The sequence below is a fragment of the Streptococcus suis genome (assembly GCF_024509555.1).
In the GTDB taxonomy this organism is placed as follows: domain Bacteria; phylum Bacillota; class Bacilli; order Lactobacillales; family Streptococcaceae; genus Streptococcus; species Streptococcus suis_AD.
Window position 1 is genome coordinate 115,344 of sequence record NZ_JAMWEL010000001.1, and the last position, 57,671, is coordinate 173,014.

Annotated in this window: 54 protein-coding genes, 3 tRNA genes, 1 pseudogene and 1 other annotated feature (2 of these 59 cut by a window edge); of the genes and pseudogenes, 49 read left to right on the forward strand and 9 right to left on the reverse strand. The window is 40.4% G+C overall.

The genetic code is table 11. From position 1 onward, the window contains the following. The 7 genes from NF418_RS00575 to NF418_RS00605 all read left to right on the forward strand — a co-directional run. Positions 1 to 576, forward strand: partial view of a YjjG family noncanonical pyrimidine nucleotidase gene (locus NF418_RS00575; protein ID WP_256777968.1) — the 3' portion only. Its footprint begins 111 nt before the window's first position; only the last 576 of its 687 coding nucleotides appear in the window; its start codon lies off the left edge, out of view; its stop codon occupies positions 574 to 576. Positions 577 to 678: 102 nt separating this feature from the next. Next, positions 679 to 1,443: a CPBP family glutamic-type intramembrane protease gene (locus NF418_RS00580; RefSeq protein WP_256777969.1), complete on the forward strand. Its 765-nt coding sequence runs from the start codon at positions 679 to 681 to the stop codon at positions 1,441 to 1,443. 132 nt (positions 1,444 to 1,575) lie between these two features. Continuing rightward, entirely contained in the window at positions 1,576 to 2,520 is a 945-nt protein-coding gene (locus NF418_RS00585) for a DUF6574 domain-containing protein (RefSeq protein ID WP_256777970.1), read from the forward strand. Between the two features lie 15 nt (positions 2,521 to 2,535). Beyond that, entirely contained in the window at positions 2,536 to 4,095 is a 1,560-nt protein-coding gene (locus NF418_RS00590) for a TcaA second domain-containing protein (protein WP_256777971.1), read from the forward strand. After that, positions 4,092 to 4,919 carry an LD-carboxypeptidase LdcB/DacB gene (ldcB, locus tag NF418_RS00595; RefSeq protein ID WP_373325937.1) on the forward strand — a complete coding sequence of 276 codons (828 nt, stop codon included), beginning with the start codon at positions 4,092 to 4,094 and terminating at the stop codon, positions 4,917 to 4,919. The genes NF418_RS00590 and ldcB overlap by 4 nt, the downstream gene beginning before the upstream one ends. A 102-nt stretch (positions 4,920 to 5,021) precedes the next feature. After that, positions 5,022 to 5,474 carry a VOC family protein gene (locus NF418_RS00600; RefSeq protein ID WP_256777972.1) on the forward strand — a complete coding sequence of 151 codons (453 nt, stop codon included), beginning with the start codon at positions 5,022 to 5,024 and terminating at the stop codon, positions 5,472 to 5,474. 187 nt (positions 5,475 to 5,661) lie between these two features. Beyond that, on the forward strand, positions 5,662 to 6,072 hold the full coding sequence (locus NF418_RS00605; protein ID WP_256777973.1) for a VOC family protein: 411 nt from the start codon (positions 5,662 to 5,664) through the stop codon (positions 6,070 to 6,072). Between the two features lie 100 nt (positions 6,073 to 6,172). Here NF418_RS00605 and NF418_RS00610 read toward each other — a convergent pair whose 3' ends face one another. Both NF418_RS00610 and NF418_RS00615 read right to left on the reverse strand, forming a co-directional pair. Continuing rightward, entirely contained in the window at positions 6,173 to 7,777 is a 1,605-nt protein-coding gene (locus tag NF418_RS00610) for a permease (RefSeq protein ID WP_256777974.1), read from the reverse strand. Further along, entirely contained in the window at positions 7,774 to 8,517 is a 744-nt protein-coding gene (locus NF418_RS00615) for an ABC transporter ATP-binding protein (RefSeq protein ID WP_256777975.1), read from the reverse strand. Before NF418_RS00615 ends, NF418_RS00610 begins: the two co-directional genes overlap by 4 nt. 299 nt (positions 8,518 to 8,816) lie before the next feature. On the opposite strand from NF418_RS00615, the gene NF418_RS00620 reads away from it, so the two are divergent. From NF418_RS00620 to addA, 7 genes are all read left to right on the forward strand, one after another. Further along, the gene (locus tag NF418_RS00620; protein WP_256777976.1) at positions 8,817 to 9,092 is read left to right on the forward strand and encodes a zinc ribbon domain-containing protein; all 276 of its coding nucleotides are present in this window, start codon (positions 8,817 to 8,819) and stop codon (positions 9,090 to 9,092) included. 59 nt (positions 9,093 to 9,151) lie between these two features. Continuing rightward, the gene (uvrC, locus tag NF418_RS00625) at positions 9,152 to 10,936 is read left to right on the forward strand and encodes an excinuclease ABC subunit UvrC (RefSeq protein WP_256777977.1); all 1,785 of its coding nucleotides are present in this window, start codon (positions 9,152 to 9,154) and stop codon (positions 10,934 to 10,936) included. Between the two features lie 57 nt (positions 10,937 to 10,993). Next, on the forward strand, positions 10,994 to 11,122 hold the full coding sequence (locus NF418_RS00630; RefSeq protein WP_172052924.1) for a DUF4044 domain-containing protein: 129 nt from the start codon (positions 10,994 to 10,996) through the stop codon (positions 11,120 to 11,122). A gap of 41 nt (positions 11,123 to 11,163) precedes the next feature. Further along, a complete protein-coding gene (gene obgE, locus NF418_RS00635) occupies positions 11,164 to 12,477 on the forward strand; it encodes a GTPase ObgE (RefSeq protein ID WP_256777978.1) in 1,314 nt (437 codons plus the stop codon). A 601-nt stretch (positions 12,478 to 13,078) separates the two neighbouring features. Further along, positions 13,079 to 13,243, forward strand: a complete 165-nt coding sequence (locus tag NF418_RS00640) for a hypothetical protein (RefSeq protein ID WP_105109562.1) — start codon at positions 13,079 to 13,081, stop codon at positions 13,241 to 13,243. A 112-nt stretch (positions 13,244 to 13,355) separates the two neighbouring features. Next, positions 13,356 to 16,622: an ATP-dependent nuclease subunit B gene (gene rexB / locus NF418_RS00645; RefSeq protein WP_256777979.1), complete on the forward strand. Its 3,267-nt coding sequence runs from the start codon at positions 13,356 to 13,358 to the stop codon at positions 16,620 to 16,622. Then, entirely contained in the window at positions 16,622 to 20,272 is a 3,651-nt protein-coding gene (addA, locus tag NF418_RS00650; RefSeq protein ID WP_256777980.1) for a helicase-exonuclease AddAB subunit AddA, read from the forward strand. Before rexB ends, addA begins: the two co-directional genes overlap by 1 nt. Before the next feature lie 287 nt (positions 20,273 to 20,559). Here addA and plsY read toward each other — a convergent pair whose 3' ends face one another. After that, positions 20,560 to 21,204, reverse strand: coding sequence for a glycerol-3-phosphate 1-O-acyltransferase PlsY (gene plsY, locus NF418_RS00655; RefSeq protein WP_256777981.1), 645 nt, complete (start codon positions 21,202 to 21,204; stop codon positions 20,560 to 20,562). A gap of 142 nt (positions 21,205 to 21,346) precedes the next feature. Here plsY and parE point away from each other — a divergent pair, with 142 nt between their 5' ends. The 10 genes from parE (at position 21,347) to NF418_RS00705 (ending at position 32,192) form a co-directional block, all read left to right on the forward strand. After that, positions 21,347 to 23,296, forward strand: coding sequence for a DNA topoisomerase IV subunit B (gene parE, locus NF418_RS00660; protein WP_256777982.1), 1,950 nt, complete (start codon positions 21,347 to 21,349; stop codon positions 23,294 to 23,296). A 23-nt stretch (positions 23,297 to 23,319) separates the two neighbouring features. Beyond that, positions 23,320 to 23,922, forward strand: coding sequence for a protein adenylyltransferase Fic (gene fic, locus NF418_RS00665; RefSeq protein WP_256777983.1), 603 nt, complete (start codon positions 23,320 to 23,322; stop codon positions 23,920 to 23,922). A gap of 32 nt (positions 23,923 to 23,954) precedes the next feature. Beyond that, the gene (locus NF418_RS00670; RefSeq protein ID WP_256777984.1) at positions 23,955 to 24,458 is read left to right on the forward strand and encodes a YkvA family protein; all 504 of its coding nucleotides are present in this window, start codon (positions 23,955 to 23,957) and stop codon (positions 24,456 to 24,458) included. 27 nt (positions 24,459 to 24,485) lie between these two features. After that, complete coding sequence (locus tag NF418_RS00675; protein WP_256777985.1) at positions 24,486 to 25,043, forward strand: GTP pyrophosphokinase; 558 nt, start codon at positions 24,486 to 24,488, stop codon at positions 25,041 to 25,043. Between the two features lie 69 nt (positions 25,044 to 25,112). After that, positions 25,113 to 25,931 (forward strand): hypothetical protein, encoded by an 819-nt coding sequence (locus NF418_RS00680; protein ID WP_256777986.1) that lies wholly within the window; start codon positions 25,113 to 25,115, stop codon positions 25,929 to 25,931. Between the two features lie 27 nt (positions 25,932 to 25,958). Next, on the forward strand, positions 25,959 to 28,412 hold the full coding sequence (parC, locus tag NF418_RS00685) for a DNA topoisomerase IV subunit A (protein ID WP_256777987.1): 2,454 nt from the start codon (positions 25,959 to 25,961) through the stop codon (positions 28,410 to 28,412). Positions 28,413 to 28,797: 385 nt separating this feature from the next. Continuing rightward, the gene (locus tag NF418_RS00690) at positions 28,798 to 29,412 is read left to right on the forward strand and encodes a DUF4230 domain-containing protein (RefSeq protein WP_256777988.1); all 615 of its coding nucleotides are present in this window, start codon (positions 28,798 to 28,800) and stop codon (positions 29,410 to 29,412) included. 114 nt (positions 29,413 to 29,526) lie between these two features. After that, positions 29,527 to 30,549, forward strand: coding sequence for a branched-chain amino acid aminotransferase (locus NF418_RS00695; RefSeq protein WP_256777989.1), 1,023 nt, complete (start codon positions 29,527 to 29,529; stop codon positions 30,547 to 30,549). A 179-nt stretch (positions 30,550 to 30,728) separates the two neighbouring features. Next, positions 30,729 to 31,457 carry a YveK family protein gene (locus NF418_RS00700; RefSeq protein ID WP_256777990.1) on the forward strand — a complete coding sequence of 243 codons (729 nt, stop codon included), beginning with the start codon at positions 30,729 to 30,731 and terminating at the stop codon, positions 31,455 to 31,457. A 24-nt stretch (positions 31,458 to 31,481) separates the two neighbouring features. Continuing rightward, positions 31,482 to 32,192, forward strand: coding sequence for a CpsD/CapB family tyrosine-protein kinase (locus tag NF418_RS00705; protein ID WP_171998922.1), 711 nt, complete (start codon positions 31,482 to 31,484; stop codon positions 32,190 to 32,192). A 72-nt stretch (positions 32,193 to 32,264) separates the two neighbouring features. Here NF418_RS00705 and NF418_RS00710 read toward each other — a convergent pair whose 3' ends face one another. Continuing rightward, positions 32,265 to 33,203 carry a glycosyltransferase family 2 protein gene (locus NF418_RS00710; protein ID WP_256777991.1) on the reverse strand — a complete coding sequence of 313 codons (939 nt, stop codon included), beginning with the start codon at positions 33,201 to 33,203 and terminating at the stop codon, positions 32,265 to 32,267. Between the two features lie 231 nt (positions 33,204 to 33,434). Between NF418_RS00710 and NF418_RS00715 the strand changes: the two genes are divergently transcribed. Further along, a complete protein-coding gene (locus NF418_RS00715; protein ID WP_256777992.1) occupies positions 33,435 to 34,628 on the forward strand; it encodes a hypothetical protein in 1,194 nt (397 codons plus the stop codon). A 57-nt stretch (positions 34,629 to 34,685) separates the two neighbouring features. Here NF418_RS00715 and NF418_RS00720 read toward each other — a convergent pair whose 3' ends face one another. Together NF418_RS00720 and NF418_RS00725 are read right to left on the reverse strand one after the other, a co-directional pair. Beyond that, on the reverse strand, positions 34,686 to 36,161 hold the full coding sequence (locus tag NF418_RS00720) for a lipopolysaccharide biosynthesis protein (protein WP_256777993.1): 1,476 nt from the start codon (positions 36,159 to 36,161) through the stop codon (positions 34,686 to 34,688). A 105-nt stretch (positions 36,162 to 36,266) separates the two neighbouring features. After that, on the reverse strand, positions 36,267 to 37,169 hold the full coding sequence (locus tag NF418_RS00725; RefSeq protein ID WP_256777994.1) for a glycosyltransferase family 2 protein: 903 nt from the start codon (positions 37,167 to 37,169) through the stop codon (positions 36,267 to 36,269). 164 nt (positions 37,170 to 37,333) lie between these two features. Here NF418_RS00725 and NF418_RS00730 point away from each other — a divergent pair, with 164 nt between their 5' ends. From NF418_RS00730 to NF418_RS00775, 10 genes are all read left to right on the forward strand, one after another. Beyond that, positions 37,334 to 38,107: a glycosyltransferase family 2 protein gene (locus NF418_RS00730; protein WP_256777995.1), complete on the forward strand. Its 774-nt coding sequence runs from the start codon at positions 37,334 to 37,336 to the stop codon at positions 38,105 to 38,107. A gap of 9 nt (positions 38,108 to 38,116) precedes the next feature. After that, entirely contained in the window at positions 38,117 to 38,905 is a 789-nt protein-coding gene (locus tag NF418_RS00735; protein WP_256777996.1) for a glycosyltransferase, read from the forward strand. A 117-nt stretch (positions 38,906 to 39,022) separates the two neighbouring features. Further along, positions 39,023 to 40,408, forward strand: a complete 1,386-nt coding sequence (locus NF418_RS00740; protein ID WP_256777997.1) for a sugar transferase — start codon at positions 39,023 to 39,025, stop codon at positions 40,406 to 40,408. A gap of 167 nt (positions 40,409 to 40,575) precedes the next feature. Next, entirely contained in the window at positions 40,576 to 41,760 is a 1,185-nt protein-coding gene (locus NF418_RS00745) for a nucleotide sugar dehydrogenase (RefSeq protein ID WP_373325938.1), read from the forward strand. A gap of 84 nt (positions 41,761 to 41,844) precedes the next feature. Further along, positions 41,845 to 42,078: a DUF2969 domain-containing protein gene (locus NF418_RS00750; RefSeq protein ID WP_099806657.1), complete on the forward strand. Its 234-nt coding sequence runs from the start codon at positions 41,845 to 41,847 to the stop codon at positions 42,076 to 42,078. A 51-nt stretch (positions 42,079 to 42,129) separates the two neighbouring features. Further along, positions 42,130 to 42,210: transfer RNA gene (locus NF418_RS00755), tRNA-Tyr, on the forward strand. 136 nt (positions 42,211 to 42,346) lie between these two features. Continuing rightward, a tRNA-Gln gene (locus NF418_RS00760) sits at positions 42,347 to 42,418 on the forward strand. A 123-nt stretch (positions 42,419 to 42,541) separates the two neighbouring features. After that, positions 42,542 to 43,747: a 30S ribosomal protein S1 gene (gene rpsA, locus NF418_RS00765; RefSeq protein WP_256777999.1), complete on the forward strand. Its 1,206-nt coding sequence runs from the start codon at positions 42,542 to 42,544 to the stop codon at positions 43,745 to 43,747. Between the two features lie 37 nt (positions 43,748 to 43,784). Then, a tRNA-Arg gene (locus tag NF418_RS00770) sits at positions 43,785 to 43,856 on the forward strand. A 54-nt stretch (positions 43,857 to 43,910) separates the two neighbouring features. Next, complete coding sequence (locus NF418_RS00775) at positions 43,911 to 44,939, forward strand: threonine aldolase family protein (protein WP_256778000.1); 1,029 nt, start codon at positions 43,911 to 43,913, stop codon at positions 44,937 to 44,939. A gap of 18 nt (positions 44,940 to 44,957) precedes the next feature. Here NF418_RS00775 and NF418_RS00780 read toward each other — a convergent pair whose 3' ends face one another. Next, entirely contained in the window at positions 44,958 to 45,341 is a 384-nt protein-coding gene (locus NF418_RS00780; protein ID WP_256778001.1) for a hypothetical protein, read from the reverse strand. A gap of 59 nt (positions 45,342 to 45,400) precedes the next feature. After that, positions 45,401 to 45,814 (reverse strand): DUF6556 family protein, encoded by a 414-nt coding sequence (locus NF418_RS00785; protein WP_256778002.1) that lies wholly within the window; start codon positions 45,812 to 45,814, stop codon positions 45,401 to 45,403. A gap of 112 nt (positions 45,815 to 45,926) precedes the next feature. Between NF418_RS00785 and NF418_RS00790 the strand changes: the two genes are divergently transcribed. From NF418_RS00790 to rpmA, 5 genes are all read left to right on the forward strand, one after another. Beyond that, on the forward strand, positions 45,927 to 47,069 hold the full coding sequence (locus NF418_RS00790; protein WP_256778003.1) for a cysteine desulfurase family protein: 1,143 nt from the start codon (positions 45,927 to 45,929) through the stop codon (positions 47,067 to 47,069). Between the two features lies 1 nt (position 47,070). After that, entirely contained in the window at positions 47,071 to 48,288 is a 1,218-nt protein-coding gene (gene thiI / locus NF418_RS00795) for a tRNA uracil 4-sulfurtransferase ThiI (RefSeq protein ID WP_256778004.1), read from the forward strand. A gap of 127 nt (positions 48,289 to 48,415) precedes the next feature. Beyond that, positions 48,416 to 49,741, forward strand: a complete 1,326-nt coding sequence (gene brnQ, locus NF418_RS00800; RefSeq protein ID WP_256778005.1) for a branched-chain amino acid transport system II carrier protein — start codon at positions 48,416 to 48,418, stop codon at positions 49,739 to 49,741. A 65-nt stretch (positions 49,742 to 49,806) separates the two neighbouring features. Beyond that, positions 49,807 to 49,982, forward strand: a sequence feature (ribosomal protein L21 leader region). Between the two features lie 35 nt (positions 49,983 to 50,017). Next, the gene (rplU, locus tag NF418_RS00805) at positions 50,018 to 50,332 is read left to right on the forward strand and encodes a 50S ribosomal protein L21 (RefSeq protein ID WP_002941330.1); all 315 of its coding nucleotides are present in this window, start codon (positions 50,018 to 50,020) and stop codon (positions 50,330 to 50,332) included. A gap of 46 nt (positions 50,333 to 50,378) precedes the next feature. Then, positions 50,379 to 50,672, forward strand: coding sequence for a 50S ribosomal protein L27 (gene rpmA / locus NF418_RS00810; protein ID WP_009909754.1), 294 nt, complete (start codon positions 50,379 to 50,381; stop codon positions 50,670 to 50,672). A gap of 72 nt (positions 50,673 to 50,744) precedes the next feature. Here rpmA and NF418_RS00815 read toward each other — a convergent pair. After that, positions 50,745 to 50,942: pseudogene (locus tag NF418_RS00815) on the reverse strand (tyrosine-type recombinase/integrase); the annotation flags it as partial. Positions 50,943 to 51,451: 509 nt separating this feature from the next. Between NF418_RS00815 and NF418_RS00820 the strand changes: the two are divergent. The 9 genes from NF418_RS00820 to pyrR all read left to right on the forward strand — a co-directional run. Beyond that, the gene (locus NF418_RS00820; protein ID WP_256778006.1) at positions 51,452 to 51,610 is read left to right on the forward strand and encodes a hypothetical protein; all 159 of its coding nucleotides are present in this window, start codon (positions 51,452 to 51,454) and stop codon (positions 51,608 to 51,610) included. 55 nt (positions 51,611 to 51,665) lie between these two features. Continuing rightward, positions 51,666 to 51,887 carry a hypothetical protein gene (locus NF418_RS00825; RefSeq protein WP_256778007.1) on the forward strand — a complete coding sequence of 74 codons (222 nt, stop codon included), beginning with the start codon at positions 51,666 to 51,668 and terminating at the stop codon, positions 51,885 to 51,887. A 1,401-nt stretch (positions 51,888 to 53,288) separates the two neighbouring features. Next, positions 53,289 to 53,744, forward strand: coding sequence for a GNAT family N-acetyltransferase (locus NF418_RS00830; RefSeq protein ID WP_256778008.1), 456 nt, complete (start codon positions 53,289 to 53,291; stop codon positions 53,742 to 53,744). Between the two features lie 79 nt (positions 53,745 to 53,823). Then, positions 53,824 to 54,729 (forward strand): LysR family transcriptional regulator, encoded by a 906-nt coding sequence (locus tag NF418_RS00835; RefSeq protein ID WP_256778009.1) that lies wholly within the window; start codon positions 53,824 to 53,826, stop codon positions 54,727 to 54,729. Position 54,730: 1 nt separating this feature from the next. After that, positions 54,731 to 55,195, forward strand: coding sequence for a signal peptidase II (lspA, locus tag NF418_RS00840; RefSeq protein ID WP_256778010.1), 465 nt, complete (start codon positions 54,731 to 54,733; stop codon positions 55,193 to 55,195). Then, entirely contained in the window at positions 55,179 to 56,075 is an 897-nt protein-coding gene (locus NF418_RS00845; protein ID WP_256778011.1) for an RluA family pseudouridine synthase, read from the forward strand. Before lspA ends, NF418_RS00845 begins: the two co-directional genes overlap by 17 nt. Positions 56,076 to 56,155: 80 nt before the next feature. After that, positions 56,156 to 56,494, forward strand: a complete 339-nt coding sequence (locus NF418_RS00850) for a zinc ribbon domain-containing protein YjdM (RefSeq protein ID WP_256778012.1) — start codon at positions 56,156 to 56,158, stop codon at positions 56,492 to 56,494. A gap of 48 nt (positions 56,495 to 56,542) precedes the next feature. Next, the gene (locus tag NF418_RS00855) at positions 56,543 to 57,190 is read left to right on the forward strand and encodes a Pr6Pr family membrane protein (RefSeq protein WP_256778013.1); all 648 of its coding nucleotides are present in this window, start codon (positions 56,543 to 56,545) and stop codon (positions 57,188 to 57,190) included. A gap of 204 nt (positions 57,191 to 57,394) precedes the next feature. Beyond that, positions 57,395 to 57,671 carry the 5' portion of a bifunctional pyr operon transcriptional regulator/uracil phosphoribosyltransferase PyrR gene (gene pyrR, locus NF418_RS00860; protein WP_256778014.1) on the forward strand. Its footprint extends 245 nt past the window's final position, so 277 of the gene's 522 nt are visible here — the first part of the coding sequence; its start codon is at positions 57,395 to 57,397; its stop codon lies beyond the right edge, outside the window.

The window sequence follows — 57,671 nt, forward strand, 5'->3', positions numbered from 1 at the left end:
GTGGCTTTTAAAGAAGTATACCGCCCCCTCAATCAAGGCATGTGGAAGGACTTAGAGAAAGGTCTCATCACTAAAAAAGAGCTGATTAATACACGATTTTCAAAAACATTTGCGCATTTTGGTCGTCTAGTGGATGGTCAAGAAATGGCCCTCTGCTATCAGGAATTTATCGGTCAACAAGGGCAGATTTTTGAAGGTGCAGACCGACTGCTTCAAGAGTTGGTCGAACTTGGCTATCAGCTCTATGCTGCTACAAATGGAGTGACCTATATCCAGGAAAATCGTCTCCTAAACTCACCTATTCTACCCTACTTTGAACAAGTTTTTATTTCGGAGAAGATGGGGACCCAAAAACCTTCGGCTGATTTTTATGAAAAAATAGCAGAGCAGATTGGCTGTTCGGATATGGCTAAATTTCTCATGATTGGCGACAGCTTGACGGCTGATATCCAAGGAGCCAATAATGCTGGTATAGACTCGGTTTGGTATAATCCAAATAAACTTGAAAATAATAGCCATGCCCAACCAACCTATATCATTTCAAACTATAAAGAATTACTTGATTTACTAAAGTAATAATTATTGTGTTCAATAAGGCATGTTTAAGTAATGAATTGTAAACTATATTTTAGGTTAATCAAGTGGGTTATTAACTGAATGTAACGAATGGAGGGTAAGGTGAAGAACTTACTGAAGAAAATTCATCTGGAACAATCTTTAAAAGAATTACGATGGTTTGACATTCTGATTTTAACAGCGATTATTTGGGGTAATTCAATTATCACATCGACTCAAATGTGGAGTGCATCCTTCTCAGCAACAGAAGCAGTTGATGCAAGTGTCAGCTCCTTTAGTTCATCCGATGACTGGTGGGCTATTGGGAATGAAGCAAAACTGTTGGTCATTGCCTTGATTTATCTATTTATTCGTCATTTTGATGTCAAACAACTGAAAATCCAACTTCATTGGAATGTACTTTTGTGGGCTCCTGCCATCTTCTTAGGTGCTGGATTGTTCAGTGATTTGGCATTTGATTTTTATGATTTGTTTCCAAGTTTGACGGATAATTTTACTTATTTAGGGTATTTGCCACACTATGATTGGAGCATTTCGACAGTTATTGACAAATTCGCTTCACTAAGTCTCAGTCGTGTTTTGTTTTCATTGATGAATGGATTCTATGAAGAATTCTACTTCCTCGGTTTACTGCTTAGTACCAATAAAACGTATCGACCATGGATACTCATATTTTCGACGATTGTACGAGTTTCTTTTCATACTTACCAAGGACTACCGTCTGCACTTGTTATTGGAATAGTTTTCGGTTTATTCTATTACTTCTTGTACACACGTAAGAATGATAATCTCTTACCGTTTTTCTTAGGTCATGCATTTGCAGATATGGTAGGTACGAGTTTTTTCTATCTATTTGTGGCGGGTTAAAAAGAAGCTAGACTTTTCTTAAATTTATTAAGAAAGTCTAAGCTTTTTCTTTTTGTGATATTACTTTCTTTAAAATTAAAAATATGCTATAATTGTAGCGTGTATATCACAATAAAATAAAGGAGTTTTTTTATGAAAAAGATTGATTGGATTGAATATTTCGAAGCTGTCAATGGTCGTTCACCTGAGGAGGCAGAAATTGCGGCAGCCTTAGCAGCAGGTGAGTTTGAAGAGGAAGTGGTAGAAACTACTGAGGAAGTAGCTCAAGAACAAGTGTCGGTAGTACAAGAACCTACCCAATCCACCCCTCCTGTGCAAGAATCTACGGTTCAACAGCCTGTGAATGGTGCGGTTCAACAACCAGTAGCCAATCAACAAGTGTACCAACAACCTGCTCAGCCATCTGCATTTGGTATTTTCTTTAAGCAGTTCCGTGATTGGATTTGGTCTGCGGTAAAAGCACCTACATCAGTAGCAGCACAGTCGCATAAGTATAATGGTTGGGTCTCTTTGTTCTTGATTGCTCTTTTTGCAGGTTTGACAATTTATATTCCCTTAAATGGAATTGCTTCAGGAATGAATGGTTTCACGAGCGGTTTGGCAGGCTTATTCAATGGTGAATTTGGCTACGGTTCTTATGGTTATCAAGCACCACAGTTCAGCCTCGGTTTGGATATTTTGTTTAAGAGCTTTATCGGTATTTTCTTAATTATTTTCTCAATTGTACTTGCAGGCTTTGTTGTAAAACGCTACATCTATAAAGAAGAACAATATACGTTTGCTTATACGCTTGAGTATTATGGACGATTATTTGCGGTAAATGCTTTCCTATATGCTATTGCAGCGGTTGCTTCGCTTCTTGGCTTGTTTACTATTTCAGGAATTGCTAGCTGGTTGGCCCTAACTGCTATGAGTGCAGCTAGTGTTTATGCCTTGGCAAACTTTAAAAATACTAGCAATATGGATTCTTTCTATCGCTATATCCTTGCTATATTTGTCAACGGTTTGATTATTTTTATTTCAACATTAATTGCATTTTCTATTATTGGAAGAATGTTCTTGGCTGGTCTCTTTTAATGAGTAGGAGGATATATGGCAACGAAAGAAAAATGGGTTGAATTATTTGAGAAGGTAGTTGGTCGTAAGCCAACTGCTGAGGAATTCATCAAAGCTAAAGAAGTTGATTTTGATAGTAAACAAATCAAGACGATTGCAGGTTTGCCAATCGAGGAGAGCCAAGAGCTTGTCCAAGAAACAGTGGAGCAAGTAAAAGAGGCAGTAATTCCTGCCCCTGTCGTTGTCGAAACTGTTGTTGAGCCAGCTCCCATACCTGTTAGTCAAGTGCAGACGCAACCAACTCCCCCTCAGTTTGCTCCTGCTAAACCTGTTAGTCGTAAGAAGAAAATTGCTTTTGGTTTAGGAACAGTAGTAGTTCTAGGACTAGCAGCTGGCTACTACTATATGAACAAGACAACAGGTATGGATGTTGCGATTGAAGAGTTCTCAACGGCAGCCAAGAGCAATGACTATGATAGGATTGCTAGTTTGTTGTCTACCAAAGATGCTAAGTGGTCAAAAACAGAAGCAAAAGACTTTATAACCTATCTCAACGATGAGGGCGTCAACATCGAAACAGAGTTGAAAGCTATTGAAGCATCTGGTGGTAAAAATACCTACAATGATCAAAATGGAAACAAATTACTCGGTCTACAAGAAACCAGCCGTAAACTTGCCATTTTCCCAGAATACCAAGTAGTGAGCTATCCACTTGAAATCACTGTGAATAGTAATCTGACAGATTTGGTGATTAATGAAACAAAAATCGAGGCAAACAAAGAAACCTCTTTAGGTGAGTTTCGTTTTGCCAACCAAACTCTGAAGGCCAAGGGGACAACTAAGTTAGGTGCATTTGAAACAGAATTGCAACCGAGCTTGCAGCAAGCCTCAGAAAATAAGTTAGCATTGAATTTATCAACGGTTAAGAAACAGTTGAATTTGGCTTTACCGTCTGAAGTGGCGAGTGCAACAGACATCAAAGTATCAGCTAATGGTAAGGAGATTGCAACAGGCTTGCAGTCTTCAGTAGAGGTGTTGGAAAACCAAAAACTTGAAGTGGTTGTAGACTTTAAGTACGAGGGTGGGACTTATAAGACTGAAGCGACAACTGTCTTAGTTGATCCAGCTTCTGATGAGCTGGCGACAGACTTGACTATTTCTTCGGATACTAGCAAGAAAATAGCTGAGGCTAAAAAGGCTAAAGAGGATAAGGAAGCTCAGGCCAAAGCTGAACAAGAACTCAAGTCAGATATTCAAGCTTTCATGACGGAATACATTGAGTCTATGCGTTATTCAATCACTAACAGAACAGTTCGATTTGAAAAGTATTTTGATACTTCGAGTCAAGTCTATCATACTTATGTTGACTATATTGAGAAGGGTGGTGTTGCGAGCGCAAATATTGATTATCAAACTACAATTGATTACACTGTTACTGACGTTACAAAGGATGGTGAGAACTATCTTGTGACGGTTCACAATCAATTTAGAGAAGTATACCTGAACGGAAAATCATCTACTCGAACCAAGAATCAAGTCTTCAATTTAAAACCGAATGGTGATTCCTTCTTAATTTATGGAGTGAGTGAAACATGATGAATTTACCTAAACATTTAAAATCAGTTGGAATTTTCTTGATAGCTAGTTTATTATTGGTGGCGTGTGGTAAGTCTGAGAGCCAAACAGCTACTTCTAAGACCAGCCAATCTAGTCAATCTAGTCAATCTAGTCAATCTAGTCAAGTCGATACCACCAGTGTTAGTACTACAACATCTGCTAGTACCGAGTTGGCTAGCAGTAGTGAAAGTTTGGTCTCTAGCAGTCTAGAAAATTCTTCAACTGAGCAGAGTACGGAAGTAAAGACTGCTACAAGTGCTAGCTATAATGGTTATTACTATAGTGTTCAAGGGAAATATGGCGAGATTATTATTGCTAATAAGAAACATCCCCTATCTGCCTCATATGCCCCAGGTGAAGATCCACAAGCTTTGGCTGCTTTTCAACAATTATTAGCTAATATGCAGGCACAGGGATTTGCCCTGTCCAGCAATTATAGTGGTTTTCGATCCTATGAAACCCAGGCAGGTTTGTACCAAAATTATGTAAACCGAGATGGTCAAGCTGCGGCAGACCGATACTCTGCTCGACCTGGCTATAGTGAGCATCAAACAGGATTAGCTTTTGATATTATGGATGCGAGTGGAAATCTCCTTCAAGAACCGGCAGCATCCCAGTGGTTGGCTTCAAACGCTCATCACTATGGCTTTATCGTACGCTATTTACCAGGTAAAGAGTATAGTACCGGATATATGGCAGAATCCTGGCATGTCCGCTATATTGGCCAAGAAGCGACAGATATCTATAATTCTGGTTTAACACTAGAGGAATACTTCGGTGTACCTGGTGGTGGATATGAATAAACTAAAAGTTGGGTTGGTGACAACTCAACTTTTTAAATCAAAAAAATTGTCCGTATAACTAACTCGTGATATAATGGACTATCAAATTTTTGGAGGTATCCCATGCTTAAAGCAATGGAAATTTATTTGGTTACCAACGGTAACGGTCAAGAAGCGATTGAATTCTACAAAAATGCACTTGGTGCAGAGGTAGAGCAAGTAAACTTGTATAAGGATTTTGTGCCAGACTGCCCTGCAGAATTGGAAAACCATGTCATGAATGCTCAGTTCCGTTTGCCGAATGGTCAGCGTTTCATGCTTTCTGATAATAACCCAGAAATGTCTTATTCAGTAGGTGACAACATTACAGTTGCCTTGATTACAGATGATACTGAAACAGCACAAGATTTGTTTGCTAAATTATCTGAAGGTGCGATGCAGATTACGATTGACTTGCAGGCTGTTCCATGGTCTCCTGCTTATGGTTCACTGCAGGACAAATTTGGAATCCACTGGCAAGTCAATGCTGAAGTAGCTGATTTTGGTCAGGAATACTACGCTGAACAAAATAATTAATCATTTTTGAGCCTATATATACATTAGATTTACAGTTATTAAGTTTATATAATCGTATTTATCATTTATTTTCAAACCAGACCTGTTTTAAAAATATTTTAGATGTCGGCCAAAGATGGTTTGGATAAGGTAAAGATATTTGTGAATTGAGGTTTTAAACTTTTATAAAAACTTGTGAGGAGAAGAAATGCGATTAACAACAGGAATAATGTTTAATGGTCAGACAGAAGCGGCATTTTCTTTGTATAAAGAGGTGTTCCAGACGGAATTTGTCAGCCCAATCGTACGTATGAAAGCCATGATGCCTGAATTAGATGGAACTCCAGAAGGAGAGAGAGTTCTCTATGTTGCAATCAATATCGGTGACCATCAATTAAAAGGAAATGACTCTCCAGATGTTCCAAAGGACTTACGTCAACACCCACAAGCATATTCTTTGTTTGTAGAGGTTGATTCAGAAGCTGAAGGTCAACGCATTTTTAATGCCTTATCTGAAAAAGGTCAAGTTGTTTATCCATTAGAAGTACAGCCTTGGGGAGATTACTATGGACATTTGGTAGACCAATTTGGCATCAAATGGGATATAAAAATTAACTAGAATACTTTGGATTGCGTTTGAGCTTTCAATGATTCTAAGAAAAATTTAATGCTTTCGCTTAAAAATAAACCAGATTTCACATTCGAAATCTGGTTTATTTTTATAGTTTTTTCCAGTAGGCCTTATAAATAAAGAGCTGAAGGCAGGCTGAAAAGACGATGAGCAAGCCTGTTAGTCCAAAACTGACTGTAAGTCCACCAAACATAGAGGCGGTTATTGAACTGATTATGATTAAAATAGTTCCAAGAAACATGGTTAATAGGATGGACCCGGCAATCAGCCATTGACCCGCTCCGCGACCGAAAAGCTGGTTGGAATTCTGCCAGTTGAGCATGAGTAGGCGTTGGTCCCGCCAGTAGTATATTTGTCCAGTTAGTAGGGCAGAAACAAGTATACCTAGACCAAAGAAGAGGGCTAAAATCATGTTTACTTTCATGACAAATAGGGCTAACATGAGATAGAGCAAAGTCGGAACCAGGAATTGAACCGCAGCAATCACCCAAAACTTCTGAATCGTAAACTGTTTGAAGTTAATGGGCAAAGTTCGGATAAAGTGGTAATTTTCCTTTTCCAAGGACATGGCTGTTCCGATAAAGGTCGTTGACCCTGCAAACAGACTGCCTAGCAAGAAGCCAGCCAATAAAGCAATTCCAAAAAATTCCCAGGAAAGAGAACTTAGTCCGTCACCTTCAGTAAATTTAGAAATTGAAGGGAGCATGGCAACTCCTAGCACCAAGGACTGTAAGAAGGTCTGTACCATCAGGTTGCTATCGTTGAGGGTAGATAAATGGTGTTTGATAAGGGCTTGATTTAAATTCTGAGGTAATTTCCTTGGTTTGCCGACCTTGCGTTTTGATGAAGCAGTATCAATCGCCAAAACCTGTTGGAAATAATTCGGAATAACAGTTTTAAAGGCAAAGTGGACCAATCCCAACATGAAGAAAATAGGTAGGATGAGATGGATAACTGTTTCAATCGAGAATGGTTGGCTGATGATGTAGTGGAAACCGACAAAAAGTGGTACTTCTGGAAATTGTACAAATCCATCTGTCTGGAATGAAGCGGTTTGCTGGGATTGGAGAAACAACATCGCTCCCATTGAAACCAGAGATGAGCCTGTCAGAAGAATGGTCGAAATGGTTGTCTTATGTGGGCTCTTGGTCAAGATTTCTCCGATAAAATGCATAAAAATCATATTGAGAAGATTGACTAGGAACCATAGGAGAGTAAAACTTGGCAAGGCAAAAAGTGCAAAGGCTGGTCCACCTATCTGCCAATAGGTGATGATAAGAAGAGAAAGGCAGGGGATGAGGAAGGGCAAGACCGTAGCTTGAGCCGATAAGAATTTGGCGATGAAGACCTCACTCGCTTTTAAGGGAAGAGGTAGATAGAGTTTGGTGTCCTTGCTATCGTAGAAGACAGAAAAGAATCCAGTAAATCCATAGACAGTTGCCAAGATGGTAAAAAGAGCTAGTTGTAGGGAGAAGAAACCTGTGGACCGTTTGTAATCAAACCCCAGAAAGAAAGCAGAATAGAGGATGGCCGTCAACAGAATGATGAAGACCTGCTGGATAAGGATGCTCCGATAGGCTGAAAATCGCCCATCTTTATTCTTATTTTGTTTTTTCTTGACGGAAGCTAGCAGTTGCGGGTTGGAGTAGAGGATATTGATTTTGACCAATTCCCAAATCAGAGATTTGTTCATTCGACCTCACCTGCCTCTCTTTGTTGGCGACCTGCTAATTCTAGGTAGATGGTTTCCAAGTCCTTGTCAGGATATTGGGATTTTAATTCTTCCAGACTACCTACGAAGATAAGTCGTCCCTTTCTCAGAATGCCAATACGGTCGCAGAGTTGTTCTGCAACAGACAAAACGTGGGTCGAAAAGAGAACGGTGTTACCACCTTTGGCATGGTCCTTCATCATCTGCTTAAGGTCAAATGAGGCCTGGGGATCCAGTCCAGTCAAGGGTTCATCCAAAATCCAAATATCTGGGTTGGGAATGAGGGCGCCGATGATAATGGTTTTCTGTCGCATACCGTGGGAGAAGCTATCAATGGGCTCATGCTGACGGGCGGTCATATCAAAGAGAGTTGCTAGTTTGTTAATAGCTTGGTTAACTGTGTCTTTGTCAACCCCGTAAACCTTGCCCATAAAGTGCCAATATTCAAAAGCAGTCAAGTGAAGGAAAATATCAGGCGAGTCTGGTACGTAGGCAATCCGTTTTTTGACCTCATCTCGATTTTCTTCCAGATTAAGTCCGTCGACGGAGATGGTTCCATGACTGGCTTGAATAATAGAAGTGAGCAAGCTGATTGTCGTTGTCTTACCAGCACCGTTATGGCCAATCAAGCCGAAAATTTCACCACTTTTGATGGTCAAATCCAAATTATCAAGGGCCAAGGTATCGCCATAGGCTTTACTAACGTGGTTAAATTGAATCATAAGAACCTCCTAGATAAATATAATAAGTTACAATTATTATACTACTACCTTAGTACAAAAGCAATAGTTTTTTAGAAAAAATGTTTAGTATTTCACAAAGGTTTTTCCTATTTTGGTGCTTGTAATTAGCACTGGTGAGATGGTTTCAATCTACATAATAATCAGAGAAAGTCGCTTGTACTCATATACCCACCAATTATACCTATCAAATCAACAAAGTGAATGGTAAATGGTTGTAGTGTACAAGTTGCAAATCCAGTTTATTATGTTATAATGAATGAATTCAAAAGGAGATATTTATGGAAAAATTTTGTCAATCTTGTGCTATGCCCCTCAATCTACATGGCCAGGATGTGAGAGGTACCGAGGCAGATGGAAGTCTTTCAACTAGTTATTGTTCTTATTGTTATGTCAATGGAGCATTTTTGGAGCCTGACATCAGTTTTGAACAGATGATCGCTAAAGGAAAAAATGCGATTTCAAACGGTCAAGGAAATCGTTTTGTAAAATTCTTGATGAAAGCCTCTTACCCATTTATGCTGAAAAAAGCCAAACGTTGGCAAGTTCAAAAATAAAGGGATGTAGATGAGTTGGGACAGTCTTTCCAGCTCATTTTTTTGTTATAATTATACTTATGAACGATTTAATCAAGCACAAGTTGGAGTTGCTGCCGGACAGTCCGGGTTGTTACCTCCACAAAAATAAGTACGGAAAGATTATCTATGTGGGCAAGGCCAAAAACCTGCGAAATCGGGTGCGGTCTTATTTTCGTGGTGCCCATGATACCAAGACAGAGGCTCTAGTAGCTGAAATTGCCGATTTTGAATTTATTGTAACGGATTCCAATATCGAGGCTCTCTTGTTAGAAATCAATCTGATTCAGGAAAACAAGCCTCGCTATAATATCATGCTCAAGGACGACAAGTCCTATCCCTTCATCAAGATTACTAAGGAACGCCATCCGCGTCTAATCATTACACGGCAGATTAAGAAGGATGGTGGTCAGTATTTTGGTCCCTATCCCGATGTGGGTGCGGCCAACCAGACCCTCAAACTATTGGAGCGCCTCTATCCTTTCCGCAAGTGTAAATTGCCTGAGAACAAGTACTGTCTTTATTATCATTTGGGGCAATGTCTGGCACATGGGGAAAACCTGCCCAGCCTGTCTGACTATGACAAGATGGCCAAGGAAGTCGCCCAGTTCTTGACAGGTCATGATGATAAGATTGTCAAGGAAGTGCAGGACAAGATGAAGGCGGCTGCTGGCAATTTGGAATTTGAAAAGGCTGCGGAATATCGTGATGTCCTGCAATCCATTTCTACCCTGCGAACCAAGCAACGAGTGATGGCTCATGACTTGCAAAACCGAGATGTCTTTGGCTACTATGTGGACAAGGGCTGGATGTGTGTGCAGGTTTTCTTTGTTCGGCAGGGGAAACTGATTGAGCGGAATGTCAATCTTTTTCCATACTATAATGATGCGGACGAAGACTTTTTGACCTACATCGGTCAGTTTTACAGGGACCAGCAACATTTGATTCCCTCAGAGGTCTTGATACCGCAGGATATTGACCAAGAAGCTGTAGAAGCTCTGGTTGATACCAAGGTCCTTAAGCCCCAGCGTGGCGAGAAGAAGCAGCTTATCAATCTGGCGACCAAGAATGCGCGTGTCAGTCTGGAGCAGAAGTTTAATCTTTTGGAGAAAAATCTGGAGAAGACCTACGGTGCAGTGGAGAATATCGGTCAGCTTTTGGGGATTCCGACGCCTGTGCGGATTGAGGCTTTCGATAACTCCAACATCATGGGGACCAGTCCTGTGTCGGCTATGGTTGTCTTTGAAAATGGGGTGCCTAATAAAAAAGAATACCGCAAGTATAAGATTAAGACGGTGGAGGGACCGGATGACTATGCTTCCATGCGAGAAGTTTTGCAGCGGCGGTACAGTCGGGTACTGCGGGACGGTTTGACACCGCCTGATTTGATTATTATTGACGGTGGTCAGGGGCAGGTCAATGTCGCCAAGCAGGTTATCGAGCAGGAGTTGGGTATGTCCATTCCCATTGCAGGTTTGCAGAAGAATGACAAGCACCAGACTCACGAATTGCTCTTTGGCAATCCGCTGGAAGTGGTGGAATTGCCCCGTAATTCTCAGGAATTTTTCCTTCTGCATCGGATTCAAGATGAAGTGCACCGCTTTGCCATTGAGTTTCATCGTCAGGTACGCTCAAAAAATTCCTTCTCATCAAAATTGGACGGCATAGAAGGCTTGGGACCAAAACGCAAGCAGGCTTTGATGAAGCATTTCAAGTCTATTGGCAATATCCAGTCAGCCAGTTTGCAGGAAATCGCAGAAGCAGGAGTGCCTTACAAGGTGGCGGAGAAGGTCAAGGAATGTTTGGCTCCAAAAGGTGACAATTGAAAAAGAGGCTAAATTGTGGTAAAATAAACTGATTTTAACTGAAATAAGGAGAAAGCTATGGCTTTTGGTGAAGTAAAACATAAAAAAACACTTTTTGAGAAAGTAACGATTATCATCGTTATTGTAATGGTTCTAGTAACCTTGGCTGGTTTGATTTTGCCAGCAATCAATGCATTGATGAATTAAGCGCTTCTAAGCGTTTTTTTCTAGGAAAGAATAGGTAAATTATGAGTATGTTTTTAGATACAGCCAAGATTACAGTCAAGGCTGGAAAGGGTGGCGATGGTATGGTAGCCTTTCGCCGTGAAAAATATGTCCCAAACGGCGGTCCGTGGGGCGGTGACGGTGGAAGAGGCGGCAATGTGGTCTTTGTCGTGGATGAAGGTTTGCGCACCTTGATGGACTTCCGTTACAACCGTCGTTTTAAGGCTGACGATGGTGAAAAAGGGATGACCAAGGGCATGCATGGCCGTGGAGCTGAAGATATGTTGGTTCGTGTTCCACAAGGAACAACTGTCCGTGATGCAGAAACAGGAAAAGTCATTACTGACTTGGTGGAGCATGGCCAAGAATTTATTATCGCCCATGGCGGACGTGGTGGTCGTGGAAATATTCGTTTTGCGACACCTAAAAATCCAGCACCTGAGATTTCTGAAAATGGAGAACCAGGTGAAGAGCGCCAACTGGAATTGGAATTGAAAGTCTTGGCTGATGTAGGACTTGTTGGTTTTCCTTCTGTAGGTAAATCAACCCTCCTCAGCGTGATTACGGCAGCCAAACCAAAAATCGGTGCCTACCACTTTACAACTATTGTTCCAAACTTGGGAATGGTTCGGACTAAATCTGGAGAATCTTTTGCAGTTGCAGACTTGCCAGGTTTGATTGAAGGAGCTAGCCAAGGTGTTGGACTTGGAACTCAATTCCTTCGTCACATCGAGCGGACACGAGTTATCTTGCATGTTTTGGACATGTCAGCAAGTGAGGGGCGTGATCCTTATGAAGATTATGTAGCTATTAACAATGAATTGGAAACCTACAATCTTCGACTCATGGAACGTCCACAGATTGTTGTCGCCAATAAGATGGACATGCCAGAATCAGAGGAAAATCTGAAAGAGTTTAAGAAAAAATTGGCCGCAAATTATGATGAATTTGACGAGCTACCACAGATTTTCCCAATTTCAGGGATTGCCCACCAAGGTTTGGAAAATCTGTTGGAAGCGACTGCAGACTTGCTAGAGAATACGTCAGAATTCTTGCTCTATGATGAATCTGAATTCCAAGAAGAAGAGGCCTACTACGGCTTTAACCCAGATGAGCCAGAATTTGACATCAGTCGTGCAGATGATGCTAGCTGGATCCTGTCTGGCGATAAGTTAGAAAAACTCTTCACCATGACCAACTTTGACCGTGATGAATCTGTCATGAAATTCGCCCGACAATTGCGTGGCATGGGTGTCGATGAAGCTCTTCGTGCGCGTGGTGCCAAAGATGGAGACACCGTTCGCATCGGCAAGTTTGAATTCGAGTTTGTGGACTAACGTTGGAACTACCTCTAAGTCCTAAAGGACTTGATGTAGTACGGTAGCCGCTATGGCGGTCTACCTACCAACCTTACTAATTTCGTTCAGGCAGTAATATCGACTGCCTGAACTCCATGTCGTAACTTGTCCAATGGACAGAATTTTCAGCTCGAGCCTAAAAATTCGAGAGTGAGGAAGTCTGTGGGAGTGAAAAAGTCCAGTGGACTTTTTCAGCTGGTCACTTAGAAATAAGAAAGTGACCATTGAAGCCCGAGCTAAGAAATTCGAGAGCGAGGTAAGCAGTTTGACTGCAAGTTAACTTGCTAGTCAAACTACGCCAAGTCCTAGGGGATCTTGGCTAGCTACCTTACTAACTTCACCCAAATGGTAGTATCGACCATTTGGGTTCCGTTTCGTAACTTCGGAATCACATCTAAGTTCTAAAGGACTTGATGTAGTACGGTAGCCACTACACTATGGCGGACTACCTACCAACCTTACTAATTCCGTTAAGGAAGTAGTATCGCCTAGATGAATGAAGTGAAGTAGTTTGTGTACGGACTAGAACGGTAGCTCTTTTATAACTAGGATTAGTAATTCATATAATTTGGAGGTTTGTATGGGCGATAAACCGATATCCTTCAAGGATAAGGATGGAAATTTTGTTTCAGCAGCGGATGTATGGAATGCTGAGAAATTAGAAGAACTTTTTAATACGCTCAATCCCAATCGAAAATTACGGTTGGAGAGAGAACGTTTGGCGAAAGAGAAAGTAAAAGACTAAAGATAGAATCTGCTGGTGCATGTGTGTGGCCTGCAGATTTTATTTTTTGATCAGATATTGACTAAATTTTGTTATACTAGACATAGAATATTTTAGAAAGTAGGGTGGCCAGATGAAATTAGTCTATACAGATATACGTAATCCACTAACACAGTATTTGACAGAACAGGCAGCAACATTTGCCAAGCAGGGCAAACGTGTTTTTTATATCGCTCCGAACTCCCTGTCCTTTGAAATGGAACGTAAAGTCTTGGAATACCTACCTGAACAGGCAACTTTTGATATTATCGTGACTCGATTTGGGCAATTAGCCCGCTATCTGATGATTGATAAGATTGATAATGGACAACCGCTGGATGATGTTGGTCTTGCCATGATTTTCTTTCGTGTTCTATCGCAATTTGAAGACGGCGACTTGAAAGTCTATGGTCGTTTGCAGACAGATTTTGGTTTCATTAACCAGCTGGTTGCTTTATACAAAGAATTGCAACGGGCAAATATGTCTATTTTGGACTTGGAAGCCATGGAGTCACCAGATAAACAGGCTGATTTGGTAAAGATTTTTCTGGCTGTAACAGACATTTTGTCCAAAGAAGGCTTTGAGCATCAGTCTAAGTTAGCACAGCTGACTAGCTTGGTGGATACTGGTCAGTTGGATGAGCAGTTGAAGAACATTGTACTGGTGGTAGACGGATTTTCTCGTTTTTCGGCAGAAGAAGAAGCTTTAGTAAGTGCTTTAAATGAACGGGTGTCGGAAATCCTGATTGGTGTATATGCCAGCAAGAAAGCTGTGCAAGCCACCTATGCGGAAGGCAATGTCTATCAAGCCAACGTTGACTTTTTACGTCAGTTATCAGCGCAGTTCCAGACTAAGTCTACTTATATTGGTCAAGAGCCAGTCTTGGACAGTCTTGGTAAATTTTCAAAGAATGTGGAAGCCTATTATGACTACAGCGGGACCATGATAGACTTGACTCCAGCAGACCAAGAAAAAATCCAACTCTGGGAGGTTGTTAACCAAAAAGAAGAGGTGGAGCAGGTCGCGACTGCAATTCGTCAGCATGTGCATCAAGGGTCTCGCTATAAAGACATCTTGTTGCTCTTGGGGGATGTGGATAGCTACAAGTTGCAGATTGGCAAGATTTTTGACAAGTATGACATTCCTTACTATTTTGGCAAGGCAGAGGAGATGAGTCATCATCCCTTGGTCCATTTTGTGGAGTCCTTGGAACGCTTGCGTCGCTATCGTTTTCGTGCGGAAGACCTGCTCAATCTCCTCAAATCTGGTTTGTACGCCAGCATTTCCCAAAAGGAGCTGGACCTATTTGAGTCTTACATCCTATTTGCGGATATGAAGGGGCAGGCTACTTTTTCGAGGGCTTTTGTGGCCAATAGCAGAGCTGACTATGACGCTGAAGCCATCAAGGAGAAAAGGCTTGTCTATGATTTAAATGTCTTGGAAACTCTACGTGCTAAGATTATGGAGCCTTTGAACCAGCTGTTTAAGGCTGGACCACAATCTGGGGCTGCCTTGCTTGAGAAATTTGTGGCATTTTTGGAGGCAATTGAACTTCCTAAAAATATGGAAAAAATGTCTCGAAATTTGAGCGAAGTAGAGCAAGAAAAAGAAGAGCAGGTCTGGAAAAGTTTTACCCATATTCTTGAGAATTTTCATCAGATTTTCGGAAAAGAAAAATTGAAACTGGATGATTTTCTGGCTATTTTACAGGCTGGAATGCAGGCCAGCCACTATCGTACCGTTCCTGCAACGGTTGATGTGGTCAATGTCAAATCCTATGATTTGATCGAGCCGCACACTACAAAGTATGTTTATGCTATCGGAATGGGCCAGTCCAATTTTCCAAAAGTTGCTAAGAATACCAGTCTATTGACAGAAGAAGAGATGGAAAAAGTCAATCTTGTTTCGGCTAGTTCTTCACGTTTTGATTTGGTCAGCCGAGAGAATATTAAGAAGAACCATGCTGCCATGATGTCTCTGCTTAATGCTGCGACGGAACAGTTAGTTATTTCCACACCTCAGATTTATAACGAAGGTGAAGATAGTCTCTCACCTTATATCAAGATTCTCCAAAAAATGGGGTTGAAATCCGAAGAACGTGGACGGATTAAAACACTTAGTCCGCAAGATATCGGTCACTACAAGAGTCTCTTATCCCGTTTGATTGAGTCGGAAAGACCAAGCCTTGAAACAGAGGAGTGGGAAGGGCAGAGGGCCTTCTGGATAGTCTTGGTTCGCCATTTGAAGAAGAAATTGGAGTCGCAAGGCATTGAAATTCCGACCATTACTGGCGAAATTACTTCTAAACAGCTTTCAGATGAAACTTTGGCTGCTTTATATCCAGAGGATAAGCCGCTCAATCTTTCTGCATCCAGCTTGACCAATTTCTACAATAACCAATATCTTTACTTTGTCCGCAATGTTCTTCGCTTGCGGGAACAGGAATCCATCCATCCGACTGCCTTTCAGCATGGTTTATTCTTGCATCGGATTTTTGAACGAGTGGTCATGGACCAATCTGAGCTAGATTTTGATCAAAAAGTGGACAAGGCCATCCTGCGTACGCGTGACGAGGCAGAATTTGCTATGTTTTATAACCAGGATGCGGATGCTCGTTATACGGAGGAGGTGCTGGATAAGATTGCTCGTTCCAGTGCGACTATTTTGCGGGATAATGATTTGGTTGAAATTGATGGTCAGGAAAAGAGTTTCCGTCAGGATAAGGCGCTGGTTTTTGACCTTCAAAATGGCAAGAGTGTGCATGTCAATGGTACTATTGACCGCTTGGATACCTTGCAAATCAATCAGGCTGTCGGTGTTGTGGATTACAAGTCCAGTGACCAATCTTTTTCAGTTGGGGATTTTTACAATGGTCTCAAACCTCAGTTGGTGACCTACCTGGCAGCCTTACAAGAGCTGGATGAAACCAAGGATAAACCTGTTTTTGGAGCTATGTATTTGCATTTGCAGGATCCGATTATCAAATTAAAAGACACGAAGAATTTAGAACAGCTAGAAGGAGCTGCCAATACTAGCTTGGTTTACAAGGGGCTTTTCTTGAAGGAGGAAAGTCTGGGGCTCAATCATTTTTATCAGACTCGTAACCAACTTTACACGGAAGATGAGTTTGCAGTTTTATTGAACCACAACCAAGAACTCTACAAACAAGCTGCTAAGGACATCCTGGCTGGTCGCTTTGCTATTAATCCTTATACCAAAGATGGGCGTTCGGTGGCAGGTGAGCAGCTGAAGGCAATCACTGGTTTTGAGGCGGATCGGCACATGGGCATGGCGCGGCGGTTGGTCAAAGAGGCCAAGCGTCAAGATTGGATGGAACGAATGAAAGGAGGTCGGGACTAATGGCTTTTGAACAATTTTTAAGCGCGGAAGAAATCAAGGCTGTGCAGCTGGCGGAAGCTAATTCTGATAAGCAACAAAAACGCACACCTGAGCAGATTGAAGCCATCTACACGCACGGTCAGAATGTTCTGGTCTCTGCATCGGCTGGGTCAGGAAAGACCTTTGTTATGGTTCAACGGATTTTGGATAAGTTGAAGCGTGGTGTCGGGATTGACCAGCTCTTTATCTCGACCTTTACAGTCAAGGCGGCTGGTGAGTTGAAGGAGCGGATTGAGAAAAATCTCAACGAAACCATTGCGGAGACGACCGATATGGACTTGCGTCGGCATTTGTCAGCCCAGTTGGCGGATTTGACCAAGGCGGATATTGGAACCATGGACTCCTTTACGCAGAAATTGGTCACAACCTACGGTTATAGCCTTGGCATTTCTCCACAGTTTCGGATTTTACAGGATGAGACAGAAAAAGCGAGTCTGAAAAAAGAGGTCTTCGATCAGCTCTTTGCAGATTATCTTGAAAAGGATGAAAATGGGGAATTTCGTAGATTGGTTCGCAATTTTTCGGGCAACCGCAAGGATAATAGTAGTTTCCGTCAGGTTGTTTATCAGGTGCATGATTTTAGTCAATCGACAAGCAGTCCAACTAAATGGCTGAAAGAGCAGGCCGTTCAAGCTGATTTGTACAGTCAAGAGCGTTTAGAGCAGATCTTAGAGCATGGCTTTAAGGAAAAAGTGTTAGACAAGCTCTATCAAGCTGCAGATTTCTTCCGCTACCATGTGGAATGGGGCAGAAATGACTTTGGATCTGCCAAGTATTTTGCAAATGTAGAAGAAGTTTTGGATTTGTTGACAGGTTTAGATAGTCTGGACCAGAAGGACTTGATGGAGCGGGTTGAAAGAATCCTTCTCATCAATGACCAGTCCAGAGGCAAGGGCCTGACCAATGCCAATCGACCAAAAGATGAGCATTTGATAACCTTTAAAGAAGAATACAATGCTGGCAAGAGCCAGCTTATCTCAGGACTACGCGATTTGGGTCAGGAAGTTTATGAATTGACCCTGCTGAAAGATTATCAGGATCAAGCTTTGCCAACGCTGATATTATTACGTGATTTTGTCTTGGATTTTTCGCAGGCTTATCTGGATGTAAAAATCAAGGAAGCGGCTTTTGAATTTGGCGATATTGGGCATTTTGCTATTCGTATTTTAGAAGAAAATGCGGACATCCGCCAGTTTTTCCAAGATAAATACCACGAAGTCATGGTGGACGAGTACCAGGATAACAACCATAGCCAAGAGCGAATGCTGGACTTGCTGTCTAACGGTCACAACCGCTTTATGGTGGGTGATATTAAGCAGTCCATCTATCGATTCCGTCAGGCGGATCCAATGATTTTCCAAGAGAAATTTGAACTGTATCAGGCAAATCCTCAGGCTGGGAAATTGATTTTGCTCAAGGAAAACTTCCGTAGTCAGATTGAGGTCTTGGAGGCAACAAATGCTATTTTCACGCGCTTGATGGACCGCCAAGTAGGAGAAATTAAGTATGATGACACCCACAGTCTAGTGGCTGGTAGTCCTGGTCAAAAAATTGCCCAGTCTAAGCATGAGATGGAATACTTGATTTACGATCAGCAGGAGAGCGCACATTCTTCAACGGATGCTGAGGAGGAAACACCTCTGACTGCTGGTGAAATTGAGGTCGTTGCAAAAGAGATTATTCGTCTTCACAATAAAGATGGAGCAGACTTCAAGGACATCACTCTCTTGGTGCAAAAACGGACGCACAATGATCTCATTATGTCCATTTTTGAAAAACATGGGATTCCAATTGTGGCAGATGGCGGAGCAGCCTCCTATCTGCAATCTTTAGAAGTTATGATTATGCTGGATACCTTGCGGGTTATCAATAATCCACTCAATGACTATGCCTTGGTTGCCCTGCTTAAATCACCTATGTTCCGATTCGATGAAGATGAACTGACACGGATTTCCTTGCAGACTGGGACAGGTTTCTTTTACCAAAAAATGGAATTATCTATTGCAAATGTTGGACAGCATTCAGAATTGATTCATGGCGACTTGAAGAAGAAAATCAAAGATTTCTTGTCTATCTTAGAAAACTGGCGTGCTTTTGCCAAACTGCATTCTATTTATGACCTAATTTGGAAGATCTTCAATGAAAAATTCTACTATGACTATGTAGGAGCTCTTCCAAATGGCAGCAAGCGTCAGGCCAATCTATACGCACTAGGTCTGCGTGCTAACCAGTTTGAAAAAACAGGTTACAAGGGCTTGTCTCGCTTCATCGCCATGCTTGACCGTGCCATAGCAAATGACAAGGACTTGGCAGATGTACAAGAGTTTCTACCCCAAAATGCTGTACAGCTTATGACGATTCACAAGTCAAAAGGTTTGGAGTTCAAGTATGTCTTCCTCATGAACATCGATAAGCGATTCAACTTGGAAGACCATTACCAGTCAGTCATTATCAGCCGGAAAAATGGTCTAGGTATCCAATATTTAGCGGATATGAAAGATAAGGTAAACAGCCCATTGCCTCAGGTGCGAGTCTTAATGAACACCCTCCCTTATCAAAATAATCTCCAAGAGCTAAAAATTGCCAATCTTTCGGAACAAATGCGGTTGCTTTATGTTGCACTAACGCGTGCTGAGAAGAAGCTGTATCTGGTTGGAAAGGGTAATGCTGACAAGTTAGCTGAAAAATACGATGGTAAGAAGGAAGATGGTGTACTTGCTCAATCAACTCGTGAAAGCATGGCGACCTTCCAAGACTGGATTCTAGCCATTGCCGAGGCCTTCTCAGGAGAAGACTTGCACTTCAAGAAAGTCTTTGTGACGGACGAGGATTTGACGGAGGAGAAGATTGGTAAACTGACATTGAAGAGTAAGCTAGAAAACGCCAGCCTTAAAGATATTCGTCAATCAGAAGACATCGCCCAAGTCTTGGACCAGTTGTCCTCTGTCCAAGAGTTGAACGAACGCTATAAGGCTGCTATAGAATTACCAAGTTTACGGACTCCAAGTCAGATCAAGAAACTCTATGAGCCTATTTTGGAACAAGAAGGCATGGAAGTTATGGAAAAATACCAGCCAAAACGGACCTTCAACTTGCCAGATTTCTCCAAGAAACCAAAAATCACTGGAGCCCAAGTCGGTTCAGCAGTCCATGAACTTATGCAACGCTTGGATCTGTCTTGGTTGGTGACAGAAGATACGGTAAGAGCAGCCCTAGAAGCTGTTCATGCTGAGCAAGCGATTAAAGATAAAATCAATGTTCAGATGATTTTGGATTTCTTTGATACAGATTTAGGAAGAGAAATTCTAGCCAAAACGGATAAACTTCATCGAGAAGCTCCATTTGCAAGTTTGCAGACAGATCCTGTATCACAGGAACAATTTGTCCTTCGTGGGATTATCGATGGCTACCTGCTATATGATGATCATATTGTCCTCTTTGATTACAAGACAGACAAATATGACCAACCAAGCCAACTCAGCCAACGTTACCAAGCTCAAATGCAACTCTATGCCGAGGCATTGAAAAAAGCCTACAAGATAGATCGTGTAGACTGCCATTTGATTTTGCTTGGTGGGGAAAGAATTGAAGTGGTCGAAGTCAACATATAGTCATTTAGTTTTTCTTTTATTACTTCGACGCAAGAGGAAACTCCGTTTCCTTATTTCCAACTTCAAACATTCCGCTGGATTGTTTGAACTCGCTTTGCCGTACTTTGCAGGGGTGACGTGCTCCGCAAGTGCAATCTCCAACATTGCACAGGCACTCGACTGTACAAGCTGTCTGCAGCTATTGAGGCGAACTTTGTTCGCTATGTCTCCAACCTCCAAAGGTTCCCCGAACCTTTGGAGCGAGTACTAAAAATAAACTAAAAGACTATAAATTAAAAGCGAGTGATTTAAGCTCCCTTTTTCTGTTTGGTTAGATTAAGTCCGAATGGGACAAGATTTTCTTCTTTTTTCAAAATCCGCTGGATATTTTCCTTGTGACGAATGATGACAAAACTGCCAAGAAAAACGATAATCACTGTAAAGAGCCAGTCGTAGCGTAGCAGGATGATTCCTGTTGCTGGAAATAGCAGAGCTCCTAAGATTGCTAAAGCAGCAGCCAATACGCTGGAGAAGGAAACCATCGAAGTGAGGTAAAGAGAAGTCACAAAAATGATGACTAGATAGAGGCAAAAAGCAGGTGCGATGCCCAGAAGCATACCAGCAGATGTTGCAACCGCTTTACCGCCTTTGAACTGGGCAAAGATAGGGAAGGTATGCCCTAAGACAGCCACCAATCCAAATACAACAGGGGAAATACCCTGAGCATGAAAAATAATTGGAAGCAGAGCAGCCAAGGTTCCTTTAAGGAAATCAATGACAAATACAATGGTCCCGGCCTTCGGACCTAAAATACGGAATGTGTTGGTTGTTCCAGTATTTCCCGAACCATGTTCACGAATGTTGATATTGAAAAAAGTTTGACCTATCCAAAGTCCTGACGGGATAGATCCCAATAAATATGCAATAAATAGTAAAATAAGATTGACTAACATGTTTTCATTATAGCATATTTTCATCTCATTTAGTCCAAAATCTTATTTTGTGAGTTGTCTCAGCCGATAGGCAACAGAAAAATTTTGCAAAAATGGCTAAAAACCTGTAAGATAGAAAGGATGATAAGTATGGAGGTCAGTTTTGGCTAAGAAAGAGATTAACATAAATAACTATAATGATGATGCCATTCAGGTACTGGAAGGGCTGGACGCCGTCCGCAAACGCCCAGGTATGTACATCGGCTCAACAGACGGGAATGGGCTTCACCACATGGTCTGGGAGATTGTTGATAACGCTGTCGATGAGGCTCTCTCCGGTTTCGGTGATCGGATTGATGTGACCATTAACAAGGACGGCAGTCTGTCCGTTTCCGACCGTGGACGTGGTATGCCCGTTGGTATGCACGCTACCGGCAAGCCAACCGTAGAAGTCATTTTTACCGTTCTCCACGCAGGTGGGAAGTTCGGTCAAGGTGGCTACAAAACTTCAGGTGGTCTCCACGGGGTTGGTTCTTCGGTGGTCAATGCCCTGTCCAGCTGGTTGGAAGTGGAGATTACCCGTGACGGTGCTGTTTACAAGCAACGCTTTGAGCAGGGCGGAAAACCAGTCACGACCCTAGAGAAGATTGGCACCGCACCAAAATCAAAAACAGGTACAAAGGTTACCTTTATGCCTGACGATACCATTTTCTCAACGACTGACTTCAGGTTCAACACCATTGCCGAACGCCTGAAAGAATCAGCTTTCTTACTCAAACAAGTCACCATGACTCTGACAGATGAGCGGACAGGCGAGCAGGAGGAGTACCACTACGAAAATGGCGTTCAGGACTTTGTTTCCTACCTCAACGAAGACAAGGAAACCCTGACACCTGTCCTCTATTTTGAAGGAGAAGATGCTGGTTTCCAAGTTCAAGTTGCCATGCAGTACAACGACGGCTATTCAGACAACATCCTCTCCTTCGTTAACAACGTTCGGACCAAGGACGGTGGTACCCACGAAACAGGTCTCAAACTAGCCATTACCAAGGCCATGAACGACTATGCTCGTAAGACCAACTTGCTCAAGGAAAAGGACAAGAACTTAGAAGGCTCTGACTACCGTGAAGGTTTGTCTGCGGTCCTTTCTATCCTTGTCCCAGAAGAGCATTTGCAGTTTGAAGGACAGACCAAGGACAAGCTGGGCAGTCCGCTTGCTCGTCCTGTGGTGGACGGCATTGTGTCGGACAAGCTGACCTTCTTCCTTTTGGAAAATGGGGAATTAGCTTCAAATCTAGTTCGTAAAGCCATTAAGGCGCGTGACGCCCGCGAGGCTGCGCGTAAGGCGCGTGACGAATCCCGAAATGGTAAGAAAAACAAGAAGGACAAAGGGCTTCTGTCAGGTAAGCTAACCCCCGCCCAGTCTAAAAATCCAGCCAAAAATGAACTCTATCTGGTCGAGGGAGATTCAGCCGGAGGCTCTGCCAAACAAGGCCGTGACCGCAAGTTCCAAGCCATTCTACCTTTGCGTGGTAAGGTTATTAACACTGCTAAGGCAAAAATGGCGGACATACTCAAAAACGAAGAAATCAACACCATGATTTACACCATTGGTGCTGGTGTTGGGTCAGATTTCACTATCGAAGATGTCAACTATGACAAGATTATTATCATGACCGATGCGGATACGGACGGAGCCCACATTCAGACTCTCTTGTTGACCTTCTTCTATCGTTATATGCGACCGCTAGTGGAAGCAGGACGGGTTTACATCGCCCTTCCGCCTCTCTACAAGATGTCCAAAGGTAAGGGCAAGACAGAAAAGATTGCTTACGCTTGGTCTGACGGGGAATTAGAAGATCTCCGCAAGGATTTTGGCAAGGGCTTTATCCTCCAACGCTACAAGGGTCTAGGTGAGATGAATGCCGATCAGCTCTGGGAAACAACCATGAACCCTGAAACCCGTACCCTTATCCGTGTCACCATTGAAGACCTAGCCCGTGCTGAACGCCGTGTGTCCGTCCTTATGGGGGACAAGGTCGAGCCACGCCGTAAGTGGATTGAAGACAATGTGAAGTTTACATTGGAGGAAGCGACAGCTTTTACCAAATAATCTCAGGGAAGTTGAGGTGCCATATGGTTTTAGAAAATAAATTGGGGATTGAAAATTCCGCTGAATTAGCTCGACTTGAAGAACAAATCAGTAAGAAAAAAGCAGCCCAACTGTTCGAAACTGGTCAGTTATTCCAGATAGAAGTTGGGACTTTTGCAGGTTTGGCACACATTCATCAGACTTTATTTGAGGATATTTATGATTTTGCAGGTAAAATTCGTGATGTCAACATTGCCAAGGATAATTTTCAATTTGCACCACGAATTTTTCTAGAGCAGTCTTTAGCCTATATCGACAAGCTACCTCACGAAACCTTTGATGAGATTGTTGACAAGTACGCAGATATGAACATCGCACATCCATTTCGAGAAGGAAATGGTCGCAGTATGCGTATCTGGTTGGATTGTATGCTACGGGATAGTTTGGGCAAGGTAGTTGATTGGAATAGCATTGATAAAGATGAATATTTCAATGCAATGGTTAGAAGCCATGTGTCAACAGGAGAGCTTAAATATCTGTTATTGCAAGCCTTAACGGAAGATCTTGGTCAGGCTACTTATTTCAAAGGTATTGACCATTCTTATTATTACGAAGGATACAACCTTTATCGCACTGAGGATTTGTAATTCTAGCACAAGCAAACTATGTGAGGTGTTTTATGCCACTAAGAGTAAAATTAACTGACCGTTTTCAAAAACAGCTGACTGAATGGGCTCAAAAGCGTAAGCCATTTAAAAACAAACAGGAGTTGGAAGAGAAATTTGACCAGGCGCTTGAAACCTGGAAATCGTCCAAGACTAGAGAACGGGCAGAGGCCTTGTTGTCTGATCAAGGGAAATTGGAACATTTTCTGCAAAATATCGAGAAGAAGTTGGCTCGACTACCGTTTGGTGGGGACAAGTTTTCAGCCATTCCGGGTATGATTTCCATGGTTCGAAGCTATGTCAAGCGAGATTACACGGTTTTACCGAAGGGAGCCATTTTGGCTACAATTGGAGCCTTGATTTACTTTTTCAGCCCTTTGGATGCTCTGCCTGATTTCCTATTCGGACCAGGCTTGCTGGATGATGCTTTTGTACTTAATGCCTGCCTCAAATTAGTTAAGTCAGATGTGGATGATTTCAGAAACTGGCAAGCAAGTCAGTGGAAGGTGGAAGAGTAGCTCTGCTATTTACAAAAGGAGTAGAAGTTGTTAGAAAAAGTCGAGCGATTTATTGCTGAAATCAATAGAATTGACAGAAAGTTTTCCAAAGATTATTTTGAAACCGGAAAGGTTGAAAAAGTCAATCTCAAACATACATTTACTAAGGTGCCAACTCAACCTATTCTGGCTTATCGACTCAACTTACACGAATCTATCAATGACTACTTGATGCGTGCAGATGTCAAGGATATTCCCTATTTTTATCGTGTCAAAACATCGGAATCCATTTTGGATAAGATTGAGCGTTTTAAGGAGAGAAATGAGGGATATCCTGTCAACTCCATTCTCAATGATATTTTTGGTGCTCGTATGATTTTGACTGCTGAGGAAATCGCGGAGGTTATGGAGCGTCTGGATGACTGGCAGGGAAAACATGGTCTGAAAAACTGGTATCTGCGAGATAAGGACGGCTATATTGGCATTCATATCTATTTCAAGAATAAGAGCAATTTTTACTATCCGTGGGAACTGCAACTGTGGGATGAGAAGGATGTAGAAGGTAATATTGCCAGTCATATCAAGTATAAGAGGAAGTTTGTTTGATATAAGTACGTTGTGCTTCTCTATCACAAATCAAATTTTTTATTAGAATTAGTTTAGGAGTTAATTTTAATGATATCTGAGAAAGTTGTATTGGATAAAATGGGATTCGCATGTCTAGAACTATTTTGTAAGAAGATAGGTGTCAGTTCATCGAATGTAATCTATTTAGAAAAACTGGGCTGGTTTATAGTAAATAATTTACAGCCGGACATACCTTATGTATCTATATATAGTGCTATGGATAAATGTATTCCTATTGTATATCAGAAACAGGAACAGAAGAAAGCAACAGAAATTGTAGCTATTTTAAAGGGTGGAAATACGCGAACAAAACGCAAAAGGAAAAAATTAAAACCTATAACTCCGTTAGCACTTGATTCAGATAGTTTTCGAATTGGTCACCTGTTAGCCCACTCTATTTTAGAGTATGTACAATTCGAGGACGGACAAGGTTTAAATTGTTTTCATCGATATAATTTATTTTATGAAACCAGAGAAGCGAATGAATTTACGAATAAGGGGTTTGAGCAAGATGTGATGCCCCAAAGACTTCTTGAAATAATAATTGAGAATGCGATTGGAATGGTAGATTATTCTAAAAATGACAGCAAAGGCTCACCTGAGAAAAAAAGACTTAGAGAATTTTATAACCTTCTTCGTGAGAAATCTCTAATACCTAAAGATGGGAGCTATGAATACTATCATCTACCAAAGAATAAAAAATTGATTTTTTATTCCAAGTTAATATACAATGATTCGTCTGATCCAATTCCGTCAGCAATTCATCTCCAATCAAAATCAGATGATATTAAATTATATTTCAACGTTATCATACCTAATATAAAAGATAGTAAATACAATTTTCAAGACGGCACGGATATTTTGTAAAAACGAGAATAGAGAGATAAACATTAAATGTCTAACATTCAAAACATGTCCCTTGAGGACATCATGGGAGAGCGTTTTGGTCGCTACTCCAAATACATTATTCAGGAGCGGGCATTGCCGGACATTCGTGACGGTCTCAAGCCCGTGCAACGTCGGATTCTTTATTCTATGAATAAGGATGGCAACACCTTTGACAAGGGCTACCGTAAGTCTGCCAAGTCAGTCGGGAATATCATGGGGAATTTCCACCCGCACGGTGATTCCTCTATTTATGATGCCATGGTCCGCATGAGTCAGGACTGGAAGAACCGCGAAATTTTGGTGGAGATGCACGGAAACAACGGTTCCATGGACGGCGATCCGCCAGCGGCCATGCGTTACACCGAGGCTCGCCTGTCGGAAATGGCTGGCTATCTCCTGGCCGACATCGAGAAAAAAACCGTGCCTTTTGCCTGGAACTTTGACGATACGGAAAAAGAACCCACGGTGTTACCAGCTGCCTTCCCTAATCTCTTGGTCAATGGAGCGACAGGAATTTCAGCAGGGTACGCGACTGACATCCCGCCACATAATCTGGCGGAGGTCATCGATGCCGTTGTTTACATGATTGATCATCCGACAGCTAAATTAGAAAAGTTGATGGAGTTCTTGCCTGGACCAGACTTCCCAACAGGTGCCATTATCCAAGGGGCTGACGAAATCAAGAAAGCCTATGAAACTGGTAAGGGCCGTGTAGTAGTTCGTAGCCGTTGTGACATCGAGCAGCTCAAGGCTGGTAAGAAACAGATTGTCATCACTGAAATTCCTTATGAGGTCAACAAGGCTGTTTTGGTCAAGAAGATTGATGATGTCCGTGTCAACAACAAGGTGCCTGGTATTGCCGAGGTGCGTGATGAGTCAGATCGGACAGGTCTGCGGATTGCCATTGAGCTGAAAAAAGATAGCGATGAGCAAACCATTCTCAACTACCTCTACAAATATACCGACCTACAAATCAATTACAACTTCAACATGGTGGCCATTGATAACTTCACACCGCGTCAGGTCGGCTTGCAGAAGATTCTGTCCAGCTACATCGCCCACCGCCGTGAGATTATCATTGCCCGGTCTAAGTTTGACAAGGAAAAGGCAGAAAAACGCCTCCATATCGTAGAAGGTTTGATTCGTGTCATTTCCATTTTGGACGAAGTCATTGCCCTTATCCGTGCTTCTGAGAACAAGGCTGACGCCAAGGAAAACTTGAAAATCAGCTATGATTTTAGTGAGGAACAGGCTGAGGCTATCGTGACCTTGCAACTTTACCGTTTGACAAACACCGATATTGTGACCTTGGAGAATGAAGAAGCAGCTCTACGCGAGCAGATTCAGACCTTGGCAGCCATTATTGGCGATGAGCGGACTATGTTCAATCTTATGAAGAAGGAACTGCGTGAGGTCAAAAAGCAGTTTGGAAATCCTCGTTTGAGTGAGTTACAAGATCAGGCAGAAACGATTGAGATTGACACCGCCAGCTTGATTGTCGAGGAAGAAACCTTTGTCAGCGTAACCAAGGCAGGTTACATCAAACGGACTAGTCCGCGTTCTTTCAATGCCTCAACGCTGGAAGAAATGGGCAAACGAGAGGATGACCAGTTGATTTTCTTGCAGAATGCCAAGACAACCCAGCACCTATTGCTCTTTACCAATCTTGGAAATGTCATCTACCGACCTGTCCATGAGTTGACAGATATTCGTTGGAAGGACATTGGTGAACACTTGAGCCAGACACTCATGAATTTTGAGACCAATGAAGAGATTATCTTCGCGGAACTGGTTGAGAATTTTGATGAGGGAACTTATTTCGCGGTGACCAAATACGGTCAAATCAAGCGTGTGGAGCGGAAGGAGTTTACTCCATGGCGGACTTACAAGTCCAAGTCAACCAAGTATGCCAAACTAAAAGATGCAGAGGATGTGGTAATTACCGTATCACCTGTGGTCTTGGACGACATTATGCTTATCACAGAAAAGGGCTACGCTCTGCGATTTAACATCGAAGAAGTGCCAATCATCGGTGCCAAGGCGGCCGGTGTCAAGGCGGTCAACCTCAAGGATGGGGATGTGGTGGCTGCGGCCTTTATCAGCAACACCAGTTCCGTCTATCTCCTGACCCAGCGTGGTAGCCTTAAGCGGATGGCGACGGAGGAAATCTCTGTGACCAGCCGTGCCAAGCGTGGTCTGCAGGTCCTTCGTGAACTCAAGGCTAAGCCTCATCGTGTCTTTGCGGCGGGTCCAGTCTTGACGGATCAGGGTGATTTTGACCTCTTTAGCACGGCAAATGAAGATGAAACGACAAGTCAAATCCTTCACGTTCAGTCCAAAACAGGCAAACTCTATGAGATTGATGTGACCCAACTCAGCCTGTCCGAACGCACCAGCAACGGTAGCTTTATCTCAGAAACCATTTCTGATGAGGAAGTGTTGACTGCCTGGGTGAAATAGGAGAAAAAAGTGAAGAAGAAACACCTTGTACTCCTGATTCTGATAGTCATCATGTTTTTGACATTGCTTGCCATGAATCTCTTTCCTGCTTTTGAGGAATGGCTTCACCAGTTGACTGGTTGGTACTAACAAATGAAGAAATCAACCCGCTCTGGCGGGTTTTTCTATTTTGAACTAGAAATGAACATTGAAGTTCTAATAGTAAGATGGTATAATAACAGATATAAATATAGTGTTTTTAGGCAGGTGACAAATATGATGAAACTAATTATTGGAATTATTTTAGTAATAATAACTGTTGGTCTTGCTTTTTTAAATCCTTTCTTGGCTGCTGGTCTTGCGGTTATTGGAATCTATGGGGTCTCAAAATTATAGGAGGTAGTATATGTCTGTTTTGAAAAAAATTCTACTGTTTTCTGTTCCACTATATGTCATCCTTTTATCTTTAATTTTACTCGGTCTAGCTTGGTTTAAAGGCTACGGAGCCGCTAGTACCATCAATGATCAGCCAGCTTCCGTTAGCAGTAGTGTTATGTACTTAGAGAAAGCTGAGGAAGTCGTCTTCTTAAATACTGGCATACAGAAGGTAATATCAAAATCAGAATTCACGGACCTGTTTGGTTTCAAGGTCCCAGAGTCGAAGAAAACAGCTTTGATTATACTACGCTATAAAGCGAAGTTTGGAATTAAGGAGTCTGTTGATATTGAGGAAGTAAAAGAGAATTCATATGTAGTTACTGTTCCAAAATTTGAAGTAATTGGAGTAGAGCCAGATGAAAAGGACCCCTATGAATTATATGACAAATCGGGTGAACTACTTAGTTATTCGACAAAGGATGTAGATACAGGAAAAATGGTTGTAGAAGGACTATCATCTAAAAATCAACGTGAATATTTGGAATACTACGAAGAATACATCAAAGAATCTGCGGAATCCTATTACAACAATATCATTAAGGCAATTAATCCTGAAGCCAAAGTGACAGTTGAATTTGAGTAATTTTGAAAGTCTGAATTCTCAGGCTTTTTCTAATGTTTCAAAATATTCTGAATTTTTCTTGAAATTCACTTTCAAAAGTAGTAAAATAGTAAAAAATACGTTTGGAGAAAACTTATGACAGTAAACATTGACTGGGAAAACCTTGGTTTTGCCTACATGAAATTGCCTTACCGCTTCATCGCTCATTTCAAAAATGGCCAGTGGTCTGAGGGGCAGCTGACTGAGGATGCAGAACTTCACATTTCAGAAAGCTCACCTGCCCTCCATTATGGGCAGCAAGCCTTTGAAGGTCTCAAGGCCTATCGCACCAAGGAGGGAAAACTCCAACTCTTCCGTCCTGACCAGAACGCCGAGCGCCTGCAACGAACAGCTAACCGCTTGCTCATGGAGCCTGTTCCGACGGAGCTCTTCATCAAGGCATGTAAAGAGGTGGTCAAAGCTAATGCGGACTACGTTCCTCCCTATGGAACTGGTGGTACGCTCTATCTCCGCCCGCTCCTCATCGGTGTCGGCGACATCATCGGCGTAAAACCAGCAGAAGAGTACATTTTCACAGTTTTTGCCATGCCGGTTGGTAACTATTTCAAGGGCGGCCTGGCTCCGACCAACTTCCTCATTCAAGACAAGTACGACCGTGCTGCACCAAACGGTACAGGTGCAGCTAAGGTTGGTGGTAACTACGCGGCGTCGCTCTTACCGGGCCAATATGCCAAAAAGCAGGGCTTCTCAGATGTCATCTACCTGGACCCAGCTACCCACACCAAGATTGAAGAAGTGGGCTCTGCAAACTTCTTTGGTATTACAGCTGATAATGAGTTTGTTACACCGATTTCACCATCAATCTTGCCGTCTATTACCAAGTATTCTCTCTTGTATCTAGCAGAGCATCGTCTGGGGATGAAGGCAGTGGAGCGTGAAGTCCTCGTCGAAGAATTAGACCAGTTTGTCGAAGCAGGAGCCTGCGGAACAGCAGCCGTTATTTCTCCAATTGGTGGTGTTCAAATCGCAGACAAACTCCATATTTTCCATAGCGAAACAGAGGTAGGACCAGTAACCCGCAAACTCTATGAAGAATTAACAGGCATCCAGTTCGGCGATATCGAAGCACCAGAAGGTTGGATTGTCGAAGTGGAATAAAATTTTCTCCTATTCAGTGAGAACTGGGTAGGAGTTTTTATGAACTTTTTTACTCACTTTCATTTTAATTATAAAAGATTATTTTATATGAGAGAGCTCTTGAATACTAAATGACAATAAATTTGTTATAATGGTATGGATTAAGATATATTTTCTGAATTTAGAAAGATAGAGATTTCATGGACAAAAAGACTGATGATATTATGAACATTTTTGAACTGATTAAGTTATTAAAAAAGAATTTTATTATGATTATAACTTGTGCTCTATTTGGTGGGTTTGTTATGGGCATGTATGCAAATTTTGCAGTGAAACCGCAGTATGATTCAAGTGCTCAACTCTTAGTTGCCCAGGATCCGATTGATATTGGTAGTGGTAATACTTATGTACAGGCAGCAAACTCTATCCGAACAAATTTGGAAATGATTCCCACCTATCGTGATATTCTCTATGGAGTGCCAGTACTTGGAAAGGTATCAGAAACGTTTGATGGTAAATATTCGGCAACAGATTTGAAAGCGCGTTTAAGCTTTGTTCAAACAGAGGATTCACAGGCCTTTGTTGTCAAACTTCGTATGGATGATGCTAAAGAAGCACAAGTTGTTCTTGAAGAAATCACAACTATTTTTAGTCAAACCTTGCAAGAAATATATAGCCAAGGTTTTGGTAAAGTGGTTGTTCTATCTCCTGCTTCTTTCAATAGCAATAAGGTGTCACCCAGTATTGTTAAGAATATTGTTTCAGGTATATTAGCAGGTGTATTCATTTCTTTTGGTTTCATACTATCTCGAAATATTCTGGACAATACTGTAAAAAATGATTCCTTGCTACAAAGCTATGATTTAACTCTATTGACTGAATTATACAACATGAGTACAAAAGATATTAGCGATGCCCATTATAAGTAAGCGAAATAGAAAGTGAGCTTTAAAATGTTTTTTGGCAGAAGAAAAAAACAAAAAGATTTAGACAGTCAACAAATACAAGGGTCTCCACTTTACTCAGTGACTCAGCCAACTAGTTTGAATGCAGAGCAGATTCGTGTTCTTCGTACCAATTTAGAGTATGTACAGTTGAATGGAAAGATTAAAACTATCGGAGTGACTTCCTCTATACCTGGCGAAGGAAAATCAACTGTATCAGCCAACTTAGCTCACAGTCTTGCATTGACCGGCAAGGAAGTACTGATTGTTGACGCTGATTTACGAAAACCTACCGTTCACCGTACTTTTAATATTTCAAATATGCACGGATTAACCGATCTTGTTATTGGAAAAGGGGGAGGATACACACCAGGTTTACATCATCTTACTGATTTAAATTTATATGTTCTTCCATCGGGTCCTATTCCACCAAATCCCTCTGAACTCTTACAATCAGAAAATATGGGCAAATTGATGACAACATTAGCAAATGATTTTGATTTTGTTATTTATGATTTACCACCTGTTAATAGCGTGACGGATGCACAGATTATGTCTAGAAAAGTAGACGGTATGATTCTAGTAGTTCGCCAAGAATATGTCTTAAAAACGGAACTTGAAAAAAGTTTAAGAAATTTGAAAAATGTTGATGCGAAGCTGCTTGGGTACGTGATGAATGATGTTGCAAAGGAACAAAAGGATTCTTACTATTATTATTAACAAAAATGGTAATGGAGCAAGTAGCAAACTTATAAAAAAGAGTTGAGTGTCGAACTCAGCTCTTTTGACTAGTTATCTAGTTAAAATGGTAGTTAGAAAGCGTCCAATTGAATAGCTTGTTGGCAATACATAGACTTTAATAATATAGCGGTGAAGAGGCAGTTCTGATTTGTAAAAAGTTGATAAATAAGGATTTTTAGTGTAGTCGAGTTTAGCTAGTTCGTATCTAGCCTCTTGATAGGCATTCTTATCTTCAGCTTTCACCGCATTAGCAACCATTTGGAGTAAATCTTCAATCATTTTGAAGGTAAAATAGTCCTTATAGTCTGGATTTCTTTCCCCCATAATGCGATTGTTTTCCATAGATTTCCAATTGTTTTGAGGATTTGGAGTAGTGCTAAGCGAACCCTCTCTAGATCGATAGATATATAGTTTTTCCGGAACAGTAGTGATGTGGCGAGCGTGAATCATCAGTTCAAAATAAATACCTTCTCCCATGCCTTTTAAAAATCGGAACTGAATTCTATCAATCAATTCTCTTGAAACAATCCGTGCAGTTGGTTGGGTATTATGAAAGATGTCCTTGAGTTCTGCTTTGCCATAAATGGCCTTATGCCAAACAGACTTTGTCTTACCATCAGAGGAAAAGGTGCCAGTATCACAAAGAACTAGGTCTGCCTGGTCCTTGATTGCCTGAAGATAGAGTTTTTCAAACATATCCTCTTTGACAAAGTCGTCCGAGTCAACAAATGCAATAAATTCTCCTGTGGCTAGATCGATTCCTTTATTCCTTGCTTCACCAACTCCAGTATTTACAGCTGACTCAACTAGAGTAATTCGTTGGTCTTTATTGGCATAATTTTTTAATATCGCCAAAGATAGATCGGTAGAGCAGTCATCAATCAAAATCAATTCGATATCGCTTAAGGATTGTTTTAGAATGGATTCAATACATTCACCAATGTAATCTTCAGTATTATACACTGGAACGATGATAGAAACTTTTGGCAAAACTTTCCTCCTCTCTTTGTTTTTCATTATACCATATCGCGAGGAATAGTTTTCTTTTTTATGGCTGTTTCCGATATTTTCATTTTTTTAAACGAGATGGTATAATACTGTGTTAGAAATTTTTTAGCCATACATAGTAGGGGGGTAGTGCTGTTTTTTTTAAGTAGGATTGGAGTGAAATGAAAGAGATTTTTAGATATTTTTTAAGAAAATCAGGGGAGGTAGGTTTTTATGGACAACACACTATTTAATAAATGGGGAATATATTTTTTCTATTTTTCGATGGCTATTTATCCTATCAGTATGGTTTTAAACCTTTTTTTTCAAAGCATAAACTTTGACTTGTTAGCAGGTAGAAGTATCTACTTGGGTTACGGTTTAGTCTATCTCTTTGCAATTATTGTATTTGTTAAATTTGGTTTTTCACTGAAAAGATTAGTGGCACTATATTTCATATATATTTTATACTTCATTATGTATTTGACCAGTCCTCAATCCGTTAAGTCGGTTTATACTAGCACAGTCATGATGATGATTTACGTCTATTACCTACCCTATTCAGTGCTTATATTAACTAGAATAAGTGATTTTCGTCAGCTATTCTCTAGTAAATTGATTGAATACACGAATTACGTTATCATAGTCAGCTCATTTATTGCCAAGTATTTCTTTCAGAATCAGACCAATTATATGACCTTTTCTTATCAGCTGTTACCAATTTGGATGCTATTTACCTTTAGTTTCATTCGCCGACCTACGCTGCTTAAGGCGGGAGTTGCCCTAGTTATGTTGCTAGAGGGAGTTATATATGGTGCTCGCGGTCCATTGATCTGGTTGGTTATCGGAGCAGTGGTCTATTTCATCTTTCTGGCGTTTGAAAACAACTTCATCAGCAACCTATCCTTGAAGAAATTATCACAAATCGTTCTATGGCTGGGGCTTTTCATAGGAATTTTCTCAGTTGCTAGAAAATCATTACCTGCACTCAATATTGAAAATTCTTATATTTTAAATCGCTTGGAGCAAGGGAGTATCGGAGTGAGTACAGGTAGAAATGAGATGATTGACATAGCCATCAACTATTTAAAACAGATGGGCGGTGAAATCAATGGTTTGTTTTTCGACCGTACCCTCATGCCCAATAATATTTACGTTCATAATTTTATATTAGAAACCTATCTATCATTTGGTTGGTTTATAGGTACACTAATTCTGAGTTCATTAGTTTATTTCATTGGAAAAACCTTCCTTTGCGCTAACAAAACAAATAAAATAGTTCTGATTTTTGCCGTTCCAGCCTTCTTTTTAAAATATTTTTTAACTGGAAGTATGTATGAAGGAGATAGTTTTATCATTATGATGGCACTTATTTGTACGATCTATAGTCAAGCAAAACAAGAAAGAAAAATGTGTGCTGCTGACTAATCAAAAAACTCTATTGTCCTAAGCTATTGGTAGCTACGGAGCAATAGAGTTTTTTGATTACTTGATCATTGAGAGAATATTTTTTTGAAGTATGAAGCGATTGAGGAGATAGGAAATTCCGCTAGTAAGGATGACACTACATAGACCAAATAGTCCCCAGCTCATAAAATTAGTAATCCATCTTGTCAACGGAAGGAAAAACAGACAGGAAGTAGATACAGTTAGCATATCAACCAATAGTTGCCATTTCAGATGGTGTAACTGTGCCTGTAGAATATGACGATAGCAGTACCAAATATAGTAAAATAGGCTAAATACTAGTGATATACTTGTTCCGATAGCTACCCCGATGAGCTGCCAATGGAAGACTAGGCCAATAGAGATGGCTAGATTAAGGAAGGCTTCCGAATAGGTTCCAACTTGTGTTTCCTTAAAACTTCCTGCTGAAAAAACCAGTGTACGATAAGGCAAGCGCAGGGCGTAGATAAAAATGGCAAAGGTCATTAGATATCCAAAAATGGGCTGGTTATAATTGGTATCTGTTATGTGTTGGGTATATATGATGACAAATGGAGTAATTAATTGGAAGGTAGTGCTTAACAAAATTGTGGCAGCGGTATGGATGGTCCATTCAATTTTCTTAAATTGTTCACGTAAAACAGTTCTATCTTCTAAATGGAGTGCTCGTCCAAGAAATGGTCGCAGACCGCTGGTTGCTGCGTTTAAGAAAGTCTTTATCCCCTGAAAAACGGTATTATAAACAGTGTAAACAGAGACCTGAGAAAGACTGGCGAAGAGTGAGAGGATGACCACATCTGTACTTTCTTGGATGGTATAGGCAATATGTTGACCAATACCATACCACTGTTGTTGGATTTTGTAGTTGTCATCAATATTCTTCTTAGAAATGTGGTAGTGCTTGTGGACATAGAAACTAATGCAGAAGGGTGGAAGTATGAACACGAGGGACGAAACAAATTTCACTAGGTAGATACTGTGACCACTGTTAATTAAGAAAATAGAAAGGGCTAAGTTAATGATATTTGCCGTTCCTTGCAGTAGTTCCTTGATATAAGCTCGTTGGTCGGAACCTAAAATAATTTGACTGGTAATACCTACAAAGAATTGCAGCAAGTGGGAGAGGGATAGAATGAGAGTTAGCCCGATAATTTGAATACTGGAAACATCGCCAGTTAATGTTTTAGGTAGGATTAGGCATAAGCAGCCAATATAGACCAACAAGGCCAGCCCAATCCGATTAAAAAAAACTCTGGATTTATAGTAAATAGATGATATTTGGTTGAAGTCACTATTTAATATTGGTCTATATAAACTCGCTTGAATAACGGTAGCCATTCCGAGATCGAGGAGGCTGATTAAATTGAGGTATTGGGAAATACTTGACATCAATCCGTTAATTTCTGAACCATAAGCAGTGATAAATAATCTTGGTAATATTAGACTGCAAATGATGGAGATACATTTATTGAGTATGGAAATTAGTCCATTGAGTTTTAGTGATTTTGTATTCATAGAGCTTGCAACTTTCTAATAAAAGACAAAAATTGTAAAGTCATTTTTTTTGATAAATGAAATGGATACTGATAAAATAATTTCGATAAATATCTTTTATTAGTATTATTTTGAAATAAAACTTTGTTTCACTTGTAATAGTTTTTTGAGTGTAGAATATCCAAAGAGGGAGCAGGTCCAATATAGAAAGGGAACAAATCTTGGTTTGATTTGAAGCGATTTCCATAATTGTTGACGAGTTTCTTTTATCTGTCCTAGTTTGAAGTAGCGCATAGCAAGATAATACTCCTGATAGGCCTGCAAGTCCTTTTCTGGAAGCACCTGTAATGTTTGGTTGATGGCGCGTGCTCTTTGGGATACAATTTGATATCCTTGAATGACCTTGGTAGCATTTTTGGAAATACTGTCTTCTTGCACCTCATAGGCAACCAAATCTTCTGCCAGTTTGTAGCCCTGACTGACTTGGAGGAGTTTTAGGAACAAGTCCCAGTCTTGACAGCTGAGTAGATTACTATCTAATCCACCGACCTGTTGAAATAGCTCCTTCCTCACCATTAGGGTAGAGAATCCACCTAGGTTATTTTGCTTAATTGTTTCTTTTAGTGGAATAATTCCTTCTGAAAGGGGGTGCACCGCTTTTGCGCCGAAACCAGTCACAACAAAACCAACTTCTGGTCGGTCTTGTAAAATACGAACTTGTTTTTCAAGTTTTGTTGGTAGAAAATAATCATCCGAATCAAGGAAGGCAATGTACTCTCCTCTTGCCTTTTCTACCCCGATACTTCGACAAGCATTGGCACCACTATTTTCCTCAACGACAAAGAGTGAAAGATTGTCCTGTTGCTTTTGTAAGTCTCGAATAATCGAAACGGATTGGTCAGTTGATTTATCGTCAACAATGATAATTTCCAAATTTGGATAATGTTGTTGATTGACGCTTTCGATGGCTCTTTGGATTAGAAGTTGGCGATTAAAGTTTGGTATTATGACTGAGATAAATGGTTTCATGAAAATATCTTTCTAAATTTCTACATTCAATATTACAACAGGATAGACTTTTTTTCAAATCTCGTCAATTGGTATGATTTGATTAACGAATTGAACTTGAACCTTTTCAAAGGTAGATAAAAATAGATAATGAACAATATGAATTGATACAGGAAACAAGATAAATGATGAACCAAGTATATGATACTCCACTAGTTAGTGTCATTATTCCAGTATATAATGCCTCACAGTTTATTGAAGAAACCATTCAGTCTGTCCTTGAACAGACTTATCAGCATTTTGAAATCATCCTTGTCGATGATGTTTCAACAGACGCATCGGTATCTATCATTAGAAAAATGATGGTGACAGACAAGCGTATTTCCTTGTTTGAGAACGATGTCAATTCAGGGGTAGCCATTGCAAGAAATAGGGGAGTTGCAGCTTCGACAGGTCGCTATATTTGTTTCTTAGATGCCGATGATCTTTGGTTACCGACAAAACTGGAAAAGCAAGTGGCCTTTGCCTTGAACAATGGCTATGCATTCACTTTTACATCTTACCAATTTGCAGATGAGAGCGGGACCGCTCTAAAGGCACCTCTCCATGTACCAGGGAAGATTTCTTATCAACAAGCACTTGGTAATCACACGATTTTTACATCGACGGTCATGCTAGATCTTAATCAGCTTACTAAGAAAGATATTGAAATGCCCGATGTTCGTAGGGGACAGGATACTGCTACCTGGTGGAAGATCCTGAAAATGACAGACTACGCTTATAGTATGGATGAGGCCCTTTCTATCTACAGAAGAACATCTGTATCCTTGTCAGCTAATAAGTTTGCCGCTGTAAGACGTACCTGGAATTTATTTAGAAATGTTGAAGGTCTATCATTGTGGCAAACCATTCCTCCATTTTGTAGCTATGCCATAAATGCAATAAAAAGAAGATTATAAGGAGAAATGATGGTTGTACTCGTCGCAACATTAAATACAGAAAATGTCCCTAAACTGATTGAAGAAATGAATTTGAAAGCAGTAGATACCATCGTGATCAACCAATCAAGTACAGGTAAAGTAGGGACAATCATCGAGCAGAACGGTCAAGCAACCATTGTCCATAGTGAACGACTTGGTTTGAGTGCTAGTCGTAATGAAGCGATTTCTTATGCTAAGAATGAAGATATCTGTCAGATTGCTGATGATGATATGATTTTTGTTGACAATTATAAGGAAATTGTTGAGAATGCCTACAAGGAATTTCCAGAAGCAGACGTAATTGTTTTTTATGTTGATCTTGAAAATCATGCTATCGCAAGAAGTAGCATTCCCAAGGGTAGAATGCAGTATCTTCATGCCATGCGTACCTCATCCGTTCAAATCAGTTTTAAAAAGTCCAGCTTAGAGAGAGTAGGACTTAATTTTGATGAACGATTTGGCATCGGGGCAACATATGGTTCGGGCGAAGAGAATATTCTCTTGTTTGACGCACTTAGAAATGGCTTAAAACTTTATAGCTATCCCGTAAAAATTGCTTCCTTACGGAAAAGAGAATCTCACTGGGACAGGTCACACACTCCTGAAAACTGTCGCAAACGTGGTGCTATATATAAGCGGATGACAAACTATTGGTATTGGATATTGATTATCCAATTTGCTATTCGTAAGCGAAAGCAAATGTTACCTGAAATTTCCTTATTTGATAATATCAGCTATATGTTTCAAGGAGCTAGAGAATTTTCTAGGTTAAAATAATATAATGATACAAACATCGAAAAATATGTTATAATTAAGGAAAAATGGTGGATACAATTTAAATTTACAAATTAGTTGGTAAATAATTGCCGAAATAAATAAGGATTGGTAGAGGTTGTGTATATAAAAAATAGATTATGGATAAAGTTTGCCGCGTTTATCGAGGCAATCATAGTTGTTACAACTATATTTTTAATACTTAGTCTGTTTCAGATTGTTGATATTAATGTATTAGATTTAAAATTTACGTTGCCGGTGCTACCATGGATAATCATTTTTTATATTTTCTTGAGTAGAGCTTTCGATACCCATATATATTATAATCGAACAATTAAGGGTGATATTCTTAACTCCTTTTTTGTCCAACTATTCTTTTTGAGTGGGTTATCAATAGTTGGACATCCATTTATAGCTTCATTTCCCTTTTCTTTAGTATCATTTGTTACTATTCTTATTCTAGGAACGGGTTTATCAAGCATGGTACATCTCATTCTTTTTAAAATAAATGAGGGAAGAGTAAAAAGAAGACGCCTTTTGATAGTAGGTGGCGAATCTTCTGTACTCGAAGCGGTGAGGAATTTTCAAACATCTAGTGAGTCCTTGCATAAAGTAACCCATTTGGTTGTTAATCACTTTTTAGAATCTATCAGGAAAGTTGTAGATGAGATTGACGCTGTTTATATCGCAGGGGACATTGACAGTAGAACTAGATTAGCAATTTATGACTACTTGATTTCTCAAGGTAAAATCCTCTATCTGACAACAAACGTTGAAAATTCAATCGCTCTTAACGCACAATTGATCAATATATCTGATGAGAGTATGATTCAAATTTCACCATATTATCTATCTGTTGGTCAAGCATTTGTAAAACGGATATTTGATATTCTGATGGCTGGTCTATTGTTGCTATTATCAAGTCCCATTTTCATCTTAACGGTGATTCTAATTAAGCTAGAAAGTCCAGGACCAATCTTATATCGTCAAGATAGGATAACAAAGGGAAATCATGTGTTTTCAATCTTAAAATTTCGGTCAATGAGACAAGATGCAGAGCGAACTTCAGGTCCAGTTTTAGCTCGTGCAAATGATAACCGAGTTACACGAATTGGTAAGTTTATTCGCAGAACTCGAATTGATGAGTTACCGCAGTTGATAAATGTCTTAAAAGGGGATATGTCCATGGTCGGACCACGACCAGAACGACCATTCTTTGTTGAGCAGTTCAATCAGGAAAATGTTTATTATTCGCTCCGTCATAATGTACCAGCAGGTATTACAGGTTATGCACAGGTTTATGGAAAATATACTTCCGATTTTCAGAGTAAATTGAAATTTGATTTGCTGTATATCAAGCAATATTCTATCCTGCTAGATGTTAAGTTAATACTAAAAACTTTTGTCATACTCCTTGATAAGACAAGTTCTCGCGGGAAATCAGAGGAGAATGATAAAGAAATAAATCTGGAGAAACTTGCTGAAACTATTAAAATACTGAGCTAGTTTTTAGAATCTGTAACTGCAGGTAATAGAGAGTGCTCTTGTGATAGAGCAATGAGGAAATGTTTATGAATAAAACATTAGAACAAGATAAAGACAGTAGAAATCAGATAACTGATATAGCAGGGCTTGAAAATACCATCGCAGTTGTTGGTTTAGGCTATGTAGGAATGTCCATTGCAGTTCTGTTAGCGCAAAATAATAAGGTTTACGCTGTTGATATCAAAGAAGAACGAGTTGAGAAGGTGCGGTCTAAAAAATCTCCAATCCAGGATGATTATATCGAACGATTTTTAAAAGAGGAAAGCATATTCTTAGAAGCTACAACAGATGCTGAATCAGCCTATAAAGCAGCTGATTTTGTGGTGATTGCTACTCCGACCAATTATGACGATAAGACTAATTATTTCGATACAAGCTATGTTGAAAGTGTTATAAATGAGGTCTTGGCAGTAAATCCTAATGCCCTCATGATTGTGAAGTCAACAGTTCCAGTAGGTTTTACATTGAGAATGCGTCAAAAATACCAAACTGAGAACATTGTCTTTAGCCCAGAATTTCTTAGAGAATCTAAGGCACTCTATGATAATCTCTTTCCATCACGTATCATCGTTTCCACAGAAACGACAGACTCTCCTAGGACGAAAATGGCTGCTCAATTATTTGGTGATTTACTGGCACAGGCTGCCCAGAAGACTGATATCCCAATATTGATAATGGGTGCCACGGAAGCAGAGGCTGTTAAGCTTTTTTCCAATACCTATTTAGCCTTACGAGTTTCTTACTTCAATGAATTGGATACTTATGCGGAACTGAATAATTTACGGGCAGAAGACATTATTAAGGGTGTTGGTTTAGATACGCGAATTGGTCAGCACTATAACAACCCTTCGTTTGGTTATGGAGGCTATTGTTTGCCTAAGGATACCAAACAATTACTTGCCAATTATCAGCAAGTCCCACAAAACATGATTTCAGCTATTGTTGAAGCCAATCGAACTCGAAAAGATTTTATTGCGGAACAAGTTATCAAATTTGCTGAGAAAATACATGCCACTGCCAGTAATAAACCAGTAACTGTGGGTGTTTACCGTCTGACTATGAAAACTAACTCGGATAATTTTAGGCAAAGTTCTATTCAGGGCGTGATGAAACGTCTTCAGAAAAAGGGAGTAGATCTAATCATCTATGAACCAACTCTTCCCGATAACTCATTTTTTGAAGGGTGGAAAGTGGTGAATGACATCAATCTTTTTAAGCAAAAAACAACGGTCATTATTGCCAATCGCTTTGAAGAATGTTTGCAGGATGTTGAAAATAAAGTCTATTCTAGGGATATTTTCAGAAGAGATTGATGTGTATCATTTCAATCTAAATGAAGGGCTTGCACTTGCAAGCTCTTCTATTTTTTTGTAGAATAGTAAAAGTGAGGTTTGAAAATGAGTAAAAAAGATAAAAAAATTGAAATTCAAATTGAAGATAGTAAAGTCTTGGTTAATAAGGAAGAGTTTGCTGGTTACCGCTTAGTAATTGGTAAAAAAGTTATCGGTGAAATTGCAGAATTGGCAGAAAATAATTTTGCCGTTGTAAAAAATGGCAATACCGAAAGCTTTTATAAAAAACTAGAAAAAGCAGTCGGAAATATCATAGAAAATTATAATTTAAGTCACTAAAAGGCTTGTAATAGTCACTATTTTATGTTAGAATAGTGACTGTTAGTGTATGGAAAGATAGCGAAGAGGCTAAACGCGGCGGACTGTAAATCCGCTCCTTCGGGTTCGGGGGTTCGAATCCCTCTCTTTCCATGTCTAAGATACTAAGGCATCAAACGCACAGTAAAAATAGGAAGTTGACAGCAAATCTTGATTTACTGGTAACTTATCTTTTATACATAACGTTTAGCCTGAATTCATTTCAGAATACTATCTTAGAAAAATGTTTTGGGGTATCGCCAAGCGGTAAGGCAAGGGACTTTGACTCCCTCATGCGTTGGTTCGAATCCAGCTACCCCAGTAAAGGTACTAGATATAGTCTAGTTCGTCAAAGATGTCTAATTGTTGTTGTCCTTGCGTGTGCCTTAAATAAAATATATTTTATGTTGGGTCGAAAGACCTGATTGTCGGAGGTTTTTTTATAATGAACGAATTTGAAGATTTGTTGAACAGTGTAAGCGAAGTTACACCTGGTGATGTGGTAACTGCAGAAGTTTTGACAGTTGATGCTGGTCAAGCAAACGTAGCTATCTCAGGTACTGGTGTTGAAGGCGTATTGACTCTTCGTGAGTTGACTAACGACCGTGATGCTGATATCAACGACCTTGTTAAAGTTGGTGAAACGCTTGAGTTGCTTGTACTTCGCCAAGTTGTTGGTAAAGATACAGACACTGTTACATATCTTGTATCTAAAAAACGTTTGGAAGCACGTAAAGCATGGGACAAACTTATTGGTCGTGAAGAAGAAGTTGTTACTGTTAAAGTAACTCGTGCCGTAAAAGGTGGTCTTGCAGTTGAATTTGAAGGTCTTCGTGGCTTCATTCCAGCTTCTATGATCGATAGCCGTTTCACTCGTAACACTGAGCGTTTCGTAGGTCAAGAATTTGATGCTAAAATCAAAGAAGTTGATCCTGCTGAGAACCGTTTCATCTTGTCACGTCGTGACGTTGTTGAAGCAGAATCTGCAGCTGCACGTGCTGAAGTATTTGGTAAATTGGCAGTTGGTGAAGTTGTAACTGGTAAAGTTGCACGTATCACAAGCTTCGGCGCATTCATCGACCTTGGTGGTGTAGATGGTTTGGTACACTTGACTGAATTGTCACACGAGCGTAACGTATCTCCTAAATCAGCTGTAACAGTTGGTGAAGAAGTGGAAGTTAAAGTTCTTGCAATTGATGAAGTTGAAGGTCGCGTATCATTGTCATTGAAAGCTACACAGCCTGGCCCATGGGATGGCGTTGAGCAAAAATTGGCAGCTGGCGATGTGATCGAAGGTAAAGTAAAACGCTTGACTGACTTCGGTGCTTTTGTTGAAGTATTGCCAGGTATCGATGGTTTGGTACACATTTCACAAATTTCACACAAACGTGTTGAAAATCCAAAAGATGCTTTGTCAGTAGGTCAAGAAGTTACTGTTAAAGTTCTTGAAGTGAACGCTGCTGATGAGCGTGTATCACTTTCTATCAAAGCTTTGGAAGAGCGTCCAGCAGCTGCTGAAGGCGAAGAAAAAGCTGAAAAACGTGCTCCACGTCCACGTCGTCAAAAACGTGAAGAAAAACGTGATTACGAATTGCCAGAAACACAATCTGGTTTCTCAATGGCTGATCTTTTCGGTGACATTGAATTGTAATTCAAATAAAAACTTGCCTAGTGCAAGTTTTTCCTTTCCGTCCTTAGTGTAATGGATATCACGTAAGATTCCGGTTCTTGAGATGGGGGTTCGATTCCCTCAGGACGGACTAAAAAGCCTGGTGTACAGGCTTTTTTATTTTATATTCTACGGAGGTTGTGAGATGTTACATTTTGAAAATGACTATAACAAAGGTGTCCATCCCGCCTTGCTAGAAGCCTTAGTTGCAAGCAACCAAGAAGGTTTATCTGGATATGGCACTGATAAATATACTGAATCTGCTATCGAAAAAATCAGACTTGCTACGGACTGTCCTAATGCACAAGTTACGTTTTTAGCAGGTGGTACGCAGACCAATCAGATTGCCATCAATTCCATGCTGGCTTCTTATGAGGGTGTGATTGCTGCGGATACTGGGCATATTTCTACACATGAGGCTGGTGCTATTGAATTTTCTGGACACAAGGTTTTGACACTGCCGCATCATGAAGGGAAAATAACTGCAAGTGAGGTTGATAACTTCATCAAAGATTTCTATGCTGATGCTAACCATGCTCATATGGTTCATCCAGGAATGGTTTATATTTCCCACCCGACTGAATATGGTACGCTTTATAGCAAAACAGAGCTAGAAGACTTGTCCAAAGTTTGCCAACAGCACAATATACCTCTCTTTTTAGACGGTGCTCGCTTGGGTTATGGGCTTGCTGCACGCGATACGGATCTTGATTTGCAGACCATAGCAGAGCTGACAGATGTTTTCTACATTGGCGGGACAAAACTTGGTGCCTTGTTGGGAGAAGCACTTGTCTTTACAAAGAATAATCAGCCGAAGAATTTTGTATCTATTGTCAAACACCACGGTGCTCTGTTGGCTAAGGGACGTTTGATTGGGGTCCAGTTTGATCGATTGTTCACTGATGACTTGTATCTTGAATTGGGGCGTCATGCTATCGCAATGGCAGAGCAGCTTATAGAGATTTTGGAAGAAAAAGGATTTCAATTCTACCTCAAATCACCGACCAATCAGCAGTTTGTCATCGTCAAAAATGAAGAGTTGCCGAAATTGTCTGAATCAGGTATTGCTTACAGTTTCTGGGAAAAATATGACGATAGTCACAGTATCATCCGCTTTGCAACTAGCTGGTCAACTAGCCAAGAAGATATGGAAGCCTTGAGAAATAGATTATAGAAACTAAAAAAGAAAGGGTTAACCTTTCTTTTTTGTCTGTAAATAGTGATAGCGATAGACAGCATACCGTTCAATAAGGCGGTAGCCTATTCCTCCTAAAATTGCTTTGATGATAAAGATAAGGTGTTTTGATAGGGGGGCCTGGACAGTCAATCCAAAAAGTATTCCTAAGATTACCCAAACTAGTACCGCCCACCAAAGCTCTTTAAACGGAGTATATTGTCCATCTCTTTCTTTGACTTCATTCGATACTCTAACTGCACAGCTAGATAAGATAACTATGGGAAGAAGAGAATTGGTGTTAAACGGTTCTGGTAAAAATGATGCTAGCAGGAAGATTTCAATGAATGAAAATAACAATAACCAAACTAAAATAGGTATTCTAAAAATAAAATATTTCATACAGCACCTCCTAGATTTAGTATATCAAACCAAGAGCAGTTGTGCAAATATTTATCTGGTTATTCTTGGGAAGAACTTGTGGATGCTTCAGTAGAGTTTTCTGTACTACTCGTTGTTACTGTTGTACTAGTTTGGATTTCTTGACTAGACGAAGTTTCTGTGACGCTAGAAGAACTGCTCTTCTCAGTAGTAGAACTACTGTATTCTCCATTTGGAGATATTATTTCAGCGCTTGGGATTGTCACACTATTGTTTTTCCCTATTTGATTGATTGAAGACGACCGGCCTTGGTCGGTTGAAGATTCTGTGGTCACTGAGCTGCTGGGAGTAGTAGTGGTTGCATTTGAAGGTACTGAGAAAGTATAAATGGTAATACATGCAGTAATAATACCTAAAATAGAACCGATGAAGGTTAAAAATTTTTGTAGTTTTGTTAAGGCAGAACCATGTTCTTTTCTATTTGTTGATTTCATGTGCTATCCTCCAAATCCATCATAAAAAAACAAGTTTAAAACCATCTTAAAGATTGGCGAAAGGCATGAAAACGTGATAAAATAGGACTATTGCAAAAAAAGGAATGAAAACATGATTTATTTTGACAACGCAGCGACCACCCAGGTCTATCCAGAAGTTCTCAAGACCTATACGGAAGTGGCGACAAAAATCTGGGGAAACCCCTCTAGCCTCCACAATCTCGGCAGTCAGGCCACCCGTATTTTGGAAGCATCTCGCAAGCAAATCGCAGAATTGCTTGGCCAGGATAGCAAAGAAATCTTTTTCACCTCAGGTGGTACGGAAGGTGACAACTGGGTCATCAAGGGAGTGGCATTTGAAAAGGCACATCTGGGCAAGCACATCATCGTGTCAGCTATTGAGCATCCAGCGGTAAAAGAATCAGCACTTTGGCTCAAAACGCAAGGTTTTGAGGTGGATTTGGCTCCGGTCAATGCCCAAGGTTTTGTTGATGTTTCAGCCTTAGAAAGCTTGATTCGTCCAGATACCACACTGGTTTCCATCATGGCCGTCAACAATGAAATTGGTGCTATTCAGCCCATTCAGGAAATCTCCCAGCTTTTAGCTGATAAACCGACCATCTCCTTCCATGTGGATGCGGTGCAGGCAATCGGCAAGGTACCGACGGAACGGTATTTGACAGACCGAGTTGATTTTGCCAGTTTTTCAGGTCACAAATTCCACTCTGTCAGAGGAGTAGGTTTCGTCTATATTAAAGCTGGCAAGAAAATCGCTCCGCTATTGACAGGAGGAGGACAGGAAAGCGACAAACGCTCAACAACTGAAAATGTGGCTGGTATCGCAGCAACGGCTAAGGCGCTCCGCTTGACCTTGGATAAGGCAGCAGATAGCCAGAGGCGACTGGCAGCTATGAAGCAGATACTGGTGGATGAATTGGGCAAATACGACGATGTGACAGTTTTTTCTGGGCTAGAGGACTTTGTGCCAAGCATTGTGACTTTCGGGATTAAAAATATCCGTGGTGAAGTCATCGTCCATGCCTTTGAAGACCACCAGATTTACATTTCGACAACCTCAGCCTGCTCGTCCAAGGCTGGAAAACCTGCGGGTACTCTGATCGCCATGGGTGTTCCGCAGAAGTTGGCTCAAACTGCCGTCCGTATCAGCTTGGATGATGACAACGATATGGGGCAAATTGAACAATTCCTCACGATTTTCAAACAAATTTATCAAAATACACAGAAAGTAAGGTAGAATGAACTATTCAGAAATTATGATTCGCTATGGCGAATTGTCAACTAAAGGGAAAAACAAGATGCGGTTTGTTAACAAACTCCGCAATAATATCAAGCATGTCCTTTCTGTTTACCCAGAAGTGACGGTTTATTTTGACCGTGACCGTGGTCATGTCTATTTGAACGGGGCAGATTATCAGGAAGTCTCAGCTTCTTTGAAGAAGATTTTTGGTATCCAAAATTTTGCACCGTCTTATAAGATTGAAAAGTCTGTTCCAGCCTTGAAAGAGGCGGTTGTGGAGATTATGCAGTCTATTTACAAGGAAGGGATGACTTTCAAGATTGCGGCACGTCGTAGCGACCACAGTTTTGAATTGGATAGTCGTGACCTCAACCAAGTCCTTGGAGATGCGGTTTTCACAGCCATTCCAAATGTGCAAGTGCAAATGAAGTCACCAGATATTACCTTGCGAGTGGAGATTCGTCCTGACGCTGCTTATATTTCCCATGAAGAAATCAAGGGGGCAGGCGGTCTTCCAGTTGGTACATCTGGCAAGGGTACGCTGATGCTATCAGGTGGTATTGATTCGCCTGTTGCGGGCTATTTAGCACTTAAACGTGGGGTTGAAATCGAAGCCCTGCACTTTGCAAGTCCGCCTTATACTAGCCCAGGTGCACTTAAAAAGGCCCATGATTTGACTCGTAAATTGACTGCCTTTGGTGGTAATATCACCTTTATCGAAGTGCCGTTTACAGAAATTCAGGAAGAAATCAAGGAAAAGGCACCTGAAGCTTATTTGATGACCTTGACACGTCGCTTCATGATGCGGATTACAGACCGAGTACGGGAAAAGCGTGGTGCTATGGTTATTATCAATGGTGAAAGTCTGGGACAAGTGGCAAGTCAGACCTTGGAATCCATGCAGGCTATCAATGCGGTGACAAATACACCTGTTATCCGTCCAGTCGTTACCATGGACAAGTTGGAAATCATTGATATTGCTCAAGAAATTGATACCTTTGATATTTCCATCCAGCCATTTGAGGATTGCTGTACCATCTTTGCCCCTGATCGTCCAAAAACTAACCCTAAAATCAAAAATGTCGAGCAATACGAGGCTCGAATGGATGTAGAAGCCTTAGTGGAACGAGCTGTGGCTGGGATTATCGTAACTGAAATCACACCGAAAGAAGAAGTGAAAGACGAAGTGGATAGTTTGATTGAAGACTTACTGTAGAATTCAATTGTTTATCATACATTTAAATCCAGCTATTGCTGGATTTTTTAGTTCGAATCGTTCGGAAAAATTGAATTTGTATGATATAATAATACCTTGAAAATTGTATTCTTTTTATGGAGGAGTTATGAAAAAAGGAGCTCTAACAGGTTTACTCCTGTTTGGTATGTTTTTTGGTGCAGGAAACTTGATTTTCCCACCTGCACTTGGTGTCTTATCTGGTGAGAATTTCTGGCCAGCTATTTTAGGATTTGTTGTATCGGGTGTCGGTATTGCGGTCATTGCCCTGATTGTCGGAACATTGAACCCCAAAGGTTATGTGCATGAGATTTCTCGCAAGATTTCACCGGTCTTTGCAACTGTCTATCTTGTTGCCTTGTATTTGGCGATTGGTCCTTTCTTTGCCATTCCGCGTACGGCTACAACGTCCTTCGAAATTGGTATTGCACCATTATTGGGCGATGCGAATCTTGGTCTCTGGTTGTTTGGCTTTACAGCTCTTTACTTTGTGGCAGCTTATCTGATTGCCCTCAATCCATCTCAAATCTTAAATAGTATCGGACGTATTTTAACCCCTGTTTTTGCGATTTTGATTGTAATTTTGGTTGTGCTTGGTATTGTTAAGTACGGAACAACAAGTCCGTTACCAGCTTCGGAAGCTTACTCAGCAGGACAAGCATTTGGAACAGGATTTATCGAGGGATACAATACACTCGACGCACTTGCTTCTATTGCCTTTAGTGTTGTAGCGGTGAATACTTTAAGACAACTTGGTTTCTCAAGCAAAAAGGAATATGTCTCAACCATCTGGTCAGTTGGTCTTGTTGTAGCCTTAGCTTTCTCAGCACTATATGTCGGTTTGGCATTTCTAGGAAATCATTTCCCGGTACCTGCTGATGTCTTGGCTTCTGATACCAATAAGGGTGTTTATATTCTTTCGCAAGCTACACAGGCAATTTTTGGTCCAAGTGCACAAATTTTCTTGGCAGCTATGGTTATCGTTACTTGCTTTACGACAACGGCTGGCTTGATTGTTTCTTCAGGTGAATTTTTCGCTGAGCGTTTCCCACGTTTTAGCTACAAAGTATATGCGACTATCTTTACTTTGATTGGATTTGGGATTGCCAACCTTGGTTTGAATAATATCATCACCTTCTCAGTTCCAGTTCTTTTGGTTCTCTATCCAATTACTATCTGTATTGTCTTGATTACCATTGTTAACAAATTTGTACCGCTTTCCACTTATGGTATGCAATTAACTGTGGGAGTAGTGACAGCTTTGTCATTGGTAGAAGTGTTAGCAGGACAATTCAACTGGACTGCTGTTTCAACAATCATCTCAGCTCTGCCATTGGCCGGACAATCACTAGCATGGTTATTACCAGCCCTCATCGGAATCGTCCTCTCTCTATTCTTACCAAACAAGCAGGAGAGCGAAGTTTTCGAAATGTAAGAAAAATGATACAAAACACTTGCATTTGCAGGTGTTTTTGTTATAATAGGAGTGTTGACTATGCACACCCTGTGCAACCGCACGAATACCGTTGCTCTGCAAAAATTAAGCTCAAACGTCGTTGACTTAACTTGGTGAACCTAAGTTCTACCTGCGTCTGCGTCGCCTAGTCTGAACTTAATTTTTATTGAGCAATATAAAGTGGTTCGTCCCACGGTACTAGGCGAGTCTTCACATTAAATTCGGGCAAGGCCCAAAAATCATAGGAGGTGCATGATGAGCACATACGCAATCATTAAAACTGGCGGCAAACAAGTTAAAGTTGAAGTCGGTCAAGCTATCTACGTTGAAAAATTGAACGTTGAAGCAGGTCAAGAAGTTACTTTCGAAGAAGTAGTTCTTGTTGGTGGTGAGAAAACTGTTGTGGGTACTCCACTCGTAGCAGGCGCTACTGTTGTTGGTACTGTTGAAAAACAAGGTAAACAGAAAAAAGTTGTTACCTTCAAGTACAAACCTAAAAAAGGTAGCCACCGCAAACAAGGTCACCGTCAACCTTACACAAAAGTTGTTATCAACGCTATCAACGCTTAATCGCGTAGCTTGAAGCAATCATTACAGAAATTCGGAGGAATAACATATGTTAAACTTGAATCTTGCTAACTTGCAATTTATGGCCCACAAAAAAGGTGGAGGTTCAACGTCAAACGGTCGTGATTCACAAGCGAAACGCCTTGGTGCGAAAGCTGCTGACGGCCAAACTGTATCAGGTGGTTCAATCCTTTACCGCCAACGTGGTACAAAAATCTATCCAGGAGCTAACGTAGGTCGTGGTGGAGATGACACTCTTTACGCTAAAGTAGAAGGCGTTGTACGCTTCGAACGTAAAGGTCGCGATAAGAAACAAGTATCTGTTTACCCAATCGCAAAATAAGTCTAAAAATGGCTTAACAATAGGCTTTCCGAGATTTCGGAAGGTCTGTTTTTTTGTTTTGGTACCCATATTCTAAAAACCAATGTAGGAAGCGAACTTGTCGGCAACTTCATTCTTTGCTTTTTGAGTGACATGGGCATAGATGTCCATGGTGGTTTGGATGTTCTCATGCCCCAATCTTTCTTGGACTTCTTTGATGGTAGCACCGGCTCCAAAGAGTAGGGAGCAGTGGGTGTGCTGGAAACCGTGAGATGTAATGCGTTTGAAGTCTGGGTGTTTCCTCCAAACACGATTAATGTCTTAGTGCCTTCTCGTATAGTTCCATCCAAAGATAAAGCTTGTTGAACCGAATATTTGGAAACAAATGCATCGAAAAGTTTGGGAAGAACACTATGGACCTATCCCAAGCAGTCATTCAGTGCGTAATCGTTTGAAAAACATAGTTCAAGATGGTACAATTAAATTACAAGATATCAATTGCCACAATCATTGAGTGCGATGGCTAGACCAATTTTTGTAAAACGTGAGTATCCAGTAAAAGGTAGCGTTCCTATTAAGCAAGGAACAAAGATTACAAATGTTGAGGTGATTGCTGGGAAGGGTGGTTGAAGACAGATTGATGATATTCGTCGCTTAGTCCGAGAATATGGTGGAGATGCTAATGATTGGCCAAAAGTAAAAGGTCATGCGATATTGACCGATGGGACAAAGGCCGAAGTTCATTGGTATCAAGCTAAAAATATCGGGAAAATAGAATTCAAAATCAAGAGGGAATTGTGATGAAGGCGAAATTTATCGGAGAAACAACCAATTATACTTTGGACAATGGAAAAATTTATGATATTTTAACTGTTGAAGGAAAGTTTTTTAGAGTAATCGATAAGTCTGGCGAGGATTATCTTTATTTGGCTGAAAATTTTGAGATAGTAGAACATTAAGCACCTAGAGAAGTCTAAGTGTTTTTTGTTGCAGAAAAACAGAAAGGAGGTCGTTATGAAGAAGTGTATCAAGAAGAAATGGTTGCGGATCGAGAGGTTAAAAAATAAAGTTGCTCAATTGACAGCGGAAAATATTTTACTAACTGATGCATTACAAAATCATGCAAATAATATCAGAGATTTGGATGACATGGTTGAACACAATGCTCAGGCTACGAATTCAAGGTTTGACAAAATCGAGAAACAAGTACTTAACTTAAAAATTGCAAGCAGTTAGGGGGATTTACCTGAAAAAAATCTCAGAATTAGTTTCATCAAAAACAGTCTATATTGACAATAGCAGTCTTGCTTATTCGCTAGATAGACATGGGCCACAGTATAATGGAGGAATCTAATCTTTTTGAGTGAATTGTCAAAAATCCTTGCTTAGTATTAGACAACTCTGATGCTGTATACTAAAATTCCTGATAAAAATAATGTCACGATGGAAGATGTTGCTGTTCCAACTGATGATATGTTGTTGATTCGCTTTAATAAAGTAGGTATAAGACCAGAGAAGAAAAAAATAAGAAAGTTCTTTAAGAAAATAGAAATCGTGTTATACTTATAGTAAAGATAGAGGTTGAGAATCTGTCACCAACGCGCCACATTTTGTGGGTCAAGAAATGCAGGAGCCCCGACAGTCCTGCCTATCTTTTTTTACAAAGAAATCAATCAAGGAATAGAAGTAGAGAAATCACAAATAGATTCGGATCTTTTTATTAAAATAGAGCTATAGAGGTGATAAATAATGCTAAGCATACCTAAAGGATACAAGTTTTGGATAGATGGAGAAAATGGGACTGAATTAAGTTCGGATGCTCCCGATTGGGCGGTAAGAGAATTTCAAGACTATATGAATATGATGTTGGAAGAAAGCGAAGATGATGTAGTTATTCACATATAAGCACCTAGAGAAATCGGGTGTTTTTTGTTGCAGAAAAACGAAAGAAGGTCGCTATGAAAGTTTCTGAATTAGCAAATATTACAAAAGAAGGAACGTATTTCAAAGTGTATAATGGGGAATGATTGATATTTTTGGAAGATAAAAAAGAAGTGTGACTTCCCCACAGCTTAGAGCTTTTTGGGCGGGAAAACCACACTTCTTCATTTACTTAAATTATATCCTAAATATTGCTTTTATGCAAGAGAAAGAAGTAAAAACATGAATAAACGTATCAAGAAGAAATGGTCGCGGATCGAGATTAGAACGACTTTGTCTTCATTCTGAAAATGGTCCAGTGGACCATTTTTTCTTGCCTTTTTGAATTAAATGAGAGGCAAGGTTCGGGGAACCTTTTTAGCAACTCTCCTTGAAATAACAGAGAGAGTTGAGCCAGAAATAGCAAACAATAGGCTTTCCGAGATTTCGGAAGGCCTGTTTTTTGTTTTGATACCCATATTTCATTTACCAAGGGATTGGTGTGAAATGGTCAGGCATTGGTAGTTATATAAAAGGTTATCAGTTGAAAATGAACATGTAAATATACGTTGACTAACAAGGGCAATAGATGCTAGAATTACCATATAATAGAATGAAGGGAGGCGATTCAAATGAAAGCAATAGTAAGATATTTCGAAAAACTAGGAATCAAGAGTAAGGAGGTTAGGTCAAATTAACCTCCGATAGGAGAAAATAATGAAGATTGTAGCAATAAGTGATTCAGTTGAAAAAGCTGAGATTATTAAAACGGTATTAGCAGATTTACCTGAGTGGTTTGGCTTACCTGAAAGCACTAAAGAATATATTCAGGATGGGAGTTTGCTGCCGTTGTGGGCCGCATTTGACGAAGATGATCCAATAGGATTTGTAACCCTAACGAGCACCTCTGACGCTTGTGGGGAAGTTCACTGTATGGGTATTAAAAAATCTCATCATCGAAAAGGACTGGGACGAGCGTTGATGCAAGCATTAGAAGGAGAGGCGAGAAAATCGTTTACCTATCTACAGGTCAAGACGGTTGATCAAGGGCATTATAAAGAATATGATCAGACGATTGGCTTTTATCACTCTTGTGGCTTTGCTAAGTTAGAAGTTTTTCCAACCTTGTGGGACGAATGGAACCCCTGTCTTATCATGATTAAGAAGTTATAGTTATTAGCCATCAGCAATTTTGCTGGTGGTTTTAATCTGTGTTATAATAGAAAGATAAGAATTGAGAAAGGACTTGACGATGAATATTCAACAATTACGGTACGTTGTTGCCATTGCCAACAGTGGTACATTTCGAGAGGCGGCTGAGAAGATGTATGTGTCCCAGCCTAGTCTGTCCATTGCAATTCGTGATTTGGAAAAAGAGGTTGGTTTTCAAATTTTTAACCGAACAAGTTCAGGAACCTTTCTAACCAAAGAGGGAATGGATTTTTATGAAAAAGCTCAAGCTTTGGTTAAGGGCTTTGACCAATTTGAAAATCGCTATTTGCAACCTGAAGAAGGTGAGAAAATCTTTTCTATTTCTAGCCAGCATTATGATTTCTTGCCACCTTTAATTACAACATTCTCTAAGGAACATCCTAAGTATAAAAACCTTCGAATTTTTGAGTCAACAACAGTTCAAATTTTGGATGAAATTGCGCAGGGGTATAGCGAATTAGGTATTATTTATCTAAATAACAGCAATACCAAAGGAATTATGCAGAAATTAGAGAAACTCAAGTTAGAGGTTGAGGACTTAATTGCCTTTCAAACCCACATCTATGTCCGTAAAGACCATCCATTGACCAGTAAAACGGAAGTGGATTTGAGCGATTTAGTTGGGCTTCCAACGGTTCGATTTACTCAAGAAAAAGAAGCTTATCTCTATTATTCTGAAAATTTGATTGATACGTCAGATTCATCTGTAACTTTTGATGTAACTGACCGAGCAACATTGAATGGTATTTTGGAGCGGACCGATTCCTATGCGACAGGCTCTGGCTTCCTAGATAGTGAAAGTGTGAACGGGATTACGGTCATTCCAATTAAAGATCAAATTGATAATCGCATGGTCTATGTTAAACGAGCTGATGGGGACTTGAGCCAATGTGCTTTAGATTTTATTGAAATGATGCATCAATATTTTGATGCGAAGAAAGGTTAGTATGAGAAAGTCTGGATTTCCAATTCTGGCAGTTGTTTTGATAGGTCTTGATCAGATTGTCAAGGCTTGGACAGTTGCCAATATTGAATTAGATACGGTTGAGCCATTTCTTCCAGGATTTATGAGTTTGGCCTATTTACGTAATTATGGAGCGGCTTGGTCCATCTTGCAAAATCAGCAGTGGTTTTTCACGATTGTAACAATCGCAGCTGTGACCAGTTTGATTTGGTATTATGTGAAGCAAATTAAGGGTAGCCTGTGGACCTTGTTTAGCCTAGCTTTGATGATTGCTGGAGCCCTGGGGAATTTTATTGATCGAATTCGTCTTGGTTATGTAGTGGATATGTTCCATTTGGATTTTATCAGTTTCCCAGTTTTTAATGTGGCGGATATGTGTTTGTCTGTCGGTGTAGGAATTTTGTTTATTTGTATCATGAAAGAAGAGAGTAATGGAAGTAAGAGTTGAGATTGGTGGCATTCGTTTAGACAAGGCCTTGGCGGATTTGACAGATTTGTCCCGTTCAGTTGCCAATGAACAGATTAAAAATGGTCAGGTTTTGGTTAATGGGCAGCCTAAAAAAGCCAAATACAGTGTGCAAGTTGGTGACATCCTAACCTATCAGGTACCAGAAGTCGAAGAAATTGACTATGTAGCAGAAGACATTCCTTTAGAAATTGTCTATCAGGATGCGGATGTGGCAGTGGTCAATAAACCTCAAGGAATGGTTGTTCACCCATCTGCGGGCCACACATCTGGTACACTGGTCAATGCGCTTTTGTATCATGTCAAGGATTTGTCAGGTATCAATGGTGTGCTTCGACCAGGAATTGTCCATCGGATTGACAAGGATACATCTGGCTTGCTCATGATTGCCAAAAATGATGATGCCCATACAAAGCTGGCTGCTGAATTAAAAGACAAAAAGTCGCTTCGTAAATATTGGGCAATTGTTCATGGCAATCTGCCAAATGACCGTGGCATGATTGAGGCGCCGATTGGTCGTTCTGAGAAAGACCGCAAGAAACAGGCTGTGACTGCTAAAGGGAAAGAAGCTGTGACACGTTTTCAGGTTCTGGAGCGTTTTGGTGACTACACTTTGGTGGAATTGACCTTGGAAACAGGACGAACTCACCAAATTCGTGTTCACATGGCTTATATAGGTCATCCAGTGGCCGGTGATGAAGCCTACGGCCCAAGGAAAACACTTAAAGGGCATGGCCAATTTCTTCATGCCAGAACGCTTGGATTTACCCATCCGAGAACTGGGGAAGTAGTGGAGTTTACGGCAGAAGCGCCAGCCATTTTCCAAGAAACACTTGAAGAACTACGCAAGTCAAATGGCTAATGAAAACCTGTTCATCTTGCCCATTTTCCCAACAAATGCTATACTAGTAGACGATAAAAATGTAAGGAGTATGAAAAAATATGGAAAATTTACCAAATTGTCCAAAATGTAATTCTGAATATGTTTATGAAGACGGTGCCCTTTTGGTTTGCCCTGAGTGTGCTTATGAGTGGAACCCTGCGGATCTAGCTGAGGAAGAGAGTGGTCCAGTTGCTATCGATGCAAACGGGAATCGTTTGGCAGATGGAGATACGGTAACTCTAATCAAGGACTTGAAAGTCAAGGGTGCGCCTAAGGATTTGAAACAAGGTACACGTGTTAAAGGAATCCGTATCGTTGAAGGCGATCACAATATCGACTGTAAGATCGATGGTTTTGGTGCCATGAAGTTGAAATCAGAATTTGTTAAAAAAATCTAAGAGAAAGGGCTGGTCCATCCAGTCTTTTGTCGTTTTTGAAAGGATAGTATGAAGAATCAAAGTTTATTATTTTATAGCAGGTGTTTGCTAGCGGCTTTAGCGATTACGGGAACTGCTCTAGAAATCATCAAGTATGGCATTGGCATGCTCATGTATTACACGGTACAATCTAATTTATTAGTATCTCTGTTTGCTATCTATATGGTCTATGCCATGAGTAAAAGTGTGGATTTACAGACGTCACGTTTTCTTCGGATAAAGGCTGCTGTAACCATGTCTATCATGATTACCTGTGTAGTCTATCACTTTATGTTGGCACCTTTGGCAGACGATTTCTGGCGACTTGAAAATCTACTCTGCCATTATATTGTTCCCTTATATTTTTTGTTAGATACCCTAATAGTAGATCGTCAGCAACAGTACAAGTGGTTTGATCCGATTTGGTGGACGCTTTTGCCAATTCTTTACATGATTTTCGGGCTTGTTAATGGTCTTTTTATCAAAATTCCTATCCCTGATGCTAAGGATAGCCCCTTTGCCTATTTCTTCCTCAATGTGCCCAAATATGGTTGGCCTTATGTATTGACCTATGCGGCAACGATTTTTGTGGCCTATCTGATCTTTGGATATATTTTGACTGGTGTAAAATTCCTAAATGTCCGACGTAGTCTGTTAAACAAGAAAAATTCTCAGTAAAATCCGAAGATTTTCAAATTTTTTACTGTAAGAATTTGTCTAGGTAGAAAAATTGTGCTATACTTTGCTTAATCGATCCTTTAAATCCTGTCCAGTGAGGCAGACAAGGAGCAACGTGTTAAGCAGGTTAGTCGAATTACTAGCCTATATTTTCATAGTCTCCTTGTGCAAAGGGGACTTTTTCTATATATTTTGGAGGTCTTTATGAAGACAAAAGAAATCGTTGACGATATGACCATGAAACGGGCTATCACCCGTATCACTTATGAAATTATCGAGCGGAACAAAAATTTGGATAACATTGTTCTAGCAGGTATTAAAACCCGTGGGGTGTTCATTGCTAAACGTATTCAGGAAAGGTTGAAACAGTTAGAGGGGATTGATGTTCCACTGGGTGAACTGGATACCAAGCCTTTCCGTGATGATGTAAAAGTCGAAGAAGATACGACAAGCATGGCTGCTGATGTCAATGACCGTGATA

Bases quoted from the DNA above. Each gene is read 5' to 3' on its own strand.
- NF418_RS00750 (WP_099806657.1), top strand. From the start codon at position 41,845: ATGAGTAAAAAAGATAAAAAAATTGAAATTCAAATTGAAGATAGTAAA.
- NF418_RS00630 (WP_172052924.1), top strand. From the start codon at position 10,994: ATGGCTTTTGGTGAAGTAAAACATAAAAAAACACTTTTTGAGAAAGTA.
- NF418_RS00680 (WP_256777986.1), top strand. From the start codon at position 25,113: ATGATATCTGAGAAAGTTGTATTGGATAAAATGGGATTCGCATGTCTA.
- NF418_RS00720 (WP_256777993.1), bottom strand. From the start codon at position 36,161: ATGAATACAAAATCACTAAAACTCAATGGACTAATTTCCATACTCAAT.
- NF418_RS00700 (WP_256777990.1), top strand. From the start codon at position 30,729: ATGGACAAAAAGACTGATGATATTATGAACATTTTTGAACTGATTAAG.
- rpmA (WP_009909754.1), top strand. From the start codon at position 50,379: ATGTTAAACTTGAATCTTGCTAACTTGCAATTTATGGCCCACAAAAAA.
- NF418_RS00775 (WP_256778000.1), top strand. From the start codon at position 43,911: ATGTTACATTTTGAAAATGACTATAACAAAGGTGTCCATCCCGCCTTG.
- NF418_RS00695 (WP_256777989.1), top strand. From the start codon at position 29,527: ATGACAGTAAACATTGACTGGGAAAACCTTGGTTTTGCCTACATGAAA.
- NF418_RS00615 (WP_256777975.1), bottom strand. From the start codon at position 8,517: ATGATTCAATTTAACCACGTTAGTAAAGCCTATGGCGATACCTTGGCC.
- uvrC (WP_256777977.1), top strand. From the start codon at position 9,152: ATGAACGATTTAATCAAGCACAAGTTGGAGTTGCTGCCGGACAGTCCG.
- NF418_RS00590 (WP_256777971.1), top strand. From the start codon at position 2,536: ATGGCAACGAAAGAAAAATGGGTTGAATTATTTGAGAAGGTAGTTGGT.
- NF418_RS00820 (WP_256778006.1), top strand. From the start codon at position 51,452: ATGAAGGCGAAATTTATCGGAGAAACAACCAATTATACTTTGGACAAT.
- NF418_RS00670 (WP_256777984.1), top strand. From the start codon at position 23,955: ATGCCACTAAGAGTAAAATTAACTGACCGTTTTCAAAAACAGCTGACT.
- fic (WP_256777983.1), top strand. From the start codon at position 23,320: ATGGTTTTAGAAAATAAATTGGGGATTGAAAATTCCGCTGAATTAGCT.
- NF418_RS00730 (WP_256777995.1), top strand. From the start codon at position 37,334: ATGATGAACCAAGTATATGATACTCCACTAGTTAGTGTCATTATTCCA.
- NF418_RS00640 (WP_105109562.1), top strand. From the start codon at position 13,079: ATGGGCGATAAACCGATATCCTTCAAGGATAAGGATGGAAATTTTGTT.
- lspA (WP_256778010.1), top strand. From the start codon at position 54,731: ATGAGAAAGTCTGGATTTCCAATTCTGGCAGTTGTTTTGATAGGTCTT.
- rexB (WP_256777979.1), top strand. From the start codon at position 13,356: ATGAAATTAGTCTATACAGATATACGTAATCCACTAACACAGTATTTG.
- NF418_RS00690 (WP_256777988.1), top strand. From the start codon at position 28,798: ATGTCTGTTTTGAAAAAAATTCTACTGTTTTCTGTTCCACTATATGTC.
- NF418_RS00620 (WP_256777976.1), top strand. From the start codon at position 8,817: ATGGAAAAATTTTGTCAATCTTGTGCTATGCCCCTCAATCTACATGGC.
- NF418_RS00850 (WP_256778012.1), top strand. From the start codon at position 56,156: ATGGAAAATTTACCAAATTGTCCAAAATGTAATTCTGAATATGTTTAT.
- NF418_RS00830 (WP_256778008.1), top strand. From the start codon at position 53,289: ATGAAGATTGTAGCAATAAGTGATTCAGTTGAAAAAGCTGAGATTATT.
- parC (WP_256777987.1), top strand. From the start codon at position 25,959: ATGTCTAACATTCAAAACATGTCCCTTGAGGACATCATGGGAGAGCGT.
- brnQ (WP_256778005.1), top strand. From the start codon at position 48,416: ATGAAAAAAGGAGCTCTAACAGGTTTACTCCTGTTTGGTATGTTTTTT.
- NF418_RS00780 (WP_256778001.1), bottom strand. From the start codon at position 45,341: ATGAAATATTTTATTTTTAGAATACCTATTTTAGTTTGGTTATTGTTA.
- NF418_RS00745 (WP_373325938.1), top strand. From the start codon at position 40,576: ATGTCCATTGCAGTTCTGTTAGCGCAAAATAATAAGGTTTACGCTGTT.
- NF418_RS00785 (WP_256778002.1), bottom strand. From the start codon at position 45,814: ATGAAATCAACAAATAGAAAAGAACATGGTTCTGCCTTAACAAAACTA.
- addA (WP_256777980.1), top strand. From the start codon at position 16,622: ATGGCTTTTGAACAATTTTTAAGCGCGGAAGAAATCAAGGCTGTGCAG.
- NF418_RS00855 (WP_256778013.1), top strand. From the start codon at position 56,543: ATGAAGAATCAAAGTTTATTATTTTATAGCAGGTGTTTGCTAGCGGCT.
- NF418_RS00825 (WP_256778007.1), top strand. From the start codon at position 51,666: ATGAAGAAGTGTATCAAGAAGAAATGGTTGCGGATCGAGAGGTTAAAA.
- NF418_RS00725 (WP_256777994.1), bottom strand. From the start codon at position 37,169: ATGAAACCATTTATCTCAGTCATAATACCAAACTTTAATCGCCAACTT.
- NF418_RS00735 (WP_256777996.1), top strand. From the start codon at position 38,117: ATGGTTGTACTCGTCGCAACATTAAATACAGAAAATGTCCCTAAACTG.
- NF418_RS00715 (WP_256777992.1), top strand. From the start codon at position 33,435: ATGGACAACACACTATTTAATAAATGGGGAATATATTTTTTCTATTTT.
- ldcB (WP_373325937.1), top strand. From the start codon at position 4,092: ATGATGAATTTACCTAAACATTTAAAATCAGTTGGAATTTTCTTGATA.
- NF418_RS00585 (WP_256777970.1), top strand. From the start codon at position 1,576: ATGAAAAAGATTGATTGGATTGAATATTTCGAAGCTGTCAATGGTCGT.
- obgE (WP_256777978.1), top strand. From the start codon at position 11,164: ATGAGTATGTTTTTAGATACAGCCAAGATTACAGTCAAGGCTGGAAAG.
- rplU (WP_002941330.1), top strand. From the start codon at position 50,018: ATGAGCACATACGCAATCATTAAAACTGGCGGCAAACAAGTTAAAGTT.
- NF418_RS00835 (WP_256778009.1), top strand. From the start codon at position 53,824: ATGAATATTCAACAATTACGGTACGTTGTTGCCATTGCCAACAGTGGT.
- NF418_RS00790 (WP_256778003.1), top strand. From the start codon at position 45,927: ATGATTTATTTTGACAACGCAGCGACCACCCAGGTCTATCCAGAAGTT.
- plsY (WP_256777981.1), bottom strand. From the start codon at position 21,204: ATGTTAGTCAATCTTATTTTACTATTTATTGCATATTTATTGGGATCT.
- thiI (WP_256778004.1), top strand. From the start codon at position 47,071: ATGAACTATTCAGAAATTATGATTCGCTATGGCGAATTGTCAACTAAA.
- NF418_RS00705 (WP_171998922.1), top strand. From the start codon at position 31,482: ATGTTTTTTGGCAGAAGAAAAAAACAAAAAGATTTAGACAGTCAACAA.
- NF418_RS00600 (WP_256777972.1), top strand. From the start codon at position 5,022: ATGCTTAAAGCAATGGAAATTTATTTGGTTACCAACGGTAACGGTCAA.
- NF418_RS00605 (WP_256777973.1), top strand. From the start codon at position 5,662: ATGCGATTAACAACAGGAATAATGTTTAATGGTCAGACAGAAGCGGCA.
- NF418_RS00610 (WP_256777974.1), bottom strand. From the start codon at position 7,777: ATGAACAAATCTCTGATTTGGGAATTGGTCAAAATCAATATCCTCTAC.
- rpsA (WP_256777999.1), top strand. From the start codon at position 42,542: ATGAACGAATTTGAAGATTTGTTGAACAGTGTAAGCGAAGTTACACCT.
- NF418_RS00845 (WP_256778011.1), top strand. From the start codon at position 55,179: ATGGAAGTAAGAGTTGAGATTGGTGGCATTCGTTTAGACAAGGCCTTG.